Here is a 57,671-nt window from a genome sequence, read left to right on the forward strand (position 1 = left end):
CTCGCTGCTGCTGTCCGCGACCGCTGGCCGCCCGTCCACATCATCATAACCACCGGCAAGGCTCGGCCACTGAGCATACCGGCCAATGCGCTGTTTATTCCTAAGCCCTATCTCGGCAAGAACATTGTCAGCGCGATGCGGACCTTCGAAAACATGGGCTAGGTATGCTGCGCGCCGGTGTCGTTTCGATCCCACGGATTGGAGTACGGCACGGGCGTTCTTGTCACTTGCTCGATGACTTCTTCGCATGAAGGACATTCGAACATTCTGATCTCAGCACCTTCTCCCTGAGGAGATCGGCGCATAAGAAGCGTTCGCGTCGAGCACTTCGGGCAGTCAGGGCGTTCAATGTGGTCCGTATTAGGAAGCATGGTTCGCTCTCGCTTGTGGATGGCGGGAGCGGAGTACACTCTCAGCACCGATGGATGCCTAAGGCCGCGCGGTGATGATGAAAGTTTACACCGATTTGGCACTTTAGCGGGGCGCGAAGTTTCTCCAGCACGTCGGAACGTTCGCGCGTCCATTGCGTTTCCTCGACCGCAGAAAGTGTGGAGGGGAGGATGCGCAAGACGAAGTTGTCGTGGACTGATGCGGATAGTGCACGACTTCTCGAGCTAATTCGAAGCGGCGCAAGTGCTGCACGGTGCTCGGTCATCTTTAAACGACGTATTACGGTTGTCCAGAAAGAAGCGCGGCGGTTAGGCTGCGCGTTTCCAGACGTGCGCGCGGTGAAAAAAGCAAGAATCGCCCGCGGCATCGAGGAGGAAAACAGACTGCGGCAAACCTAAGAGGCGGGTGGTTTCGGCACGCGCTCGCGGTGCACCTCGTTGCCCTCATCGTCAATGGCGATGACGCTGCGGTCGGCCTTGATACCCGCAGCACCAACCGTGCGAGCGATAAGCTGGGCGTGGTCTTTTGCTTCTTTGTCGTTCCGCAGGCTTACGCCCACGGGGTCGGGAAGTTTGGTGCCGTCAACAATTGGAAAGTGATATTTGGGCATATGTTCTCCTGCGACGTTAAGTGCGAGGAGGCTTCACAGTTCCTACACAAGCCTGTTGACTCATCGTTCCCGCTTCGTTCTTATGGGTCATCCTTCAGGGATTGGACCATGGGACTCGACCACATCAAGGCCGAGATCGCGCGCATTCGCGTGCAGATCAAGCGGTAGCAGAAAGACATCTCATCTCTCCAGAAGGCCGGCATCAGTACTGCGTCTGCTGTCGCCCTTTTGGAGCGGATGCAGGACAAGGTCGATGGGCTTTGCCAGGAGCGTGACCGGCTGAACGGCGAGGAGCGGTTGAAGGAGCGGACCTATCCCAATGGCAAAGCCATTCGGGGCGTACCAGATCATCGCAGGATGTGATGGACAACCTCCGGCGGTTTCCGGCGCCTTGGGTGGCCGAGGAGGATTAGGGACTGCTTCCGCGTGAAGGACGCCAATGGCTTTATGATTTGCGTCATCCTTCACCGGGAAGACCTTCACGCTCGTAACTACCAATATGCGAACGAGTCCTTGTCACGTGATGAGGCGCGGCGGATTGCTAAGGGTATTTCCCGGTTGCCGGACCTCTTGAAGCGACCGCCTTATTAGGGAACCCCAAGGCAAACGAAGATCGCTCCAGCTCAAGCTTTAGGGGGTGGCTGCGCGGAACGAATCCAATTCGTGCCATTTGAATAGGCATGAGAAACAATCCTGGCCAACTGGTTCACCTCGCTGTCCTCATGGAGGATGCGATTCAGATTGCATGGGATTATCTGGAACGGGCAGGCGAGATCGAGGACGCAGAGTTCTGTTCGCACATTCTGCTCCGCTCGGTTGAAACCATGATCCGGCAGGGGGTGAGGAGCCGCCTTCTGCTCTCAAACAGAGCCATTGCTCAATACATGGAAGCTCTCGAGGCGCGCACGCTTCAAGCGGCCTCGTAGAAGGCCATGACGATGGTGATGGGTGGAAATCAAATATATCTCAGGCGCCAGCAGACGGGCGTTGGATGGCTCGTTGAGAAGTGGCTGGCTTATTGTCAGGCTGAAAAATGTCGCCGGTCGAACCGACGTCCCCAAGAGAAGTAAAGGGCGACGATAATCTAGGACTTGGCGTCCTCGTCATCTTCCTGCTGGTGCTTGGCTTGCCCTTATTGCTCTTGTGATACTTAGAGCCAAGCCACTGACAGCAAAAAAATTGCGGTCGCTATGAGCGCCACAGCCGTCGCCGCCGCAATCGTCGTTGAAAACACGCGCATGCCGTAACGAAGCGGATGCGCACCCGATCATCAAGAGCGTATTGCCAAGGATCAGTTATGCAGAGCAGAATCGGTCAATGATGGACAGATACGCACGACCAAAGGCAAGAGGCGGAACTCGCCGCGGCGCTGGCCGTCCAGCTGGCGGCGGTCGCTACGGTGAGCCTACGGTTACTGTTCGAATCCCTGTGAGCCTGACTGAGAAGGTTTCTGCGTTAGCATCGACCGAAGGCCGTAAGCTTCCCCTCCATCGGAAAAACTGCATGCTTCCTACGAACGATTCGGCAGGGTGGCTTAGCTTGCTAAGTCAGAAGCCGTGATGAGGCGGGCGAGAATTGATCGGCGCGTTTTTCGGGGTGAGGCGATGTGCGGCGCGAAAGAGTGCTTTCCTCGAAATAAAGCGGGTTTTCGATTGGTGATGAGATCGTAGTCCTGTCCCCACAGAACTTTGGCTCAAAAGTGCAGAACTTTGGGTGTCTCACCAAAACTGTAATCCCTTCGGCGCACGCGCTTACGCTGCTCAAGCCGGAATGGAAGATGAAGGCGCGGATTATCCGCCAGCTCTAGAGGTCCGTTCTGCACCCGCCGAGCCGTTCAGGCGGCGGGAGCTGCCCCGTTCCGTACTCTCGCGCAACGCGTCGAGATGCCGTCCAACTTCCTGTCGAGCACGGGCTCGGTCAAGCCGGCGGTCCGCGTCTCGCGGACGACTTCGCTCAGTGCGTCCGGAATCTTTGGTACAAGGCGGCACCGATGATTGCACAGCGATGGCGACCTATCCGGCAATTGGATAATCAAACGTTGCCGCCGACATGTTGCTCCGGGGCGCCGCCGAGCAGACGTTTCCCCGGAAGAACCCAGCGGACGCGTGGTTCGACTTCAAGGGATGCGATCGGCACATGGTAGAGCCGCCCTGCCTTGATCGAGAGTCGCGCTGAAGGCGGTGCCGCCCACTTCGACTTCGCGAAAGACGTGCTTCTTGAGAGCTTTGTTCATGGATGATGCCTCGGAAAGCTTGATCGGACCCCCCTCGGTTTTTTCACGCTCAAAAATCGGCAAAAAATCGAGGCGAAATTCATCAGGAATGCCAACGGGGTGGGAGATCGAGTCGTTCTCAAAACGAAATCGAGTCGTTCTTAAAGCGATAATCGAGTCGTTCTCAAAGTGTCTGCACAGGCTCTAAATCATTGGTGGGCCCGGCAGGACTCGAACCTGCAACCAGACCGTTATGAGCGGTCGGCTCTAACCATTGAGCTACAGGCCCCGCCGGCGTCCAGCGGGCGTGAGAACCGGGGACGGCGGTGCAGGCATTCCTTATATCGGCCGTCGCCTGTGAGCAATGCCGCGTTCCCGGGGTCGGAACTTTGGCCGGGCGGTGGCGTTGGCCCGCGCAATTTCAACGTATGGAGGCGCGGGTGTTTCGCTGGGCTGTTATCTGTCTGATCATTTCCCTGATTGCCGGCGGCCTCGGCCTCACCAACATCTCGGCTTTCGCCAAGAAGCTCTCGATCATCCTCTTTGGGCTGTTCTTCCTTGGCTTCCTGGCTTTGCTGGGCTTTGCCTATCTGGTCGCCGGGGCGGTCAGCAGTTCTGAGCTGCTGCCCGCCATGGTCGCGGTGAGCGTCTAGCTCAGTCGCTCCCGGATCAATCGCCCCTGGCTCAGTCGACCGAGACGCCGGCGAATTCCACCACCTTGCGCCATTTCTCGGTTTCGGCGGCAACCAGTTTGCCGAATTCCTCGGGCGTCATGGGCTTCGGCACGCCGCCGGTCTCGGCGAGGCGTGCGATCAGCTTCGGATCCTTCAGCGCTTCGCCCACAGCCTTGTTGAGGGTGGCAATCACCTCCGGCGGCGTGCCCTTCGGCGCGGAGATGCCGTAGAAGCCGATGGATTCAAAGCCCGGCACGGTCTCGGCAATGGCCGGGACATCCGGCACGATGGGCCAGCGTTGTGGCGACGTAACGCCGAGTGCGCGGACGGTGCCGCCCCGCGACTGTTCGAGCGCCGTGGGCAGGTTGTCGAAGATCAACTGCACCTTGTTGGAGATGATGTCAGGAAAGGCGATCGCCGAGCCGCGATAGGGCACGTGGATCATGTCGCACTTCGTCATCGCCTTGAACAGCTCGGCTGACATATGCACCGAGGTGCCATTGCCCGACGACGCATAGGAGATCTTGCCCGGATTGGCCTTGCAGTAGTCGATGAACTCCTGGACCGTTTTTACGGGCATGCCATTCGACACCACCAGCATATTGGTGAGCTGCATGATGCTGGCGACCGGCACGGTATCGCGGATGAAATCGTAAGGCAGCTTCTTGTAGAGCGAGGCCGAGATTGCGTTGTTCGGTGCGACGAACAGCAACGTATAGCCGTCCGGCGCAGAGGTCACGGCCGCGGCGGCGGCCAGATTGCCGCCCGATCCAGCGCGGTTTTCCACGACGAATTGCTGGCCGAAATGATCCGACAGCCACTGCGCCATGATGCGCGCCACGATATCGACGGGGCCACCGGCAGCGAAGCCGATCAGCCAGCGCACGGGGCGATCCGGATAGCCGGCGGCGGAGGCGGGGAGGGTTGTCGTGGCGAGGCTGGCGAAGCCGACAAGACACAAGACAGCGGCACGCAGAAAAGCGATCATAGTTCCTCCCAGACATGAAAATCGCAGCGCTGATGCGCGACGTCGTTCGATCGGGCTTGCCGCCCGTTACCTCCATGCTTTCATAGAATTCGGATTTTGCCTACAAGCTTGGTCGAACGATGCAGGCTGATCGACGTCGAGGTGCCCCATGAAAATGATGCCGCTTGTTTGCGCAGCATTCCTGACTGTCACGACGGCCATTGCGCAGGAGGGAGCCAAGCCGATGTCGACCACCATGCCTCTTAGCCTGAGTCTCGGCACGGCGACGCCCGGCGGCGGCTTCCCGCTCTATGGCGACGCCTTTGCCGAGGTGATGAACAAGGCCGATCCGTCACTGACGCTGGCGACGCGCAACACCAAAGGCTCGACCGAGAACATCCCGTTGCTCGAGGCCGGTCAGCTCGATCTCGCGCTGGTAGCCGGCGAGCCCGCTTATGAGGCGTTCAAGGGCATCGGCCGGGCGCCGACGAAGCTGAAGATCATCACGGCGCTGTATTCCAACCCCGGCATGTTCGTAGTGCGCGCCGACAGTCCCTACAAAACGATCCGCGATCTCGTCGGCAAGCCGATCGCCTTCGGCGCCAAGGGCTCTGGCCTCGTGTTCCTGTCGCGCTATGTGCTGGACGGGATCGGCCTCGATCAGGACAAGGATTTTCAGGCGGTCTATCTCGACCGCGCCGGCGATGGTCCTGCCATGGTGCAGGATAGCCGCGTCGCCGCGCTGTGGGGCGCGGGACTGGGCTGGCCCGGCTTCAAGGCCATGAGCGAAAGCCCCGGCGGCGCGCGCTTCATTGCGCCCGATGCGGCGGAGATCGCGCAGATCCGCGCCAAACACGCCTTCCTCAAGCCGATGCAGGTCGAAGCGAACAGCTATCCGAACCAGCCGGTGCCGATCGCGTCGGTGGGCTCGTGGAGCTACATCCTCGCGCGCGAAACGCTGCCGGATGAGGTCGCCTATCGTCTCGCGAAGACACTGCACGACGCCGAAGCTACGCTCGGCGCTCGGCTTGCGCAGGCGAAGGAGACGACGGCGTCGAATACAGTGGCGTCAGCGCCTGATGTGGCGCTGATCCATCCCGGGGTGCTGAAGTATTTCAGAGAGATTGGGGTGGTGAAGTAGGGGGCTTTCTTCCCCTCTCCCCCAGCGGAGCAAAGCTCCGCGCCGCGGGAGAGGGTGGATGCGCGCCGAAGGCGCGCAGACGGGAGAGGGCGCCGCAACTCCGCGCTTTGTCGCTATCCCTCTCCCGCCTTCGCTACGCTCAGGCACCCTCTCCCGCGGCGCGCGGCGTTGCCGCGCTGGGGGAGAGGGGAAGGGGAGCGTCGCTTTCCTACTTCTTCCCCAACGCACAAGCCGGGTCCGGCGGTCCAAATGCGTCCTCACCGGAAATCTTCGCGAGGATCTTGTAGTAGTCCCACGGGTACTTGGACTCTTCGGGCGACTTGACCTGCACCAGCATCAGGTCGTGCACCATCAACCCGTCCTCGCGCAGTCTGCCGTTGCGCGCGAAGAAATCCTCGATCGGCTTCTCGCGCATCTTCGCGGCGACCTTCAGCGGCTCGTCGGTGCCGGCTTCCTTGATGGCATTGAGATAGACCATGGTGGAGGAATAGACGCCGGCCTGCCACATGGTGGGCATCCGCTTGGTCTTCTCGAAGAAGCGCTTCGACCAGGCGCGAGTTTTGTCGTCCATGTCCCAGTAGAAGGCGGTGGTCAGCAGCAGACCCTGTGCGGTCTGTAGCCCCAGCGAGTCGATATCGGTGATCAGCGCCAGCAGCGCCGCCATCTGCTGGCCGCCCTTGAACACGCCGAATTCGCCGGCAGTCTTGATCTCGTTGATGTTGTTCGGCGGCCCGCCGGCGATGCCAATGATCTTGGCTTTCGAGGCCTGCGCCTGCAGCACAAAGGACGACAGGTCCGACGCGCCGAATGGCGGACGCACCGAGCCGATCACCTTTCCGCCAGTCTTGGTGACGACGGCAGATGCATCGCGCTCCAGCGCATGGCCGAAGGCAAAATCATCGGTGATGAAGAACCAGCTGTCGCCGCCGCGTTTCACCACTTCCTGTGCGGTGCCGACGGCGAGCGCGCGGGTGTCGAACACCCATTGCATTGTATAGGGCGAACAGAATTTGCCGTGGAAGTCCGCGGCGCCGGTCGAATGGGTGATGAACAGGCGCTTGCGATCGTTGGCGACGTTCTGCACGGCGAGGCCGACGGCTGAGACCGGCACGTCGACGATGAGATCGACCTGATCGACATCGTACCAGCGCCGCGCCAGTGACGCGCCGACATCGGGCTTCAACTGATGATCGCCGATGATGATGCTGATCGGCTTGCCGAGCACGCTGCCGCCGAAATCGTCCACGGCCATTTGCGCAGCGGTCACCGAACCCTGGCCGGATGGCGTCGAGGCCGGACCGTTCATGTCGGTGAGCACGCCGATCTTGACGACGTCGTCGGAAACCTGGGCGTTTGCGGATGTGGCGAGCAGCGCAAGCGCAAAAGCGCCGGCGAGTGAAAGTTGTGTGACGGTCAGTCTTTTCAAGCGCATGAATATTGCCTCCCCGGTGCTTTAGCTGCGTGACGCGTGACATGCACGTCCCAGCTTTGGGCCGATCATGCAGCAGGTGTGAGGGCGCAACAAGTACGATAGCGCATGAAATCCAATGCTTGATATAGCAGGCGAGCAGAGCCCATCACGACGCTTTGACATATTGTAGTTGTATGCTAGTTGCCGCGCGCAGCGGAAATCATCACAATGCGCTCGCCTTTCGATGGGTCGGAATGCAAAGTTGCCGTGCCGGATCGAACGAAGTGCGATCTCAACACGACACATGCCTGCGCCTTGCCAGAGGCGCTTGACCGATAACCCGTCCGGCACGTGTAAGGCTCCATGAGCTGTGGACGGGGAGATCAAGGACCATCGGTAAAGATGCCGACGCGATCATCCCAAAATCCTGAATACCGAAAGGCCGCCTGTGCAAAAGACTGCGTTTTCGTCCAAGGACTTGCCGCTTCATCTCGGCGAGAAGGCCAAGTTTGACTTGTGGCAGGATATTCACGTTGCGGAGATCTGGTCGGTCGAATACGCGGTGTCCGACAAACTCCCTTTCGAAGCTGTGATCGAAGCTACGAGCATCGGGCCGGTGGTGGTCGGCCAGATGGCCGGAACGATCAAGCAGGCGACGCGGAAGGCCCGCAATATCGCAGATGATGGCAACGATAGTTATCTTTTGCTGATCAACAAGGCCGATACCGAGTTGACCGGCGGGCAGGTTGGTCGGGACTATGCTGTCGGCCGGGGAGAAGCGGCTCTCGTCACGGCATCCGAGCCCTTGCAAATGCTTGGCGCCGACGAGAATGTCTGGATGAATGTGGTGATCCCGCGCGAAGTTCTGACGCAAGCATTTCCGCAGATCGATACCAGGCTGGCGCTAAAAATCGGGGCCGACAACGAGGCACTCGCTCTCCTCAAACGTTATTGTCACCTTCTTGAAACCGGCCCGGCCCTCGTGAATCCGGGTCTCATTGCGCATGCGGCAACGACGATCGTCGACCTCATCGGTCTGGCGACGGGTGCGAAGGGCGGGACCGCCGAGCTGGCGGGTCTGCGGGGGCTCCGTGCGGCGAGGCTGCAGGCGGTCCTGGCGAATATTGCAGACAATTACGCCAACCACGGCATTTCGGCGCAAGGCGTTGCGCGGGAGCTCAAGCTGTCGGCGCGTTACGTTCATGATCTCTTGCAGGAGACCGGCATCAGCTTTTCTGAACGCGTGCTCGAATTGCGACTGCAGAAGACCTACAGGATGCTGCAGGACAGGCACAGCAGTGCAATGCGCGTCAGCGAGATCGCCATGATCTGCGGCTTCAACGATATCGCCTATTTCAATCGCTGTTTCCGCCGCCGCTTCGGATGCACGCCGAGCAGTGCGCGATAGTCACTACACGATCACGCAGTTGCACGTGCGCAATGACGATTGGCGCTGTTAACCGATCAAGCGTTGCCTGACGGGCACACCGTTCGGGAAAGCAACGCGTCTCTCTCCAGGACAATTCCTCTGCATTCCAGCCCAAGACAGCGCCTCGCAGCAATGCGACTTCTGGTGCACGGCTACCGGTTCGCAAGAGGGAATATATGTCTCCACGTTCGACGACCAGCGCCATCGGAAGACCCCGGCGATATCTGACACATACAAGTCATCTGGCGCTTGCGATCGGCTGCGCGACGCTCCTGGCTGTTGTTCTGTCGACTGCTGCTCGGGCGAATGATTGGATAGGGACGATATCCACGGACTGGTACACAGCGGGAAATTGGGATCTCAATGCGATCCCGATATCGACGGATCCAGTATTTTTCAACACGACGACTGGGATTCCGTCGCTGATCAACGGCGGAATGGTGACCGTCAACGGCTTGTATATCGGCGTCGGGGATAAGGGCGTGCTGACGGTTGCGAACGGCGCCGTGCTGAACAGCAACCTTGCATATGTGGGCCAGATGGCCGGTTCGAGCGGCGCGGTGACCGTCACCGGTGTGGGGTCGATCTGGAACGCTCAAGGACTGGTCGTTGGCAACGATGGCGTGGGAACGCTGGCAGTCTTGAACGGCGGCGCGGTCAACACCTCCGTCTATGAATTCTCCCTCGCAGATCAGTCTGGCAATGGAACGGCGATCGTCGATGGCGCCGGTTCGAAATTGACCGCCAGCGACTTCGTTGTCGGCAATGGCGGTACGGGCACGTTGACGGTTTCGAACGGCGGTGCAGTGATCGGCACCACATGGATCAGCACGATAGGGCATGATGTGGGCGCCGTCGGCACGGTCACGGTCACGGGCGCCGGATCGACCTTGTCCAATGTAGGCGATCTCTTTATCGGGCAAAACGGCTCAGGCACGCTGACAGTTGCCAATGGCGGCGGTGTTACGGTCGGTGGCAACATCGTTCTCGCCTATCAACCAGGTTCTACCGGTACGTTGAATATCGGCGGCGCGGCTGGCGCTGCTGCGGCGGCGCCCGGTACAGTCAACAGCGCTAATATCGAATTTCGCGCCGGCACGGGTGCGATCAATTTCAACCACACAGGCGTTGGCTATGTTTTCGCACCCGCTATGAGCGGCTTCGGCACGATCAACCAGCTCTCCGGCGAAACGATCCTGACTGCGGATTCGAGTGCCTTTACTGGCGCAACCAGCGTGACTGGTGGCCGACTGGCCGTGAACGGCTCGCTCGCCGGATCAATCGTGACTGTGTCGGGCGGCGGCATCCTCGGCGGCACCGGTACAGTCGGCGGCATCGTCGCCAATAGCGGCGGCATCGTCGGGGCCGGCAATTCGATCGGTACATTGAATGTCAACGGCAATGTCAGTTTTGCAGCGGGATCGATCTATCAGGTGGAGACCAACGCAGCGGGCCAGTCGGACAAAATTGCAGCAACAGGAAGCGCGACGCTGAACGGTGGCACGGTGGTCGCATCCGGCGCCGCGCTGATGGGCACGAAGTACACGATCCTGACGGCAGCCGGCGGCATCAATGGCACTTTCGCCAGCGCCAGCGCCAGCGGAGTGACGGTGACGCCGTTCCTGGCCTACGGCCTGACCTACGATGCGACCAACGTCTATCTTGGCGTCAGCCGCAGCAACGTCACCTTCGCCTCGGTCGGATCGACCCGTAATCAGATCGCGGCTGGTGGAGGAGCAGATAGTCTGCCGGTTGGCAGTCCATTGGTGGGCGCACTGGTGCAGCTCGATGTGGCGCAGGCCCGCGGGGCCTTCGACCAGATCTCTGGCGAGGTGCATGCCTCGGTCAAGGGCGTCATGATCGAGGATAGCCGCTTCCTCCGCGAGGCAGCGATCGATCGGCTGCGCGCTGCGTTTGACGGCGTCGGCGCGGCTGCCGCGCCGGTCACGACCTATGTCAACGGCCGCCCCGTGCTTGCACCAGCCGCCACCGACGGCATTGCGGTTTGGGGCCGCGGCTTCGGCTCCTGGGGGCAGTGGAACGGCGACGGCAATGCTGCAACCGTCAAGCGCGATATCGGCGGCTTCATGGTCGGTGCCGATGCGCCGTTCGTCGATGGATGGCGCGTCGGTGCAATCGGCGGCTACAGCCGATCGAGTTTCCGCGTTGGCGATCGCAATTCCTCCGGCGCCAGCGACAACTACCATGGCGGCCTCTATGGCGGCACGCAGTGGGGCGATCTCGCTTTCCGCTCCGGTCTTGCCTATACGCGGCACGATCTCTCGATCAATCGCTCGGTAGGGTTTCCGGGCGTCGCCGAGTTGCTGAGGAACAACTACAGCGCCGGCACCACGCAGACCTTTGGCGAGTTCGGCTATCGCATCAGGGCAGGGCGGACGCCGCTTGGCCATCTGGCTTTCGAGCCTTTCGCCAATCTCGCTTATGTGAATCTGTCGACCGATGGCTTCACGGAGAAGGGCGGCGCCGCCGCGCTCACCGGTCGGAACGATACCACCGGCGTCACCTTCACCACGCTGGGGCTTCGGGCGTCGACAGGCTTTGATCTCGGCAACGGCATGACCGCGACGGCGCGTGGCATGCTCGGCTGGCGCCACGCCTTCGGCGACGTCACGCCGACCTCGACCATGGCCTTCGCCGGTGGATCGCCGTTCACCGTTGCCGGTGTACCGATCGCCAGGAACGGCGCGGTCGCTGACCTTGGCCTTGACGTCAACGTCACGCCAGACGCCGTGCTCGGTCTCACCTATGGCGGACAGTTTGGCTCCGGTGTCACCGACCAGACCTTGCGAGGCAATTTCGCTGTCAGGTTCTGACGCGATCGCATCATGTCGAGAGGCGGCCTGACGGCCGCTTCTCGGGCCGATATCACTCCAAACGGCGATATGTCGTTAGTTGTCATCCAGCTTCGCAAGCCGTTCGGCTTCCGCGATGTCGTCCATCGTATTGGCATTGAAGAACGGATCGACGGGATCGACCGGCCATTCCACGGTGGCGAGCGCGTAGCGGGATGTCCAGCGGCCGACCTTGCGGATGTCCTCGTTGACGAGTGCGTGCCGTAACTCATGGCGGAGGGCGACGTCCCACAGCCCGATGACGGGATGCGATTGTCCGGCCGATGACGCGACGGCAAGCTGCGCATTCTCCGTGATGCGGGCCTGATGCAAGCGGGTGACGAGATCGCGCGGCAGGAACGGGCAATCGCCGGCGACGCTCAGCATCCATGTGACGTCAGGTCGGTTGGCGGCTGTCCATTCCAGACCTGCGAGAATGCCGGCGAGGGGGCCGGGAAAATCCGCGACGTCGTCGGCGATCACGGGCAGACCGAAGGATGCAAATCGCACGGGATCACCATTGGCGTTCAGCACCAGCCCGTCGCATTGCGGCGCGATGCGCGCGATCACGCGGGCCAGGATGCTGCGGCCGCCGATTTCGCGCATCGGCTTGTCGCCGCCGCCCATCCGGCGCGCGAGACCGCCCGCGAGAAGCACGCCCAGCGTGGCCGGATATGTGTTCGTCATCGCCATACCGCTGCATATGACATTTGACGCCAGCCCGATATAACGCAGTTGCACCAAGTGGAACCGCGCGATGCCCGTGACCAAGCTCGACCTGACCGGATTGAAATGCCCGTTGCCGGCGCTGATGACGCGCAAGGCGATGAAGGCACTGTCGGTGGGCGACCGGCTCGAAGTCCACTGCACGGACCCCCTCGCGGTGATCGACATCCCTGCGTTGATTCAGCAAATCGGCGATCAGATCGAAGCCTCCGAACGCAGTGGCGATGTGATCGTTTTCTTCATCGAAAAACGAAATGCTGCGATTGCAAATCGCGATTGAATTGCTGCGATGCAGTGGAAATCATTGATAAATTTTCGCTCCTGATACCTTTGGACTATCGACTCCCGCAGTCGCTTCTGGCCCTGTTCTAAAGTGCGAGCGTGCGTGAATCTTTGTCCGCGCGCCGCAGGGGAATTGACGAAGCGACTTTTTCAAATCGCAGACCGGCTCAGAAGGGTCGGCTGCAGGGGAGAACTTTCATGACAAGTGTGGGCAACGCCGGAACACTGTCTGGCACCAAGCCAGGATTGCTGGAACGCGAACGCATCATTGCGACCGCCGGCTTCAACCGGTGGCTGGTTCCACCTGCTGCACTCTGTATTCATCTCTGTATCGGCATGGCCTACGGCTTCAGCGTGTTCTGGCTGCCGCTGTCGCAAGCAATCACGACACCTGCCTCGAAGGAAGTGTGCGAGGGCATGAGCCTCGCCACCGAGCTGTTCACCACCACCTGTAACTGGAAGGTCGCCAGCCTCGGCTGGATGTACACGCTGTTCTTCGTGCTGCTGGGCGTTTCCGCTGCCATCTGGGGCGGCTGGCTCGAGCGCGTCGGGCCGCGCAAGGCCGGCTTCGTCTCGGCGATGTGCTGGTGCGGCGGTCTCGTGCTCGGTTCGATCGGCGTCTACACGCATCAGCTCTGGCTGCTGTGGATCGGCTCCGGCGTGATCGGCGGTGTTGGTCTCGGCCTCGGCTACATCTCGCCGGTGTCGACGCTGGTGAAGTGGTTTCCGGATCGTCGCGGCATGGCCACAGGCATGGCCATCATGGGCTTCGGCGGCGGTGCGATGATCGGCTCGCCGCTCGCCAACCTCTTGATGAACTATTTCAAGACCCCGACCGATGTCGGCGTCTGGCAGACCTTCCTGGCCATGGGCGTCATCTACTTTGTGTTCATGACCATTGGTGCGTTCTCCTATCGCATCACGCCACCGAACTGGAAGCCGGAAGGCTGGACCCCGCCGGCTACGGCGAATGCGATGATCACCACCGGCCACGTGCATCTCGACAATGCGCACAAGACCAAGCAGTTCTGGCTGATCTGGGGCGTGCTCTGCCTGAACGTGTCGGCGGGCATCGGCGTCATCGGCATGGCCTCGCCGATGCTGCAGGAAATCTTTGCGGGCAAGCTGATCGGCGCGCCGGATCTCTCCTTCAGCCAGCTCTCGGCAGCGCAGAAGACTGCGATTGCCGGCATCGCAGCCGGCTTCGCGGGTCTGATCTCGCTGTTCAACATCGGCGGCCGCTTCTTCTGGGCGTCTTTGTCGGACAAGCTCGGCCGCAAGAACACCTACTACACGTTCTTTATTCTCGGCATCGTCCTCTATGCACTGGTGCCGACCTTCGCGGCGATGGGCAGCAAGGTTCTGTTCGTGCTGGCCTTCGGCATCATCCTCTCGATGTATGGCGGCGGCTTCGCGACCATCCCGGCCTATCTCGCCGATATCTTCGGCACCCAGTTCGTGGGTGCGATCCACGGCCGGTTGCTGACGGCCTGGGCGACTGCGGGCATCGTCGGTCCGGTGGTGGTGAACTACATTCGTGAATTCCAGATCGCTGCCGGCGTGCCGCGGGCGCAGGTCTATGACTTCACGATGTACATCCTCGCCGGCATGCTGGTGCTGGGACTGATCTGCAACATGCTGGTGAAGCCACTGGCGCCGCACTGGTTTATGAAGCCGGAGGAAGTAGCGAAGTTGCAGGCCAAGGGCGCCGAGGCGGCGTCGGCCGGCGGAGGCTCCTATGGTATCGGCAAGGGCGGTTTCGACGGCGCAGCCATTGCCTTCTGGGCTTTCGTCGGTGTCCCGCTGTGCTGGGGCGTCTGGCTGACGCTGCAGAGCGCCGCGCGCATCTTCCAGTAAAACCTGCGCGGGACCGGCAGCGAAAGCTTCCGGTCCCGTTTCACATCTGACGAACAATCTTCAAAACAAGCACATTCGGGGATAACGATGACACGCATCACTACGGGCCTCTTGGCCGCACTGTTCGTTGCGACTTCAATGGGCGCTGCTTCGGCACAGGCGCCTGCGACGCCGGCAACCCCTGCTGCGCCCGCCAAGATGAAGCTGAACAAGCAGAGTCTGAAGGACATGAAGGCGAAGTGGAGCGCCAACAAGGGCAAGCTCAAGGCCTGCCGCAAGGACGTCAAGGTCAAGGGTCTCGCCGGCGACGATCGCTGGTTCTACATCGAAGACTGCATGGCCAAGAGCTGAGCGAGCGCTGGTCTTTCCGGCAGTTCCAGCCTCCTGATCTTTATGCCGCGCCTATGAACAGGCGCGGCTGCCCGTCTCGATTTCATATGGCGATGTCCGCATCTTCTCATCATCCCGACGCGCTCATGCGCCAGGGATTTGAGAAGACGGACAACGACCATGACGATGTTCTACAATCGCGATACGCAGCTGCACGATTTCTCGGCAGACAGCGCCTATCGCTCCTATCTCATCAGCCGCAATCAGCCGCCGATCGTCCATCACTCGGGCGATATCCAATGGAAACGGCTCTGCGTAGCCATCAGGCTGACGCGTAACCACATCAAGGGCTTCTTCGCCGCCATCCACATGGCCCTGGTGGCCGACAAGATGCGCCGCGCGCGGCGTGAACTGGCGCGCGTCCGTGTGCGCGCCGCCGATACGCCGGTGCTTCCGGATCGCCGGAGCGTGCCATGAGGGAAGACCGTTCTGCAGCGCTGTTCGCGCGTGTCGCCTCCTATGCGACCATCAAGCCGGGCATTCTCGCCCGGCTATGGCGTTTCGTCATTGGACCCGCTGTCTATCGGCCGGCCGCGCATTATATGCGCGGACCCGGCCCGAAATGTCGCGAGAAGAACGAGCGCGCGCCCCCCCAATCCTAGCGGGCGCGGTGCAGGGGCGGCGCGTCGTCGGGCTGTGCCCAGATCGCGTCCATCGCGGTGTGTACCTGCTGCTGCTCGGCATCTGTAAGCTCGATCAGCGGCAGGCGCACGGCGGCACTCCCCAGGCCCCGCAAGGTCAATGCATATTTCACCGCCGATGTAACCTGGTCCGGCGGCAGAGCTGCTGCGAGCGGCGCCAGCATGTCGGAGATGGTCGTCGCATAGCGCGGGCATCCCTGGCGGGCCGCGTAATACATGCCGCGGCAGAGCTGCGGCGCCACATTGGCCATCGCGGAGACAACGCCGTCGCCGCCGAGCAGCAGATAAGGCAGGGCTGCGGTGTCCTGTCCCGTCAGCATCCGGAAACCCGCCGGCAGCAGCGGCCGCAATCGCGCGAGCCGTCCGGCGTCGCCGGTGTCGTCGCGCAGGCCTATCAATCGTGGCGAGGCGGCGAGGCCGATGAGCGTGTCGTCGGTCAGCGCGCGAGCACAACGCGATGGTGCGTCATGCACAATGACCGGCAGCAATGTCGCCTCCAGGATCGCACGGAAATGCGCTGCGATGCCATCTGCCGTCGGGCGGTTGTAATACGGCACGACCGAGATGACGGCATCGGCGCCGGCAGCCCATGCCAGCCGCGTTGATTCAATGGCGCGGCTGGTGCAGTTCGATCCCGCGCCGGCAATGACGTGGATGCGCCCGCGGGCGACGCCGGCGGCAGTCCGGATCAGCGTGGCGCGCTCCTTCGAGGTGAGCGTGTCGGCTTCGCCGGCGGTCGCGCCGACCACGATGGCACTGGCGCCGGCATAGACCTGACGCTCGCACAACCGCGCGAAAGTGAGGAGATCGAGCGCGCCATGCGCGTCGAACGGCGTCGGCACGTCGGCGATGATGCCGTGCAGCCAGTCGTTGGCGTGATGGGAGGCATGAGCTTGCGGGAGGGCATGAGCCCGAAGAGCAACTGTGGACATGGCGGGAAGCTCAGGCGACGCGCCGTTGTTGTAACCGTTCGACGGAGGTTGCTGCCGTGAAAGGCAGGGCGTTCATATCGAGTTCGATGAGGCCCGCCGTCTCGATGATAGCTTCGGGGCGATGACCGTTCTCGAACAGTGCATAACGCACGGCATTCGCGCGGCTGACAAACAATCCGCCGAATAGGCCGTTCTGCTCCTGCGCGACCCACTGGCCGCGGCCGTTCTTGCCGATGAAAACGAGGGATGAGCTACACGAGGGAGGTTCGATGGTGATCACTTGCAGTCTCCAGTTCATTCGCTTGAGCGAATGGCTGCAAGATGATCGGCTGCCCGTTTGAAAACGAGATGAGCGGCAGTGCCGCGTTATAGGGATTTCATAAGTGCGTCCGTTCGCACATCACCCACGCGGAACCATCACCGATGATGACGATTGATCGTTTCCATCACAACGGGAGCATGGAATGGCGAAATATTCCAAGAAGGCGGCAGCGAAGGTCGCGCGAGCGGTGAAGAAGGCGAAGGCCGGCACGCTGAGAAGTGGTCGTTCGAAAAAGAAGGTGACCAGCCGCAAACAAGCGATCGCCATCGGCTTGTCGGAAGCTCGCGCCGAGGGCAAGAAGGTGCCGAAGGCGCCGAAGAAAAAGACGGTGAAGAAAGCCAGCAAGAAGACGGCGGGGAAAAAGAAAGCGGCCAAAAAATCCCGGAAGTCGACGAAGGCCTGAGGCTGCGCCGATGTACCTTGATCGACGCATATGAACCAATCTTCGTCATGCTCGGGCTTGTCCCGGGCATCCACGTCTTGGGGAGAGAAGGGACGTAGATGGCCGGGCCCGGCCATGACAGTTTCGACCGAACCGTCATCGCCTCACTTGGTCTGCAGCGTCGCCTTCAGCAGGTGGTCCTTACATTCATCGTCCTTGCCCTCCGCCATTGCTTCGCTGGCCAGGCCGATCTCGTCGGAAGCGGTCTTCTTTTGCTTGCCTTCGGCCATCTTGGCGATGGCTTCGGCGACGAAGGCGATATTCGAGGCGTTGCATTCCCTTGTCTGTAGCTGCTGCGGCTGCGCTGCCACGGTCGGCATCACCGCGAGGCCTATGATCATTCCCAAAATCTTCATGCGCTCAGCTTGCCTTGCGGTGCCGCGCCGATGACCGCGCGGCCCTCTTGGCCGGACGCTTGCGTGCTACATGCGGTCGTGACGACGAAGCGCGTTTGGTCGACTTGCCCTTGCCACCCTTGAGGCTCGCCTTCAGCGCATCCATGAGGTTGATGACGTTGTCCGGCTTCTCCTCCTTCTCGACGACCTTCACCGGCTTGCCCGCGGCCTTGCGCTTCACCAGCGTCTTCAGCGCGGTCTCATATTCATCCTTGAACTTGCTGGGATCGAAATGCGACGCCTTGCTGTCGAGGATATGCGCCGCAAGGTCGATCATGTCCTTGGAGATCCTCGGGTTCTTGATATCGTCGAAATAGTCCTCCTCGTCGCGCACTTCATAGGGGAAGCGCAGCGTGGTACCGAGCAGGCCCTTGCCGAGCGGCTCGATGGCGATGATGTGCTCGCGATTGGTGAGCACGATGCGCGCTAGCGCCACGCGATCTTTGTCCTTCATGGCATCGCGGATCACGGCGAACGCATCGGCGCCGGCCTTGCCGTCGGGCGCGATGTAATAGGGATTGTTCAGATAGCGCCGATCGATCTCGTCGCGCGGCACGAAGTTGTCGATGTCGATAGTGTGATTGCTCTCGATCTGCACGGCCTCGAGCTCTTCCTTCTCGATCTCGACATATTCGCCCTTGCTGATCTCGTAGCCGCGGCCCTTCTGCTCCTTCTCCACGACGTCGCCGGTCTCGACATCCACCATCTGCTGTTTCAGCCGGTTGCCGGTCTCACGGTTGATCATGTGGAATTTGGTTTTCTCGACCGAGGTCGCGGCCGGATACAGCACCACCGGGCAGGTGACGAGCGACAGCTTGAGAGAGCCTTTCCAGTAGGCGCGGGGCGGGGCCATACTCGTCCTCCAACTCGATCTACAAATGAAGCGCGCAGACCGCAAAGTATTGCGCTGGCGTGGATTTCCAGGAACTTCAACGGCAGTTGCTGGTTTTGGTTCCGGGCCGGATCATGCGCCCAATGCGGTGAGTGGGGGACGGTGTGGCCGACAAGCAGCTTCAGATCTACCGCCGGAAACGTGATTTCGCGCTCACCAAGGAGCCCTCCGGCCAGATCGTGGTCGCGCCGGCGAAGCGCCGCCGCTTCGTGATCCAGAAACACGATGCCACGCGGCTGCATTACGATCTGCGGCTGGAGATGGACGGGGTGTTCAAGTCGTGGGCCGTCACGCGCGGGCCATCGATGGACCCTGCCGACAAGCGCCTCGCTGTCGAGGTTGAGGACCATCCGCTCGACTATGGCGATTTCGAAGGCACGATTCCCCGGGGACAATACGGCGGCGRCACCGTGCAACTGTGGGACCGTGGCTATTGGGAGAGCGACGATCCGGACAAGGGCTTCAAGAAGGGCGACCTGAAATTCACGCTGGACGGCGAGAAGCTGCATGGCGGCTTCGTGCTGGTGCGCATGAAGCATGACCGCAATGGCGGCAAGCGCACCAACTGGTTGCTGATCAAGCATCGCGATGAGTTTGTGAGGGAGGGCAAGGCCAACACCATTCTCGACGATGATAAGTCAGTGGCATCCGGCCGGACCATGAGCGCCATCGCCTCAGGAAAAGGGAAGGCGCCGAAGCCGTTCATGATCGCGAAGACGGCGAAGATCAAGCGGGACGCGGTGTGGGATTCCAGCGAGGGGAGTGCTGCTGATGCGCGTGCGAAGAAGGGTGTGAAGGCCAAGGCGGATGTCGGCAAGCGTGCGACCGAGAAGATTGCAGTAAAGAGCGCCGTGACAAAGAAGGTAGCCAAAACCTTCGTGAAGCCGGTCAAGGTCGCAAAGATGCCTGGCTTCGTCGCGCCTCAACTTTGTACCATCGTGGATCGGCCCCCCTCCGCGGATGGCTGGGCGCATGAAATCAAGTTCGACGGCTATCGTGTGCAGCTCCGCGTCGAAGGCGGCGAGGCCACGCTGAAGACACGCAAGGGGCTCGACTGGACAGAGAAGTTTCAGACCATCGCCAAGGGAGCCACCGGCCTGCCGGACGCTATCATCGATGGCGAGATTGTCGGCCTTGATGCACATGGCGCGCCGGACTTCGCTGCGCTGCAGGCGGCGCTGTCGGATGGCGAGACCGATACGCTTATTTTTTTCGCGTTCGACCTGCTGTTTGCGGATGGCGAAGACCTGCGGAAGCTGCCGCTTGGCGAGCGCAAGGAGCGATTGAAGGCGCTACTCGACAAAGCCCGCGGCCGTCGCAAGGAAAGCCTGATCCGCTATGTCGATCATTTCGAGACTGGTGGTGACGCCATTCTGCAGTCGGCCTGCAAACTGTCGCTGGAAGGCATCGTCTCCAAGAAGCTGTCGGAGCCCTATATGTCCGGCCGTTCGCAACACTGGACCAAGGCCAAGTGCCGGGCCGGCCATGAGGTCGTGATCGGCGGATGGAAGAGTAATGCCGGCAAGTTCCGGTCGCTGATGGTCGGCGTCAACAGAGGCGATCATCTGGCCTATGTCGGCATCGTCGGCACCGGCTTCGGCCAGGACAAGGTCACGCGCATCATGCCGGCGCTGAAGAAAGCAGCGGCGAAGACGAGCCCGTTCGGCGGCAAGGAGACGCCACCGGGTGGTCGGGACGTGCACTGGCTCAAGCCCGAACTGGTGGCCGAGATCGAATTCGCAGGCTTCACCGGCGCGGGCATGGTGCGTCAGGCGTCATTCAAGGGGCTGCGGCAGGACAAGCCAGCCGATGAGGTCGAGGCAGAGACTCCCGAGAAGACCGAACTTGCCGAGCCGACGCCGAAGCCCAACGCGAAGAAGACTGCCAAAAGCTCCGCAAGAAAAACCGCGCCCGCAAGAGCTGCGGCAGGCAATGCCGTTGTCATGGGCGTATCGATCTCCAAACCCGACAAGGAGCTATGGCCGGATGCCGGCGATGGCGAGCCGGTTACCAAACGCGATCTCGCGGTGTATTTCGAAGCCGTGGGCGACTGGATGATGGACTATCTCAAGGGTCGCCCGTGTTCGATCGTGCGCGCGCCCGACGGCATCGACGGGCAGCAGTTCTTCCAGCGCCACGCAATGCCGGGGACATCCAACCTGCTCGAACTCGTGAAAGTCTCCGGTGACCGCAAGCCTTACCTGCAGATCGATCGCGTCGAGGGTCTTGCGGCTGTCGCGCAGATCGGCGGACTCGAACTGCATCCGTGGAATTGCGCGCCGGATGCGCCGGATACACCGGGGCGTCTGGTGTTCGATCTCGACCCGGCGCCTGATGTGGAGTTCATTGCCGTCATGGATGCGGCACGCGAGATGCGCGAACGGCTCTCGAGCCTCGGCATGGAGAGTTTCTGCAAGACGACCGGCGGCAAGGGCCTGCATGTGGTGGCGCCACTGCTGCACGGCGCGAAGGACAAGGTCGACTGGAAAACGGCGAAGAGTTTTGCGCAGGCCGTGTGCCAGCAGATGGCCAGTGACGACTCCGAGCGCTACCTCCTCAACATGTCGAAGAAGCTGCGTGGTGGAAAGATTTTCCTCGATTATCTGCGCAACGACCGGATGTCGACCGCGGTCTCGGTGCTGTCGCCGCGGGCGCGAAAGGGGGCCACGGTGTCGATGCCGCTGACATGGCCACAGCTGCGCAAAGATCTGGATCCGAAGAATTTCACTGTGCGCAGCGTCCCGTCGCTAATGGCGAAGAGCAAGGCGTGGGCGGGTTACGAGGATGCTGCGTCGTCGATCAAGTCGGCGATCGGGAAAATGAAATAACGCTCACCGTCCTCACTCGCTTTCGCGGGTGATGACGGTGAGAGCGTACGCACATGGAAAAGCGCGCGATCCTTCCGGATCGCGCGCCTTGAAATCAATATCCGCTCTTACAGCTTACCAAGCAGCAGGAGGATCAGCAGAATTACCACGATGAGGCCGAGACCGCCGCCGCCGTAATAGCCGGTGCCGTAGAACGGACCGCCGCCGATACCGCTGAAACCACCAAGCAAGGCGATAATCAGAATGATCAGAATGATAGTACCAATGGACATGGATTTCTCCTCAGCCTGGCAGACGGACAAGCCTGCTGCCTTCATGCGATAAAAACGCGCAGGCATCCCCAAGGTTCCATGAGTGAAACTTCGATTACGACTACCGTCGGGCGAAATCGCGCTTACATCCGTGTGAGCTAACAAAGGATCATGAGATGTCTGCACCGCTCGTCGTTTCCATTCCGCACAGTCTCGGCCGCGAGGAAGCTGCGCGCCGGCTCAAGACAGGACTGACACGCGCCGCAACTAATGTACCAATGTTGAAAGTTGACGAGGAGCGCTGGGACGGCGATCGGATGATCTTCCGCGTCCGTGCCATGGGGCAGGCGGCGTCCGGTCATGTCGATGTGGCCGAGGATCATGTCACCGTCGAAGTGCTGCTGCCCTGGTTGCTGCAGCGTTTCGCGGAAGTGGCGCAGGCAGCGATCAAATCGCGCGGAAATCTGCTGCTCACGAAAAAGAGTTGAAGCGGCGATTGCGGCGTGCAGAAAATCTCACGCATCTTCAAATGTCTGCTGCTGCGCAACATAAAAATGCCGTGCGATAGTGCGGCGCACGCGAGTTTGATCGTAAACCACTCGCAAACAATTTGATGAAAAGCTTTGAGCACGCGGAGGAAGGGAACCGACCTTTCTCGAGTCGGCACGACATCCGCCAGGCCGTCCGGCCGTTGATCCCGGGCGGCCTTGTCGTGTGTGCTATCGCAAACGCGTCGAACGAATGCGTTTCGGCGCGGCATGTGCCTTCACGATCGCCATCGGAATCTGCCTGAAGAGCTTGGCAACGGAGAGCTGGATCGCGCCGTTCTTCTGCGCAGAACCTTCAACGAGGTAGCCGGGCGCGATCACTGTCGCGTCGAAGGCCGTCGCCTCCGGCCAATGCCGCCCGCCTTGTGTCGCTTCGGAAAAAGCGCGTGGGATCACGACGATTGCCGCGTCGCGCTGATGCCGCCGAGCAAAGGCGATGATGTGCGCGGCATGAGGTCCGGTCACTTCAAGTGGTTCGTAATCGCCATCGGTGAAGACGGCTGCCATCTCGGTGCGGCGTTTCAACAGCTCGCGCGTCCAGGCGAGCTTGATGTGGCCATCATCCCAGTGCTGCGCCAGTGCCGCCCAATCCGGTTGCTGCAGTGCCTTCAGAACTTTCGTGCGTTCGGCGAAATCCACCGGGCGGCGGTTATCGGGATCGACCAGCGAGAAATCCCAGAATTCGGTGCCCTGATAGAAGTCCGGCATGCCGGGAATGGTCGCTTTCAGCGTGATCTGGCTGAGTGAATTCAACGCGCCGATCAGCGATGTGCGTTTGGCAAAGGTCTCAAGCGCTGCAAGAAATTCCGGCGACTGGGCCGGGTCGAGAATGCGCTCCAGAAACGTGCGCAGACCCTTCTCATAGGTGTCGTTGGGGTTGAGCCAGCTCGTTTCCTGCTTGCCCTCGCGCGCTGCCTTCAGCGCATAGGCCTGCATCCGGTCGAGGAAGGAATTGTCCTGCCCGCCGAGCGGCCAGGCGCCGATAAGCGCCTGATACAACATATACTCGAACGCTGCGGAGGGCGCGCGCATCTCGCCGTCAACAACCAGATGCGGCGCGTTCAGAAACTTCCAGCGGCTGACAGCACTGGCCCATTCACCGGGCATTTCGGCCAGCGCTAGCAAACGCGCGCGGGCATCCTCGCCGCGCTTGGTATCGTGGGTGGCGGTCGAAGTCATGCCATGCGGCCGCTCGAGCGCGCGTGTGATCATTATCTCGTGGAACGTGGCGACAGGTATCGCTTCCGCTGCCGGCTCGCCGCCAACTTCGTTGAACGCCAGCAGGCGATGATAGCGATAGAAGGCGGTGTCTTCGAGCGACTTCGCCATCGTCGGCCCGGTGAACTGTTGCACCTTCAATGCAAAGCGTCGCACCCGCGGCTTGCTATGCGCGGGGCGGCCAGGCTTCAGCAGGTCCAGCGTCAGAGCGTCGCGCAAGAAGTCGAACAAGCCTTCATCGGCGCCGAACCAGTCGGCGCGAGCTTTCTCGATGGTCGTGGCGATCAGTTGCCGGTCGAGGGCAGATGGACCGGCGGTGGAGAGATAGGTGCGATAGACCGGGAAATGCAGCACGTAAAGTTCGAAAGCCTGACGCAGCGTGTCGGCGGAGAAGTCGCGCGTCGAATAATGCCCGTTGGCGATCCGTGCCAGCAGACGCGTCAGCACGGTGAATTCGCTGAGCAGCAGCGTATCGAGCACGCGGCGCTTGGCTTCCACCAGTTGCGGTTCGAATTTCGGCGAGACGTTGCTCACCTGTCGCCAAGTTTCGCCCAGTGGTTCCAGGCCTTTTTCTTCGACCAGCACCTGCGTGATCACATTGAGCCATTCATAGCCGGTGGTGCCATGTACGCCGGCGAAGGGCACCAGCTTCTCGTGCTCGCCGAGAATCTTCTCGACCACGACATAGAATGGTTTGGTGCTGTTGCCATGCGCCTCGCGGATCAGCCGGCGCAGCCGTTGGAAATATTGCGAGGGATCGTGAAGACCGTCGATATGGTCCAGCCGCAACCCCTGCAGCTTGTCTTCGGTAATCAGCCGTTTGACCAGCGAATGGATTGCCTCGAACGTATCGGCGTCCTCGATACGCAGACCAGCCAGCGTATTGACGTCGAAGAAGCGGCGGTAGTTGATCTCGCTCGATGCCAGGCGCCACTGACCGAGCTTGTAGTGCTGGCGCTCCAGCAGCATGTGCATGGCCTGAATCTGGGCGGGCCGATCCGGCCCGGCGCGATAGGCGTCGAGGCCGCGCGTGATAACCTCGGCAGCGCCGTGGATCGACACCAGCTGCTGCTTGAAAGCCGGCGCTTCCCGCCGGTTGGGATGGCGGAGGCCCTTGTGCCTGGCAGCCAGTGTCAGGATTGCGCGGCCGGCTGGCGTGTTGCCGGCGTCGGCTTCCTTGACGATGGTGCGCAGCATCTCGCTGTAGCGCTCCGGCGCGATCGGCAGCCTATGTTCGAAATACCAGGCCGAGAAGCTGCCTTCCTCGGCGTCGTATTTCAGCTCGATCTCGCCGTTGTCCAGTGCCTGGCCATAAGAGCTACCGATGATCGGTAGTAGCAGACCGCCGCGTGCGCGATAGGGCAGGGTGTCCCAGTCGATGTCGAAGGAGACGGCGTGCGGCGAGGCCTGTCCCCATTCCAGCACGTCGAGCCACCACGGATTGTCTGCGAAATGCACGCCCACATGATTGGGCACAAAGTCGAGGATCAGGCCGATATCGTTGGCCTTTAGCGCGGCACTCAGGCGCTCGAAACCTTCGTCGCCGCCCAGCTCCGGATTGAGCTTGGTGTGATCGACAATGTCATAGCCATGGGTCGAGCCGGCGCGCGATTTCATGAATGGCGACGCGTAGAGATGGGTGATGCCAAGCGCCTTCAGATAGGGGGCGATGCCCGCGGTGGCATCGAAATCGAAATCCTTAGTGAGTTGAATACGGTAGGTCGCGACGGGAATCGCAGGAGCCATTATCTATCTCCGATCCGCCATACGACGGACCACGGCGTCCCCACGCCGGTGGTAGTGTTGCCCCAAATTGTTGTGCCGGATGCGGACTGCGTAGCCGCTATTTCCTTGTCGGACAGATTTGCCGTGAGATGCAGCTTGCTGCCGTCACCCATTGTCCAAAATGCCGTGAGCCAACCGCCGTCACTTGCCTCAGCCTTGCCGAACCGTGCGCCAGCGAGGCGCGGCACGATATGCTGCTTGCGCAATGCGAGCAGCTCGCGAACCAGCGTTAGCCGCTTCTTACCCGTGGTCGTTTCGCGATTGCCCCAATCGACAAAGGCCGAGCGGAAGGAGCTCTCGTCCAGCGGATCGGGAATCTCGTCGCCATACTTTTCGTAGGCGCTGGCGAATTCTTTCTTTCGGCCATTACGCACGGCATTGGCGAGGTCGCCCTCGAAATCGCAGAAGAACGGGAACGGCACTTTCGAGCCCCATTCCTCGCCCTGAAACAGCATCGGCACCATCGGCGCCAGCAATGTAACGGCCAGCGCAGCTTCGATGGCCTCGGGCTTGGCCAAGGTCTCCAGCCGATCGCCAAGCGCGCGATTGCCGATCTGGTCGTGGTTCTGCAGGAAATTCACGAAGGCCGCCGGTGCGAGTTCGCCTGATGGTTCGCCGCGCGGTGCGCCGTCGCGATGCGCCGACGACTGGCCCTGATAGGCGAAGCCCGAGCCCAGCGCCCGTACGATATGATCGAGCGGCTTCGGTGCGTAGTCGCTGTAATAGCCCTTGTCCTCGCCGGTGAGCAGCACGTGCCAGGCATGGTGATAGTCGTCGTTCCACTGCGCGCGATATTTGCCGCGCGGCGGGTTGGTGGCGGGATCGAGCAGAGTGGCGCGGTTGTCGTCGTTCTCGAGCACCAAATGGATCAGCCGGCCGGTGTCGGCGGCCAGCTTGCCGACCTCGCGGCTCAGCTCGTGCAGCATCGGGATCTCGCCCTGTTCGGGGATCGCATGCACGGCATCGAGCCTGAGCCCATCGAAGCGATAGTCGCGCAGCCACGCCACGGCATTCTCGATCGCGTAGTCCCGCACCTCCGGCAGGTGATAGTTGATCGCCGAGCCCCACGGCGTATGCGCATCGCCGAAGAAGGACGGCGCATACTGCCCGATGTAATTCCCTTCCGGGCCGAAGTGGTTATAGACGACGTCCAGAAACACCGTCAGCCCACGCAGATGCGCCTCGTCGATCAGCGCCTTCAGATCGTCCGGGCGGCCGAACATCGCGTCCGGCGCATACCACAGCACACCGTCATAACCCCAGTTGCGCTTGCCGGCGAAATCGGCGAGCGGCATCAGCTCGAGTGCGGTGATCCCGGTGACGACGAGATGATCGAGCTTGTCGATCATCGCGCGATAGGTGCCCTGCGGCGTAAAGGTACCGACATGGGTTTCAATCAGCACGGTCTCTTCCCACGGCCGCCCGCGCCAGTCGGTCGCGCGCCACGCATATGTCCTGTGATCGATGACTTGCGACGGGCCATTGATATCATCCGGCTGAAAGCGTGAGCCGGGGTCGGGCACGTCGGTCTTGCCGTCGATCCTGAAGCGATAGGTGGCGCCGGCTTTCACATCGGAAATTTCGGCGGCGAACCAGCCGTCATCGCCGGGCTTCAGCGGATGCGCCTGATCGCCAAGCACCACGTCGACGCGTTGTGCAGCGGGCGCCCAGAGGCGGAAGATCGCGCCTTTCTCAGTCAGCCGTGGTCCGAACGAATGAGCGCTCATGCCGGCGTCCCCGCAAAGGCAAGCACCGAGCGCGGTGGCGCATCGATGTCGCTACCTGGAGGCAGGATGGCGATCGAGAGCTTTTCGTCGGCGGTGTTCAGCACCTGCCGCCAGTTCTTGTATTCCAGCATCTTCGGCAGCTTGAATGGAATGCCCTCAGGCGCCGCATTCAGCACGATGAAGATCGGATTGGTGTTGTCGCCGGAAGCGCTAAGCACATAGGAGAGGAAGCGGCCGTCGGGAAACGCCCAGTCCGTCTCGGTCATCTCGTCGGCCGAGGGCGTCAGCCACAGCACGCCATAGCTGCCATCGGCGCGGCGGCCGTCGAGCCAGCGTTGCGTGGTGATCTGCGGAAAGCGCTGTCGTAGCTGCGCCATATGGCCAATGAAGTCGGTGAGATCGTCGTCCTTGTCGCCGAGATTGTCCCATCCGACCCAACCGATCTCGTTGTCCTGGCAATAGGCGTTGTTGTTGCCGCCCTGGGTGTTGCCGACCTCGTCGCCGGCCAGCAGCAGCGGCACGCCCTGCGCGAGGAACAGACAGGCGAGCTGGTTCTTGCGCAGCTGTCGGCGCAGCGCCAGCAGCTCGGGATCGTCGGTCGGGCCCTCGACGCCGAAATTGTTGCTCAGATTGTCGCTGGAGCCATCGCGATTGTCCTCGCCATTGGCCTCGTTGTGCTTCTCGTTATAGGCAAAGAGATCGGCCAACGGAAAACCGTCATGTACGGTGACATGGTTAATGCCGGCGCGCTGCTTGCGGCCGTCATGGTTGAACACGTCTGAGGAACCGGTCATGCGGCTGGACACTTCGCCGATCAGCGAGCCTTCGCCGCTCCAGTAGCGGCGCATGGCGCTGCGATATTTGTCGTTCCATTCCGACCACTGCGACGGAAACGCGCCAACTTGATAGCCGCCCATGCCGAGATCCCAGGGTTCGGCGACCATTTTGACGTTCGCGAGAACAGGGTCCTGCCGGATGGCGGTGAGGAAGCCGCTATTGCGGTCGAAGCCATTCGGCCCGCGTGCCAGCGTGGTTGCAAGGTCGAAACGAAAGCCATCCACGTGACACACCTCCACCCAGTAGCGCAGCGAATCCATCACCATCTGCAACACGCGCGGATGCGTAAGGTTCATCGAGCTGCCACAGCCCGTGAAGTCGTCATAGAATCGTGGATTGTCCGGCATCAGCCAGTAATAGGAGGCGTTGTCGATGCCGCGATAGCTCAGCGTCGGGCCGAGATGATTGCCTTCGGCGGTGTGGTTATAGACCACGTCGAGCATCACCTCGATGCCCGCATCATGCAGCCGCGCGACCGTCGTGCGGAACGCATCGAGCGGATTGTCGGTGCCGTAGCGCGCTTCCGGGGCGAAGAAGGAGAGGGTATTGTAACCCCAGTAATTCACCAGCTTCATTTCCACCAGCCGGCGGTCATCGACAAAGCTGTGCACCGGCAGCAGCTCGATGGTGGTAACGCCAAGCCGTTTGAGATGCTCGATCATCGACGGCGACGACAGGCCGCGATAGGTCCCGCGCAGCCCTGGCGGCACGTCCTTGCGGGTCTGCGTCAGGCCTTTCACATGGGCCTCATAGATGATGGTGTCTTCCCAGGGTACGCTGGGACGCGCTTCCTTGCGGCCCCAGTTGAACGTTTCGTCGACCACCACAGCCTTCGGCATGCCGCGCGCATTGTCGCGGCGGTCGAAAGAGAGGTCCTCGCGCGACGAGCCGGTGCGATAGCCGAAATGTGCATCGCTCCAGACGAGACGCCCGGCCAGTTTCTTGGCATAGGGGTCGAGCAGCAGCTTGTGCGCATTGAAGCGATGTCCATGCTCCGGTTCATAGGGCCCATGCACGCGATAACCATAAAGCTGGCCCGGCGAGACATCGTTGAGATAGCCGTGAAAGACGTGCTCGTTATATTCCGGCAGTTCGATGCGCTCGAGTTCGCGCCGCCCCTGGCTGTCGAACAGACACAGTTCGACCTTGGTGGCGTTCGCAGAGAACAAGGCAAAGTTGGTCCCCCGTCCGTCCCAGCTTGCGCCGAGGCGGGAGGGCATGCCGGCGGATAGTCTCATGCTCTAGAATTCCGGTACGAGAAAGAGTGCGGCCAGCGGTGGAAGGGTCAGACTGAGTTCGGGGACAAGCCCCTTGGCAATGACTTCGCCCGAATTGCCGACATTGCTGCCGCCATAATGCGCGGCGTCGGAATTCAACACCTCGCGCCAGGCGCCGGTGAACGGCACGCGGACGCGGTAATCGTGATAGACGTTGGGCGAGAAGTTCACGACCACGAGGCATTGCGCGCGCGGATTGCCGCCCTTGCGCAGCCAAGCGAAGACGTTGTTGCCGGCATCATCAGTGATCATCCATTCGAAGCCGGCGGGATCGCAATCGAGTTCATGCAGTGCCGGCTGGTTGCGATACAGCTCGTTGAGATCGCGGATCAGCGAATGGATGCCGGCATGCTTGTCCTGCTCCAGCAGGTGCCAGTCCAGCGACGTGTCGTGATTCCATTCGCGCTCCTGGGCGAATTCGCAGCCCATGAACATCAGCTTCTTGCCGGGATGGCCGAACATGAAGGAATAATACGCGCGCAGATTCGCAAAACGCTGCCAGTCGTCGCCCGGCATGCGGCCCAGGATGGACCGCTTGCCGTGCACGACTTCGTCATGCGATAGCGGCAGCACGAAATTTTCCGAGAAGGCGTATTGCAGCCCGAACAGAATGTCGTTGTGCTGGTACTTGCGATAGATCGGATCCTTGCTGATGTAATTCAGCGTGTCATGCATCCAGCCCATGTTCCACTTGTAGCCGAATCCGAGCCCGCCGAATTCGACGGGGCGTGAGACCTGCGGCCAAGCAGTGGATTCCTCCGCCGCCGTGGTCGCATTCGGAAATTTGGCGAAGACCTCGGTGTTGAAGCGGCGCAGGAAGCTGACGGCCTCGATATTCTCGCGGCCACCATATTTGTTCGGTATCCAGGCGCCGGCTTCGCGGCTGTAATCGAGATACAGCATCGAGGCGACGGCATCGACGCGCAGCCCATCCACATTGTAACGCTCAAGCCAGAACAGCGCGTTGGATACGAGGAAGTTTACGACTTCGGTGCGGCCGTAATTGTAGATCAGCGTGCCCCAGTCCATGTGCCGGCCCTGCAGCGGGTTGGCATGTTCATAAAGGGCCGTGCCGTCGAAATTGCCGAGGCCATGCGGATCATCCGGGAAGTGCCCGGGCACCCAGTCGAGCAGCACGCCGAGCCCCTCGGCATGACAGGCGTCGATCAGCAGTGCGAATTCTGCCGGCGTACCGAAGCGGCTGGTCGGCGCATACATGCCGGTCGGCTGATAGCCCCAGGAGCCGTCAAACGGATGCTCGTTGACCGGCAGGAATTCCACATGGGTAAAACCAAGATCGCGGGCATAGCGCGGCAGCGTCTCCGCGAGGTCGCGATAGGTCAGCCACTCATTGTCGCCCTTGCGACGCCAGGAGCCCAGATGCACCTCGTAGATCGACATCGGCTTGTTCAGCGCATTGATGTGATCCGGGGCAGGGCGCGGATGCGGGATCCTGGTTTCGTCGAGCACGATGGACGCCGTGGAGGGCCGCAGTTCGGCGGCGAAGGCCATCGGGTCGGATTTTTGCGTCAACTGGCCATGCGGGCCAATGATGTCGAACTTGTAGTGATCGCCGGGCGTGGCTCCGGGAACGAACAGCTCCCAGTAGCCCGCACCGCGCACGCGCATGGGATGACGCCGCGCATCCCAGAAATTGAAATCACCGACAACGCTGACACGCTTCGCATTGGGCGCGAGCACCACAAATCCGACGCCGCTGACGCCTTCAAGCACCATCGGATGGGCGCCGAGCTTGTCATAGAGCCGCTGATGGGTACCTTCGCCGAGCAGATAGAGATCGAATTCGGTGAGGATCGGCGGAAAGCGATAAGGGTCGTCGAGATCGACGGATCTGTCGCCATAGCGCGCCCGCAGTTGATACTTGGTCGAGCCATTGGCCAGTGCGCCGACAAACAGGCCGGCGTCATGGACGCGTTCCAATGCCGTCGTCGCACCGTGATCATCAATGGCATCGACCTTCACGGCTTCCGGCAGGAAAGCGCGCACGACCGTCTTGTCGGCTTCCTTGTGGGGGCCGAGATAGTGAAATGGATCGGAGTGGCGGCCTTCGACGATTGCGTAAGCCTCGGCGGGCAAATTGGTCATACGGCTTCCTCAGAATACTGGTTCAGAATGCGCAGAATGCCAGTCAGTGGGACCCGGAGCCAATCTGGCCGATGAGCGAGTTCGTATTCGATTTCATAAAGCGCCTTTTCCAGAAGGAAGAAGTTCAGCATTTCTTTGGTGGCTCCCGCGTCTGCCGGCCACAGCCGCGCATCGGTCATGGTCTCGCGATAGGCGTCAACGAAAGCCGTGGTGGCACGTTCCCGCCAAGCGTCCAGTGCGGCAGCCAGCTTGCCGGTGTCGTCCGAAGTGACCTTGAGCGCGCGTTCCAGCGCTGCCGTTGCCGAATAATCGATCGAGCGAATGAGCCCGGCGATGTCACGTGCAGCGGGTGCCTTGCGGCGGCGCTCATCGATCGATCTGCGCGGTTCACCCTCGAAGTCGATGATGAAGATATCATCCTTGACGATCAGCATCTGGCCGAGATGGAAATCACCGTGATGGCGGATCTTCAGTCCATCGATATTCTCCGGCAGCAGCTCGGTCAGCCACCCCCGCAAGCCGTGGCGCAGTTCCAGCACCTGATCGATCAGTGCGCGATCCGAATCCTTTGCAGCATTGCGACGCTGGGCGAGCGCACTAAATACCGGCTCGGCGCGTGAGACGATTTCGCTGATCCACAACTTGATGTCGTCAGGCGACGTCGGCTCCGGTTTGAAATCCGGGATGTCGTCGCGGCTGGCCAGCGCCATCTGCATCTCGGCGACACGGCGGCCGGTCTGCGACATATAGAGCAGATACGGTACCTGTTCTTCACTGTGCGGGGCGTGGTCATCCACCGCCAGCAGACGCTGCTCATCGGCGAAACGGTCGAGATAGGCCGATGTCACCGTCCAGGCATCGCCCTGATTCTGCACGAAGGCATGCACGATGGCGACGGCGGTGCGTTGATCGCCCTCCACCAGTTCGACACTGCCAAGCAAAGCCGGCGTATTGGTGAAACCGGCGATATCCGTCAGGAAACGGCTGACCTCGATCTCCGGATTGATGCCGGCCTGCAGCTTGCGATAGATCTTCACGACGTAATCGTTGTCGACCAATGCAGTGCTGTTGGACTGTTCGGTTTCGACCGCACGGATGTTCTCCAGCGGCGCAGCCGGCTTTTCGGCGAGCTTGGTCGTCGGCCGGAATTCCAGACGGTTGCCCTCTTCTTCGACGGTCAGTGAAATGCGCAAATTGTGCAGCAGCAGCGCAATGAAGATGTGGTCGGTGGCGACATCGAGCAGGGTACCTTCTCGCGCGCCCTGGCGGACAGCGGCAAAGGCTTTCGGATTGTAGCGTTCACGGTCGAAGCGGGTCCACTCGATCTGCATGGGCAGCAGATAGCGCGTCGCCACATTGCGCTGCGTGGTTTCGAAGAACACCAGCCATGGACGATTGTCGCCGATCTCGCAGAACGGGATCGCACCGGTGAGCACGGGCTGGATCGCCTTTGGCTGTCGCTCCGGATACCAGCGGCTGCGCGCCAGGAAGGAGGGCAGCACGTCGCGCTCGAACACACCGCGCGTACGGGCGAGCGTCATCCAGGTCGAGCCGAGCGGCACCACCAGCGTTTCGAATTCCGGTACCACCGGCGGCTGCGAATGCTCGGAGACATCGCGCAACTGCAGCTGGAACCAGTAGAAGCCGTAAGGCGCCAGCGTGATCATGTAAGGCAGATCGCCGATCGGCGGGAATTTGGTGCGGCCGAGCATTTCCAGCGGCACGCGTTCCTTCCACGGCGATAGATCGAGTTCGGTGGCCTGCGCGGCGCGCGACAGGTTGGCGACGCAGAGGATCGCTTCGTCGCCGAGCTGGCGCACATAAGCGAGAACGGAGCGGTTGTCGGGGCGGATGAAGGTCATGGTGCCGCGACCGAAAGCGAGCGTCGATTTTCTGACAGCAATGAGCCGTTTGGTCGCCGACAGCAGTGACGACAGGCTGCGCGACTGCGCCTCCACGTTCACCGACTCATAACCGTAGATTGGATCCATGATCGGCGGTGCATAGAGCCGCGCAGGATCGGCGCGCGAGAAGCCGCCATTGCGGTCCGGTGCCCACTGCATCGGTGTGCGCACGCCGTTGCGGTCGCCGAGATAGATATTGTCGCCCATGCCGATCTCGTCGCCGTAATAGATGATCGGCGTGCCGGGGAACGACAGCAACAACGAGTCCAGCAGCTCGATCTTGCGGCGATCGTTGTCCATCAAAGGCGCTAGGCGACGGCGAATGCCGACATTGATGCGCGCGCGGGGATCGTTCGCATAGGTCGACCACAGATAGTCGCGCTCGACGTCCGTGACCATTTCCAGCGTCAGCTCGTCGTGATTGCGCAGGAACATCGCCCACTGACAGTCGCCGGGAATGTCCGGCGTCTGCCGCATGATATCGGTGATCGGGAAACGGTCTTCCTGCGCCAGCGCCATATAGATGCGTGGCATCAGCGGGAAGTGATATGCCATGTGGCATTCGTCGCTGTTGCCGAAATATTCCTGCACGTCCTCCGGCCATTGATTGGCCTCGGCGAGCAGCAGCTTGCCTGGCGCATAGGCGTCGAGCTCGGCGCGCAGATGTTTGATGACCTTGTGCGTCTCCGGCAGGTTCTCGTTATTGGTGCCGTCGCGCTCGACAAGATAGGGGATCGCGTCCAGACGGAAGCCATCGACGCCGGCATCCAGCCAGCGTTTCATCACCTGCACCACGGCAGAGACGACGCGCGGATTGTCGAAATTCAAATCCGGCTGATGCGAGAAGAACCGGTGCCAGTAATAGGCCTTGGCCTCCGGATCCCACGTCCAGTTCGACTTCTCGGTGTCGGTGAAGATGATCCGGGTGCTCTGATATTTCTGGTCGGTGTCGCTCCAGACATACCAGTTGCGCGCACTGGAGCCGGCCGGGCTGCGGCGGGCGCGCTTGAACCAGTCATGCTGGTCCGACGTGTGATTGATGACGAGTTCGGTAATCACGCGCAGGCCACGGCGCTTGGCTTCGTGGATGAAGCGCTTGAAGTCCTTCATCGTGCCGAAGTCGGGATGGATCGAACCATAGTCGGCGATGTCGTAACCGTCGTCGCGGCCTGGCGACGGATAGAACGGCATCAGCCAGATGGTGGTGACGCCGAGATCCTGCAGGTAATCCAGCTTCTCGGTCAGGCCGATAAAGTCGCCGATTCCGTCATGGTTGCTGTCAGCGAAGGTCTTCACATGCAGCTGATAGATGATGGCGTCCTTGTACCAGAGCTTGTCGATCTCCTCGGCGCGCTGTTTCGCTTTAACGTCGATATCGGTCATTACGTTCATGTCAACGCTTTCAGGCGAGGCAACGGAAGAAGATGGCGGGATCGCGCTGGGGATCGAGACGCAGGCGGATGCCGCCCCATTCGACGCCATGGCGCTCGCCGGTAATGATGTTCTCGACGGCGGCGACATTGCGCTTCTCGCCATCGACTGTGACTTGCGTGTCGATCGGCAGCCAGAATTCATAAGGATCGCGCGACAGCGCGATGGCGCCGGCGACCGTATTGGTGCCATCTACCGACTCCTTGACGAAGCCGATGATGTTCTCGTTGTCGACCGGCATGAAGCGCAGGTTCGATGTCTGCTGCAACGCCGTGTTGGCACGGCGCGCGTGGTTGAGGGCGGTGATGTAGGGCTTGATATTCCCCGGCGCATTCCAGTCGCGGGTCCTGATCTCGTATTTCTCCGAGTTCAGATATTCCTCCTTGCCGGGGATGGCCTCGTGTTCGAGCAGTTCGAAACCGTTATAGATGCCATAAGTCGACGACAGCGCGGCAGCCAGCGCCACCCGCGCCTTGAACATCCAGGCTTCGCCGGATTGCAGGTGATAGGGCAGGATGTCCGGCGTGTTGACGAAGAAGTTCGGGCGATAGAATTCACGCTCGGGATAGCCGCACAGTTCGTTGAGATACTGCTCGATCTCCCACTTCGCGGTGCGCCAAGTGAAATAGGTATAGCTCTGCGAGAAGCCGAGCTTGGCGAGGCCCTTCATCAGCTTCGGGCGCGTGAAGGCTTCCGCCAGAAACAGCGCGTCCGGATGCTTCAACTGCACCTCGTGGATCGCCCATTCCCAGAACCGCAGCGGCTTGGTGTGCGGATTGTCGATGCGAAAGATCTTCACGCCCTGATCGCACCAGAACAGCAGCATGTCGCGGAGCGCATTCCACAGCGATCCCGCGTCCTCGCAATCAAAGTCGGGATTATGGATGTCCTCGTATTTTTTCGGCGGGTTCTCCGCATATTTCATCGAACCGTCCGGCCGGCGCTTGAACCAGTCCGGATGGTCCTTGACCCACGGATGATCCGGCGAGCACTGCACGGCCACGTCGATCGCCACTTCCAGACCGTGCTCCTTGCACGCAGCGATCAGCGCATGGAAGTCCTCCATGGTGCCGAGCTGCGGATGCAATGCATCATGGCCGCCCTCGGCGCCGCCAATGGCATAGGGGCTGCCGACATCGCCGGGCTCGGAGGTCAGCGAGTTGTTCTTGCCCTTGCGGTTGGTCTTGCCGATGGGGTGGATCGGCGTGAAATACAGCACGTCGAAGCCCATCGCCTGCACGTCGGGTAGGCGGGCAATACAGTCGCGGAACGTGCCATGCTGGCCGGGCACCGTGCTCTGGCTGCGCGGCACCATCTCGTACCACGCGCCGTTGCGGGCACGCTCACGGTCGATCATCAGCGGCAGCAGCGGCGAGCGCGTCAGGTCAGGCCGTAACTGCGCTTCGGCCATGGCGGTGCGCAGTTCAGGTGACAGCAGTGGCTCATTGTCGCCAGTCTGCAGGAAATTCTCGCATTGCTTGACGATGAGCGCCGATGCCTCGGGGCCACCGTTCTGCGCCTTGGTCATCAGGCCGGCGCCTTCCAGTGCATCCAGCGTGACGTCCTGTCCGGCCTTCAGCTTCAGCTCGAAGCCGTGGCGCCAGGTGGCGAATTCGTCGGTCCAGGCCTCGATGGCATACACATAGCGTCCGATGCCATCGGGGATGAACGAACCGCCCCAGCGGTCGTTCACTTCCAGCGTCATCGGGACCCGATTCCACTCGCGGTCCTGCTCGCGGTGCCAGACGATAGCCGCGGCGATGATCTCGTGACCATCGCGGTACAGGTCGGCATAGACCGCGACAGGTTCGCCCACGATGCGTTTGACCGGGAAGCGGCCAGCATCGATGATCGGATAGATGTTTTCGATATGGAAAGCCCCGCCGATACCGGCGGTGTCCACGATTTGCGATGTTCTGTTCACGGTGATGCCATCATGAGGTGTCGTCCCTGTTCGATTTTTCAAAAAGAGACGGTGCGATCATATACAAAGCCCCGTGACAGGGGTTTGGTTCCCCATGGAACTCAGCTTAGATCGACGCGTTGAAATCGGCTATCCTCTTCCGCAAATTCAGAAATTTCCCAGCAACTTTCGATTGTTGCTCTGCAAACAGCGTGCCGAATGGACCTTTTCACCAAAGCTGCCGAACTCGGAATCCAGACCGGTTTTCACGACGGTCAGGGCCAGTGGCACACCACGGGCGAAGCCGCCCTGAAGCTCATTCTGGACGCCATGCCGGTGCGCACGCCGCATCGTTTTGTCGAGAGTCCGGTCGTGGTCCGGGCCGGAGAGGGGGCCCGCACGGTCCTCAATGAGGCTGCCACGTTTCCCCTGACCTGGAAAATCCTCGACGGGGTTAAGGTTATCGCCGAGGGAACGACGGAGGGCCGCGAGATCACCTGGCCGCGGGATCTGCCGGTCGGCGTGCACAGGCTCAGGCTGGTCGACGCCAAGAAATTCCCCGATGAGGCGCCGTTCATCGTCGCGCCGTCCAAGGCGTTTCCCGGCACCTTTGGACGCTCCTGGATTCTCGCCGTGCAGCTCTACGGCGTGCGCTCCGAGCGCAACTGGGGCATCGGCGATTTCACCGACCTGCAGGACCTGATCAGACTGGCCGCCTCGAGCGGCGCCGGCGGTGTCGGGCTCAATCCGCTGCATGCGCTGTTCGACGACCGGCCGGCCGAATGCAGCCCGTATTCGCCGAACAGCCGGCTGTTTCTCAATCCGCTTTATATCGACGTCGAGGCGCTGCCCGAATACGCGGCCAATGACAGCGGCGATATGCTGGCCACTATGCGCGCGAGCCAATTCGTCGACTATGCGGATATCGCGGCCGCCAAGGCGAAGGCGATGCGTGCGGCCTTCGAGGCGTTTGACGCGGACCCAGGTTCAGAACGTCAGAAGGCCTTCGCCGCATTCCGCGCCGAGCGCGCGCCGCTGCTGACGCGCTTCGCCTGTTTCGAGGTGCTGCGCCATCAGCAGCAGACCGCGTGGTGGGACTGGCCGTCGGAATGGCTGCTGCCCGATGACGCGACCTGCGAGGCCTTCCGCGCCGGGCCGGACGGCAAGGAAGTCGCTTATATCGAATACGTGCAGTGGAATGCCGACCTGCAGCTCAAGGCCTGTTTCGATCTGACGACGAAGCTCGGCATGCCCGTCGGCCTTTATCTCGATGTCGCGGTCGGCGTGCAGTCCGGCGGCTTCGATGCCTGGAACGAACAGATTGCGATCTCGCGTCATCTCTCCGTCGGTGCGCCGCCCGATGCGCTGCAGCCCGCCGGGCAGAACTGGGGTCTCGCCGGCTTCAATGCCGCAGGGCTGGAAGTGCAGGGCTTCGCGCCGTTCAAGGACATGTTGCGCGCGTCGATGCGCTATGCCGGCGCCGTCAGGCTCGATCATGTGCTCGGCCTCAATCGCCTCTACGTCGTGCCGCATGGCTATGACGCCGACAACGGCGCCTATGTGAAGATGCCGCTGGAAGCGCTGCTGGCCGTGACGGCGCAGGAAAGCGTCGCCAATCGCTGTGTGGTGATCGGTGAGGACCTCGGTACCGTGCCGGACGGCTTCCGCGATCATCTCGCATCCTGGGGCATCTGGTCGTATTTGGTGATGATGTTCGAGCGCGATGAACGCTATGCCTTCCGCGGTATCGACTATTACGCACCGAATGCGCTGGTGACCTTCAATACCCATGATCTGCCGACCTATGCCGGCTGGCGCAGCCTGCACGATCTGCAGCTGAAGCGCTCGCTGGGCATCGATCCCGGCGAGAGCGACGATGCCCGCCGCTACGCGCTGCAGATGCTCAGCGAGGCGCTGCGAGCCCAGGGCATCAATACCGAAGACTTCTACGCTGTCGCTCACTTTCTCGCGCGCACGCGGACCCGTTTGCTGGCCGTCGCGTTGGAAGACCTGTTGGGTGTGATCGATCAGCCGAATATTCCCGGCACCATCAACGAGCATCCGAACTGGCGGCAGCGGCTGCCGGCCACGGTGGAGACGATGGCCACGTCGATCGATCGTGACGCGCTGCACATTGCAACCGCGGACAGGAGTTTGTCCGCATTGACCTAAATTTTGTCAGGTGGCGGAAAGACTTTGTACAGCAATATCGAAGATTACGCGCTGATCGGCGATTGTGAGACCGCCGCTCTCGTCAACCGCAACGGATCGATCGACTGGCTGTGCTGGCCGGCCTTCGATTCCGACGCTTGCTTTACCGCGCTGCTCGGCACCAAGGATCACGGCCGCTGGCAAATCACGCCCGACGCTCCGATCACGGCATGCAAACGGCGCTATCGCGGCGACTCCCTCATTCTGGAAACCACGCTGGAGACGGACGACGGCGCCATCACGCTGATCGACTTCATGCCGCCGCGCGGCGCCGCCTCTGATGTGGTGCGCATCGTCCGCGGCGATCGCGGCACGGTGACGGTCCGGATGGAGCTGATCATCCGCTTCGGATTCGGTGCGGCCATCCCCTGGGTGAAGCGCGACAAGGACGGCGGAGTGCTGGCGATTTGCGGGCCCGACATGACCGTGCTGCACACGCCCGTTGAGACCCATGGCGAGAACCTCACGACCGTCGCGAAATTCGAAGTCAAGCAGGGTGACAATATCCCGTTCGTGCTGACCTACGGACCGTCGCATCTGAAAGTACCTGCGCCGATCAATGTCGACGAGGCGCTGAAGGACACGGAGGAATTCTGGAAGGAATGGAGCAGCCGCTGCACCTATAAAGGCGAGCACCGCGATCTCGTGATGCGCTCGCTGATCACGCTGAAGGCGCTGATCTATGCGCCGTCCGGCGGCATTGTCGCGGCGCCGACCACGTCGCTGCCCGAAAAGCTCGGCGGCTCCAGAAATTGGGACTATCGCTTCTGCTGGCTGCGCGATGCGACATTCACGCTGCTGGTGCTGATGAACAGCGGCTACACGGATGAGGCGCGCGCCTGGTATCGCTGGCTGCTGCGCGCCGTCGCCGGCGCACCGGCCGAGATGCAGATCATGTATGGCATCATGGGCCAGCGCCGCCTGCTCGAATGGGAGGCCGACTGGCTGCCCGGCTATGGCGGCGCGCTGCCGGTGCGCGTGGGCAATGCTGCGCATGCGCAGCTGCAGCTCGACGTCTATGGCGAGTTGATTGATGCCTTCCACCAGACCCGCGTTGCCAAACTCGATCTCGAGGATGGCACCTGGGCGGTGGAATGCGAGATCCTCGAACATCTCGCTTCTGTCTGGAACAAGCCCGATCACGGCATCTGGGAGCGCCGCGGCCCCGGCAAGCACTATGTGCTGTCGAAAGTCGGCTGCTGGGTTGCGTTCGACCGCGCCATCAAGAGCGCCGAGAGCTTCAATCTCAAAGGCCCTGTCGACACGTGGAAGGCGCTGCGCAAGGAGATTCATCGCGACGTTTGCGAGAAAGGGTTCGATCCTCGCGAAAACACCTTCGTGGAATCCTATGGCTCGGACGTGCTCGACGGCGCCATTCTGCTGCTGCCGGCTCTGGGTTTTCTTCCGGCCGACGATCCTCGCGTGAAGGGCACGATCGCAGCGGTCGAGAAATATCTGATACGCGACGGCTTCGTGCTGCGCCACGATCCGCGCGAGGTCACTGGCGAGGTGCAGCCCGCCGAGGGTGCGTTCCTCGCCTGCAGCCTGTGGCTGGCCGAGGCCTATATCAAGATGGGTGAGATCGCCAAGGCGGAAGAACTCTTCAATCGCGTCGTCGCGATCGCCAATGATGTCGGCCTGCTGGCGGAGGAATATGACAGCGGCGTCAAACGCCAGACCGGCAACTTCCCGCAGGCGCTGACCCATATTGCGTTGATCGCCGTGGCGCATAATCTGGCGAGCGCCAAGCGTCCGCAGGAGAAGAAGGTGGAGCGGGCGAAGTAGCTCTTCTCTTAACCCTCCCCCTTGCGGGGAGGGGGCTACGTCACGTGGCATTCCTCTTCAAAATCATCTCCACCGCGCCCGCAAAGCCTTCCTCTTCATTCGACGATGTCACATCCGTCGCCTGCGATTTCACATCGTCACTCGCGTTGCCCATCGCCACCGACATACCTGACACCTTGAACATCGGCAGGTCGTTGCGCATGTCGCCAATGGTGGCGATGGCTTCGAGGGAGATACCCAGCCGCTGCGCCATCGCTTGTACGAAGGTGCCCTTGTTCTGATTGGGCGGCGTGATGTCGAGATAGTAGTTCTGCGAGCGCACCGCGACAGCCGTATCGCCCAGCGCCTTCTGCATCGCGCCCTCGCAGCGTTCCAGCAATGGAAAATCCTGGCTCGCACCGACGATCTTGCAGGCCTTGGCGAGGTAGGGCGAGAAGTCGTCGACCATCACGGCTTCATGCTGGATGGTGTCGCGCTCGTGCGGCACATATTTGCCGTCGTCGCGCTTGATCACCCATTCATCATTGGTGAAAATCCAGATATCGACGCCATGGTCTTCCAGCACTTCAATGGCGCGCTTGGTGGCGGCTTCCGGGATCAGGTGCTGCACGATGGGATTGAGGTCGCCGTCCACCATGGAGCTGCCGTTGAACGGGCCGATTGGCAGCGTGATCCCCAGTGGCTTCACCAGAAAGCGCATGCCGACGGGCGGGCGGCTCGATGTGATCGTGAAGCCGATGCCGGCGTCTTCCAGTTTCTTCACGGCCGCCTTGGCGGTGTCGGTGAGGCGTTTGTCGTGGGTGACGAGTGTGCCGTCGACATCGGACACCACGAGAGCGATCTTGGTCATGGTCTGATCCTTCAGGTCGGCAGTTGGCGGATGATGGCGGAGACGATGCCGTCGACATCGTCATCGATGGATACTGTGATCGGGCGCTCATTGGGGCCGGGGACTTCCAGCGTCTTGAACTGGCTGTCGAGCAGTGTCGGCGGCATGAAATGATTCTTCCGCGCCGCCATGCGCTTGGCGATCAGCTCCCTGGAGCCGTCGAGATAGACGATGCGAATATCGTCGCGGCGGTGCAACAGCAGATCGCGATAGGCGCGCTTGAGCGCAGAACAGGCAACCACGATTTTCTCGCCGGACGCGGTGACGCGGTCGATCTCGTCGGCAATGCTCTGCAGCCAGGGCCAGCGATCGTCGTCGGTGAGTGGCTGGCCCGCGCGCTGCTTCTCGATATTTGCCTTCGGGTGAAAATCGTCGCCATCGGCGAAGCGCCAGCCGAGGCGTTCAGCAAGCGTCTTCGCGATCGTGCTCTTGCCTGAGCTGGAGACGCCCATCACCACCAGAGCCTTGGGTGCCAGGATCTTGGGTGCCAGAGTCTTGGGCGCGGTGTCAGCCACGCGCGTCGTCCGGCAGGGCGGCCTTGTCGCACAGCCAAACGGTTTCGCCGTCCGACCGCGCGCGATTGGCTGGCAGATCCTCGCCCTTCAGCACCCGCGTCAGGATCGCGCGCTTGTCCTCGCCGCTCATCAGGAACAGCATCTCGCGGCATGAGGCGAGTGCCGGCAGCGTCAGGCTGACGCGCGGCACGAACGGCTTCGCATGGGCTTCGGGCACGCCGACAACCCAGCGGTCCTTGATCTCGATGGCTGGATAGCCGGGGAACAACGATGCCACGTGGCCATCGGGGCCGACGCCGAGCAACACCAGATCGAACAGCGGCTTTGCCTTGTCGAAAGTGTCTGCACCGTAGAACGACTGCAGTTCGCGCGCATAGAGCGCCGCCGCGTCGTCCGGATTCGCCGCATCGGTCTTGATTGGGTGCACATTCGCAAGCGGCGCGCATGCATCCAGAAACGCAGTGCGCGCCATACTCATGTTGTTGAGCGGATCGCCTGACGCCACGAAACGATCATCGCCGATGAACCAGTGTACGCGATCCCAGGGGATTTCGCTGCGATAGGGTTCGGTGGCGAGCAGTTCATAGAGCCGCTTCGGGCTCGATCCGCCAGTCATGCAGATGGCGATGCGACCGGGATTGGCCTCGATGCGCTCGATCAGCCGGTCGGCTGCGGCCTCGGCGAGAGCCACCGCATCCTCGACCACGACGATATGGCGATTGGGCGCTGTCATCGTGTCAGCTCAGCACGCGCCAGCTACGACCGTCGCGCTTGAGCAGGTCGTTGGCTTCTTCGGGACCTTCGCTGCCGGCGTTGTAGGTCTTCAGCCCATTCTTGCCGGCCTTCTTCCATGCATCGAGGAACGGCTGCACGGCACGCCAGCCGGCTTCCACGCTGTCGGCGCGCTGGAACAGGATGTTGTCGCCGATCATGCAGTCATAGATCAGCGTCTCATAGCCCGTCGCCGGCGCGGCCTGGAAGTAGTCCTTATAGCGGAACTTCATCTCGACGCCGTCGATCTCCACGGCAGGGCCGGGCACCTTGGTGTTGAATTTCAGCGAGATGCCTTCATTCGGCTCCACCGCGATAACGAGGAAATTCTCTGCGAGGCTTTCCACCGACATATCGCGGAACATCGCGAATGGCGCCTGCTTGAATTTGATCGCCACTTCGGTGCGCTTGATGCCGAGCGCCTTGCCGGTGCGCAGATAAAAGGGAACGCCGGCCCAGCGCCAGTTGTCGATCGACAGCTTCATCGCTGCATAGGTCTCGGTGGTACTGCCTTCCTTGACGTCCTTGGTCTTCAGATAATCACCAATGTCGGTATCGCCCACCTGGCCGGCGACATATTGCGCGCGAACCGAATTCTGCAGTGCTTCGGCTTCGGTCTGCGTGGTGACGGCGGCGAGCACTTCAGCTTTCTCGGAGCGCACCGCATTGGCCTCGAAACGCGCGGGCGGCTCCATCGCGACTAGCGATAGCAATTGAAACAGATGGTTCGGCACCATGTCGCGCAGCGCGCCGGTCGCATCGTAGAACGAGCCGCGATGGCCGACGCCGAGTTTCTCGTCCACGGTGATCTGCACGTGATCGATATGGTTGCGATTCCAGATCGGCTCGAACATGCCATTGGCAAAGCGCAGCACCAGGATGTTCTGCACCGTCTCCTTGCCGAGATAGTGATCGATCCGGTAGATCTGCTGCTCGTTCATCAGGCCGAGCAGTTCATTGTTCAGCTTCTTCGCGGATTCGAGGTCGGTGCCGAACGGCTTCTCCACCACAAGGCGGCGCCACGAGCCATTTTCCTTCAGCATTCCGGTGCGGCCGAGCTGGCGCGCGATCGGCGCGAAGGCCGACGGCGGCGTTGCCAGATAGAACAGGCGATTGCCGCCGGTGCCGCGTGCTTCCTCGAGTTTGTCGAGCTGGTCGCGCATGCGATCGAAGGATTCCGGCTCGCCCGGATCGGCCTCGATACAGGTGACGCAATTGAGCAGCTTCTGCGCGATGGCGTCGTCAACCGGGCGCGTCGCATATTGCTTCAGGCCCTTCATCAGGTCGTCGCGGAGTTCCGCGCCGGTCATGTCCTTGCGGGCGATGCCGACGACGCAGAATTTCTCCGGCAGAAGATCGGCCGCCTGCAGGTTATAAAGCGCCGCGATGACCAGCCGGTGTGCGAGATCGCCGGTGACGCCGAAGATCACGAATGCGCAAGGGTCTGGCTTCTTCTTGGATTTGGCAGGGCCTGGAGCTTGTATCTCGGTCATGCGGGCTACGCCTTTGGTTTGATGATATCAGGCGCGTCCTGCCGTTTTGGATCCGGATGCTGATCGGGCTCTTTGTGGCCGCCGAAACCGGCGCGCATCGCGGATAGAATCTTCTCTGCAAATGTGTGCTCCTTGCGCGACCGAAACCGCGCAAACAGCGCAGCAGTCAGAACCTCAGCGGGCACTGCCTCGTCGATGGCGGCATTCACCGTCCAGCGGCCTTCGCCGGAGTCCTCGACGAAGCCTGAGTAAGTATCCAGCGTCTCGTTCTTGGCCAGCGCGGACGATGTGAGGTCGAGCAGCCATGACGGGATCACGCTGCCGCGGCGCCAGACTTCGGCGATATCGGGCAGATTAAGGTCGAAGCGATGCGCCTCCGGCAGCGCCTCGATATTGGCGTTCTTCATGATGTCGAAGCCTTCGGCATAGGCCTGCATCAGTCCGTATTCGATGCCATTATGGACCATCTTGACGAAGTGGCCGGCGCCGACGGGGCCGGCATGGATATAGCCATTCTCGATGCGGGGATCGCTGTTGTCGCGGCCCGGCGTGCGCGGGATGTCGCCGATGCCCGGCGCCAGTGTCTTGAAGATCGGATCGAGCCGATCGACGACGCTCTTTTCACCGCCGATCATCATGCAATAGCCGCGATCGATGCCCCAGACGCCGCCGGAAGTGCCGACGTCGATGTAATACAGGCCCTTCTCCTTCATCGCCTGGCCGCGGCGAACATCGTCCTGCCAGAAGGTATTGCCGCCATCGATGATGGTATCGCCGGGCTCCAGCAGCCTGGTCAGCGCATCGATGGTGGTTTCGGTGATCTTGCCGGCCGGCAGCATGACCCAGACCGCGCGCGGCTTGTCGAGCTTCTCGACGAAATCTTCCAGCGACGATCCGCCGGTGGCGCCTTCGGAGGCAAGGCCGCTGACGGCCTTGGCGTCCTTGTCATAGACGACGGCGGTGTGACCGTTCTTCATCAGGCGGCGGACAATATTTCCGCCCATTCGGCCGAGACCGATCATGCCGAGCTGCATTGTGTGATGTCCTTTATTGATTGCGCATGACCCGAAGCAATGTCCGGGCCATGCGGATCGTCGTTTAGTTCAATGCGGCAGTAATCGCCTTGTCGAGAACAGCAAGTCCGGCCTTGAGATCGCCCTTGAGATGGATGCGCAGGGCGCGGCGGTTGCGATCCGTCAGCACGCCAAAGTCACCACGCGCCTGTGCCGCCTTGATGACACCGAACGAGGCGCGGTAATCGGGGATGGCGAGATCCTTGGCATCGTCCGCGGTGATCTGCAGGAAGACACCGGTATCCGGCCCGCCTTTGTAGGCCTGGCCCGTCGAATGCAGGAAGCGGGGGCCGAATTCGGCGCAGGTTGCGACCTTCTTCTTGTCGCGCACCGCCATCCGCATGTGCTGCAGCGTGTCGATATGCTCGCCGTTGCGTTCGACATAAGCGAGCAGGGCGACATAATCGCCGGGCGTGACGCGCCGGAAATGCGCTTTCAACCATGACGTCAGATCGCCATCGGCGCCGGCCTTCTTCAGCAGTTCGGCATTGCTGTCGTCGGTATAGAGATCGGCATCCTTCGACGACACCACCGGCGTTTCCGGCGGCAGCGAACCGGTCTTCTCGAAGGCTTCCGTCAGCTCGCGTGTCTTGATCTTGGCGGCCTCGACGTCCGGCTGGTTGAACGGATTGATGCCGAGTATGGAGCCGGCAACGGCTGTCGCGATCTCGAAGCGGAAGAATTCCTGGCCGAGATGATCGATCGACGGCATCACGATGCGCGCGACGGGATGGCCCGCCTTCTCCAGCGCGGCCAGCTTGTCGTCATGGGCCTTGTCGTCTTCGCCCGATGTGCGGAGGTCGATGAAGAAGCGATCGGTGCCATAGACAGAGGGTTCGCCCAGCGTCTCGCCATCGATCGGGATCAGGCCCTTACCATCCTTGCCGGTGGATTCGGCGATAAGCTGTTCGGCCCATGCGCCGAAATCGGCGATCTTCTTTGAGGACAGGATGGTGACCTTGTCGCGGCCATCGAGGCCGGCATTGCCCATGGCAAGGCCGAGCTGGACGCCGGGATTTTCAGCGGGCGGCACGTCCGGTCCGCAGGAGCGCACCATCGACAGCGTGAGATCCAGCAGTTTGGCCAGATCGACACCAGCCGCAGCGGCCGGCACCAGGCCGAACGGCGACAGCACCGAATAGCGGCCGCCGATGGTGGGATCGCCATGGAAGATGTGCGCGAATTTCTGCGTCTTGGCGACCTTCTCCAGCGATGAGCCGGGATCGGTCACGGCGACGAAATGCGAACCGGCCTTGTCGGCGCCGACCGCCTTGGTCACCTCGTCGAAGAAATAGTTCTTCATCACATTCGGCTCGGTGGTGCCGCCGGATTTGCTGGAGACGATGAACAGCGTCGAGGCGATCTTCACGGCTTTGCCCATAGCCGCGACCTGCGCGGGATCGGTGGAATCCAGCACATGCAGTTTCGGGAAGCCCGACACCTTGGCAAAAGTCTGCGCCAGCACTTCCGGCCCGAGGCTCGATCCGCCCATGCCGAGCACGACCGCATCGGTAAATCCCTGCGCCTTCACCCATTTGGCGAAGTCGTTGTAGTCGGCGAGCTTGGCCTTCTCGTCAAAGGCGCTGTTCAGCCAGCCCAGCCACTTGTCTTCGTCCGCGCCGGTCCAGACCGATTTGTCCTTGTGCCAGAGTCGGCGGATCTTTGCGGACGCGCGCCAGTCTTCGGTCGAGGTTGCGACCTTCTTCGTGACGCCGTCGCCCAGCGCCAGCTTCTGCGCGCCGATGCCACCACCCAGCGATGTTGCGCGCTTGTGCGCCACTGCGCCGTATAGCTTGTCGGCCGCATCGGCGAACAGCTTGACGCCGTCCTCGACAAGATGGGTGGTGATCGCGTCGAGCGAGATGCCGGTCTTGGCGAGGTCGGCCAGCACCTTCTTGGCATCCTCGACATTCTCTTCGAGGCTGTCGCGCACCTCGCCGTGGTCGCGGAACGCGTCCAGCGTGGCGGGCGGCACGGTGTTGACGGTGTTCTTGCCGATCAGCTCTTCCACATAGAGCGTGTCGCGATAGTCCTTGCTCTTCACGCCGGTGGAAGCCCAGAGCAGCCGCTGCGGTTTTGCGCCTTTGGCCTTCAGCTTCTCCCAGCGCGGGCCGGCGAACAGTTCCAGATATTCCTGATAGGCGAGTTTCGCATTGGCGATGGCGACCTTGCCCTTGAGGTCCTTGAGCCGCGCCTTCTCGGAGGGATCATTGGCCTTGGCGATCTTGTCGTCGAGCTGCTTATCGACCTGCGCATCGATGCGGCTGACGAAGAAAGAGGCGACGCTGGCCACATGCGAGGGATCGCCGCCCCCGGCAACATATTTTTCCAAGCCGTTGAGATAGGCCTCGGCGACCTCCACATAGGTCTTCTGCGCGAACAGCAGCGTCACATTGATGCTGATGCCTTCGCCGATCAATTGTTCGATGGCGGGCAGGCCTTCCGGCGTCGCCGGCACCTTCACCATCAGGTTCGGGCGCTTGACGCTCGCCCACAGGCGCTCCGCCTCAGTGACTGTGCCCTTGGTGTCATTGGCGAGATAGGGCGAGACTTCCAGGCTGACGAAACCATCATCGCCCTTCATCTTGTCATAGACCGGCTTCAGCACATCGGCGGCGTGCTGGATGTCCTCGACGGCAATGTGCTCGAACAGGTCGGCAGGCGACTTGTCGCCGGACTTCAACGCCTCGGCAATCGGGGCATCATATTCGTCCGAACTTCCGATCGCCTTCTCGAAGATCGCCGGGTTCGACGTCACGCCCTTCACGGCGTCAGTGTCGATCAGCTTCTTGAGGTCGCCTTTGGCGACGAAGCCGCGGGCGAGGAAGTCCAGCCAGACGGCCTGACCGTGAGATTCGAGTGCTTTGACGGGATTCATGATGCCTTGTTCTGCTTACAATTATCAAAAGGCCGATCGCCGCGCGAAACGTTCCGCGGCCCGGTTCCAATGATCGCCCCAAACCCATACGCATGGCAAGCCGAACGGTTCCATTCTGGTCGCGGGAGCCGGATCGCAATTCCGTGTTCGCCAGATTGGCCCGGTGGCATGACAATTGTGCAAATTTTGTGCGTCGGTTTTGTGGGTTGGGGAGCGCCTCCAGCCCTCACGTCATTGCGAGGAGCGAAGCGACGCGGCAATCCAGAGGGGCACAAGCGAAGAAAGACTGGATTGCTTCGTCGCAAGGGCTCCTCGCAATGACGGCGAAGAGCTGGGAGTCAGGGCCGGATGTACAGATAGCCCTGCGACTGCAGCTCCGCGATCCGGACCACACCTCCGCGGTCGGCGATGGTGAAGCCCGGCAGCAGGCCGTCCAGCGTCACATCCTGCGCCTTCATGGTGTTGCCGCAGGCGGCCAGTTGCAGGCCGGCCTTGGTGAATTTGCTAACCCGCGCGGTAATGTCGGGATTGGTGGAAGCCCGGGCAAATGACTTCAGCGCCGGACCGAGCACGACCAGTGCGATGGTAACGTTGTCGGGGCCGCCGACACCGTCGAAATGATTCTGGATATTGCCGAGCGCGAAATTCACCCGGTCGGCATCGGCGAGGTGATAGACTATCTTGAGCTTGGCAGGTGGCTTTGCGTCAGTCGCTGCCGCGCTGGCCTGCGAGGCGACCAGTCCCGCGCCGATCGACGACAGAGCGGTCCACAATAGGCTGCGTCGATTCATGGCTCGCTCCGATTGGGCGTCAATCACGTTCACTTGCTGCGCATCGCCGCGAGTTCCTTGCGATCCGTGATCAACGATTCACATTCCTTCAGGTTTGTGCGATCGAGCCGGAAAATCTTGTCGTCTTCGCCGCCGGTGAGCGCGTCGGTGCCGGGTTCTTCATCGGGCTTACTGTTCTGCCAGATGCGGACGCGCTCGACACGGACCAGCGTTGCGTCGATGTCTTTGGCCAGGCCGATCGCAATGCCGCCGCCGTCGCAATCGACACTGCATGCGAACTTCACTTCCTGGCCCTTGTCGGTATCCTGGATCTGGCCGCAAGAACCGCTGGAATCCCAGTCGCCTTTGCGATGGCGATATTTGAAGCCGAGCCGGAACGAGTAGGGCGTGTAGCTTTGTTCGGGCGGATGCCCGGCGACGACCAGCAGCTTCATGGTGCTGACCTTCTGTTTGGGATGCCGTGCCAGATGCTCGGCGTCATAGCGCCGGACGAAGCACGCATAGGTCAGCTTCGGACCAAGCGGGCCGGCAAACATGCGCTTGTTGAATTCGGCTGCCTTCACCGCATCGACCTTGGCCGGCTCGTCCTCGGCGCGCGCCAGCGGGCCGCCGATGGTCAGGGCGGAGGTGAGAACCAGAAGGGACAACACACGGATGGTCATCGACGTCTCGCAAGGTGAGGCGGCCCGTTGCGGGCCAGTTCACCTTGGTCGCGTCAGAAGCGGGATGCGTTCAATCGACGCTGGGCGCGGTCGATGCACTCCCTCGCCCCGCACTTGCGGGGAGAGGGTGGGGTGAGGGGCTTTTGCTGAGCTTCACCTCTAACTCCCCCTCACCCGGAGCCGTCGCTGCGCGCCGACTCCGACCTCTCCCCGCAAGCGGGGAGAGGTTAGGTAGCATCGCGTCGACCGTGAATTCAAAGATCGCTCTTCGCGAGATCCCACATCAGCCGGTAGGTCCCCTCGGAAATCAGCTCTGCCTTTGCCGCTGCAATGGCCGCAGTGAAGCGGCCCTTCATGGTCGCAGCGACGGCGTCGACATCCGTGCCGTCGATCATCACATACCAGTCGCGGGCGGCGGGATTGGGCGCGGCAGGATCGTCGGTGAGCGGCTTCGAGAGGCGGGGATCGCTCTCCATCAGATGCATCGAAATGATGCCGTTGATATCGCCCGGATCGAGCTGCGCTTCGATGGCGCTGCGCAGTTTGTCAGCGCCTTCGGCGGGTGGCCGGATGCGCACCAGCCCGAGCGCCGCGCCGCGGCCCTGACCGCGACTGACGGTGATCCGCGCCACCGAACGCAGCATGTTCTGGAAGCGGCCGATATTGGTCAGCGACCATTTGGTCTGGTTCGCCAGCGCCATGCGATAGGCGTCGCTGTCCAGCACATCGAATGTCGCGGTCGAATACAGGCCGAGATATTTCGGCCTGGCGTTCACGGCCACATAGCGGCGGGCTTCGACGAAGCCCTCGATGGCGACGCGCTCGGCGAGATGCTCGCGGTCGTACCATTGGTTGAATTCCTGCTCATGGCTGGCGTCGATATCCATCGACGTCATCAGCATTCCCGTGCCTTTGATCGGCATTCCAGAAGTCCTATTTCAGTTTCGACGCGACATCGGCGATGGCCTTCATCACCGCATCGCGCATGCCGGGGTCATACAGGCTGTGACCGGCGCTTTCAACGATGCGCACCTCAGCATCCGTCCAGCGCCTGGCCAGGGTGTGCGATGTCGCGGGCGGGCAGAGGAAGTCGTAACGGCCCTGAATGATGACGCCGGGAATGCCGGTGAGTTTGCCGGCGTCTTCCATGAGCTGCTGCGGCCGCATAAAGCAGTCGTGCTTGAAGTAATGTGCTTCCATCGCGGGTGTCGCCGGCATCATCCGCGTGGTGTTGCCGAGTTCGGCACGGTCGAGCCGCGTGCGCTTCGGCGCGATCTCCGACAGGATGGCTTCGGTGCCGCCCCAGGCGCGGATCGCCGGGACATGCACGGCCGGATCGGCATCGAGAATGCGGCGATAGAAATTCGGCAGCGGATCGGCGCGCTCGGCTTCGGCAAGAGCGCTCAGAAAATCTCCATGCAGGCCGGGATAATGCCGCGGCAACATGACGTTGAAGACATCATGCAATTCCTCCCGCGTGCCGAGAAACGTTGCGCGCAGCACGATGCCGGTCACGCGATCCGGATGTGCCTGCGCATAGGCCAGCGCCAGCGTCGCGCCCCAGGAGCCGCCGACCACGAGCCATTTGTCGAAGCCGAATGTTTGTCGGATCGTTTCCATATCGGCGATCAGATGCGGCAGCGTATTCGCCTCGCGCTCGCCTTTCGGCTTGCTGCGGCCGGCGCCGCGCTGATCGAACAGAACGGTGTGAAAACGCTGCGGATCGAACAGCCGGCGGTGATCGGGCTGGCAGCCGGAGCCGGGGCCGCCATGCAGATAGACTGCGGGAATGCCGTCGCTGCGGCCGACGCTCTCCACATGGATTGCGTGGCCGTCGCCGACATCCAGATGTTCCGAGGTCAGCGGCGCAAACAGGTCCGCATTCACCGGGGCGGGGACATCAGCGGCCATGGACGTCGTCCGCGTCCGGCTCCAGCGTGCCGCCTTTGAAGTTGCGATAGATGAAGCGGTCGCGGCCCTCAGTGGATTCCGTCTCGGCCATTTTGAAGATTTCGGCGTGAACAGGCGACAGCGTGCAGGCGGGGTCGGTATTGCCGGCATCGCCGGTCAGCGCGAAGGCCTGGCAGCGGCAGCCGCCAAAATCCACTTCCTTGAACGCGCAGCTCTGGCATGGCTCGGGCATCCAGCCGGTGCCGCGATAGCGGTTGAAGGCTTCGGAGTTCTGCCAGATCCAGGCGATCGAATGATTGGAGCGCACGGATTCAAACTCCATCCCGGTGATGGTCTCGGCGGCATGGCAGGGCAGGATCTTGCCTGATGGAGAGATGTTGAAGAACTGCCGGCCCCAGCCGCCCATGCATTTTTTCGGTCGCAGCGCGTAATAGTCCGGGACGACATAGTCGATATCGAGAATGCCCTTCAGGCGCACTTGCGCATCCTCGACGATGCGGCTGGTCTCGTCGATCTGATCGATGGTCGGCATCAGGGCGGCGCGGTTCTTCAGCGCCCAGCCGTAATACTGCACATTCGCGACCTCCAGCCGGTCGGCGTCGAGATCGACCGCCATCTGGATGATGTCGGCGAGCTGATGCAGGTTCTGCCGGTGCATCACCGCATTCACCGTCAGCGGCAGGTCGAGCTCGCGCGTCCATCTGGCGACTTCGAGCTTCTTCGCGTGGCCATTGCGATAGCCGCCGACGCGGTCGGCCACCACGGGCTCATTGCCCTGGAAGCTGATCTGCACATGGCATAGCCCGGCATCGGCGAGCGCGGAGAGTTTATCGCGCGTCAGCAGCACCGCCGAGGTGATGAGATTGGAATACAGGCCCACATCCGTCGCGTGCTGCACCAGCTCCACGATGTCCTTGCGCGCGGTCGGCTCGCCGCCGGAGAAGTGGATCTGCAGCACGCCGATCTCGGCAAGCTCGGACAGCACCTTCTTCCATTCGTCGGTGGTCAGCTCGGTGCTGCCGCGGTCGAGCTCCACCGGATTGGAGCAGTATGGACATTGCAGCGGGCAGCGATGGGTGAGTTCGGCCAGCACGGCGAGGGGAATGCCGAAGGTCTCAGCCGTCGAGCGCGTGCGCTCCATGATCGCGAGACTGTCGGCGGGATCGGTGAAGACCGGACTGGCGTCGGTGAGGGTGGGACTCATGCTGTCTTCTCCCGCGCTTGCGTGAGAAAGCCCTTGTCGGCGAGATCCTGCAGCATCGCGAGAACATCGGTGCCGATATCGTCGCGCGGCGCGGCATATTTGGCCACCAGGAGATCGATGATATCGGCCACGCTGCGTGCGCCGTCACAGAGTTGCAGGATTTCCACGGCGATATCGTCCGGCGCCAGCACACGCTCCGGCGCCAGGATCACCCAGCGCTGGCGCGTCTCGTCGAACTTCAGCCGGGCGTGGCGCGGCAAGATCGGCTTGCTGGCCTCGCTGACACTGATCCGACGATTGCTGCGCAACTCCGTCATCGTTGCCTTCTTACTTGGCCGGGACGAACGCGCCCGGCGGCACATGGCCATCGACATAGGCATGATACAGCGCATCGAGCTGCACCCACAACACATTGGTCTTGAAGATCAGTGCATTGCAAACCGCGCGGCGCTCGGCCGGGGTGTTGGCGTGCTGCTTGACGTAATCCAGCGCAAAGCCGGCATCGCGCGGCGCCTGGGTCAGGCGGCGGCTGAAATAGCTCATGATGTCCGGATTGACGAAATCATAATGCTTCAGCATGCCAGAGATGCGCTCTTCATGCAGGTTGGGGGCGAACAGTTCCGTCAGCGACGAGGCGATGGCCTCGAGCGGCGTCTTGTCACGCACGAAATGCACATAGGCCTCCACGGCGAAACGCGTCGCCGGTAAAATGCCTTCGGTGGATTCCACATAGGCTGAGTCGAGACCGAGCCCTTCGGTCAGCTTCAGCCAGCGCTCGATGCCGCCTTCGGCGCCGGTATCACCGTCGTGATCCTCGATGCGGTGCCGCCATTCCACGCGTGTCGCCCGGTCGCGGAAGCGCGAGATCACCACGGCGTCCTTGATGGGGATCGTGCTCTGATAATAGTAGCGGTTCAGCGCCCAGGCCTGCACCTGGCCCTTGTTGAGCTTGCCGCCGTGCAACAATTTATGAAACGGATGCAGGCTGTGATAGCGCGTCGCGCCGATATGGCGCAGCGTCTCTTCGAGTTGCGCGGCATTGTCCAGCGGCACGCCTGGCGAAATCGAATAGGCGGAAATGGCGTTGGCGCCGATCATGTTTGCACTTGTCATGGTAGCACCTGGGGCGTTCACAGCGTGATCTCCATGCCATTGCCGGGGATTTGCCAGCCGGCGGTGGTCAATGCGGCGCGCTCGGTGGAATCATGCAGCAGCGCCGGGTTCGAATTGTTGATGTGCAGAAAGAACTTTCTGGCGATGCCGGCATCGGCCAGTTCGCTGATCGCGCCATCCGTGCCGGACATCGACAGATGCCCCATGCTCTGGCCGGTCTTATGGCCCAATCCTGCGGCGATCAATTCGTCGTCGCGCCACACGGTGCCGTCGAAGAACACCAGCGGGGCGCCGGAGATGCGCGTCTTCAGTTCGGGCGTCACCCGCGCGCAGGCCGCAATGAAATAGAAATGCTTGCCGGTGGCCTTCTCGGCAATCCGCAGACCCAGCGTATCGCCGTCGCCATCCTCACCGGCCGGATGTGCCTGGCCTTCGAGATACCACGCGCTTTTGCCGGGCACGACGAAAGGCAGCACCTCCAGGCCGGACGGCGCGCCATCCTGCAGCTTCGGTTCGAAAGACGTATCAATCTCGATGGCGTCGCGGCGCACGTTCTTGTCCGAGAGCACGTTGAAAATGCTGTTGGCTTTCAGGATCGCCAGCACACGTGTGTGCGCATAGATTGTAAATGGCGAACCTTCCCGCATCGACAAGAGCCCGGCCACCGCATCGACCTCGCCATTGGTGAGGATCACGCCCGCGATCGGCGAGTGTCTGACATGATCGGGGTGGGGGTGAAGCTGGGGCGTATCGGTGACCTGTTGTCGCAGGTCGGGCGAGGCATTGATCAGGAACCAGTTGGCATTGTCGGCCGACACCGCGATCGAGGCCTGACCGCTCCGCAAGTCTGGCCGCTCATCGCGCGCCGCACGACAAATCCGGCATCCGCAATTCCACTGCGGAACACCGCCGCCGGCCGCGGCTCCAAGAACGACAACACGCAACATGAGATCGCCCTGAATCCCGGCCAATTAGCGTCTCGTAAAAAGACGCGGGGCGCCTGTCGTCGACGAAGGCGCCCCCAAAACTTAGCTTGAGCTCAAGTCTTACTTGCGCGCCGCGCAGGCGTACATGTTGATTTCCATGCCGACTGCAACTTCGACGATCTTCGGTGCTTTCCAGGCCATATTTCTCTCCCGCTTATCTGCAGTCAGGTACTGCATAACCATAACTCTATTCCCTGCTCAAAGGTTCGCCAACAACTTCGTCATCACAATGTGAAGCGATAGGGGTACAATATGCGTGCAATGCACAATCGGTTGCGCTGCAACATTGCAATGGCGAGAACGTTCCATAGATAGCGAAGGCCTTTGGTTGAAAGGCATTGATTCGTACTCAGCCCGCCGCATCTTCCGGGATATTCGCGTGGTCTGAGGTCTTCTGCGTCCGCGCCCAAGCCGAGTGCCAAGAGAATTGCCATGCCGCTTTATTTCTTCAACACACGCATCAACGACGAGCTGGTGGTCGATCCCGAAGGCGAGGAGCTGCGGGATCCCGATCATGCCTGGGATGTGGCGCGGTCGATGATCCTGCAATTGCTGCGCTCCGAGGGCACGCCGAGCGATCTGCTCAAAGCGGTGCTTGAGGTGACGGACAAGGACGGCGAGATCGTGCTTGAATTTCCGTTCACCGAAGCACTGCTCGATGCCACCGATGAGTCCGCAACGCGGCACTAGAGCGTTGTCGAGCGAAGTGGGCACTGGTTCGCGTCAAGAAAACGCGTCAATACACAACGCTAGAGCCTCGGTTCTAACTCTATCAGAACCGAAAAGGCTTTAGCCGATTGCGGGAATCCGCACAGGCTTGCTCGCGCGTGATGTTTTGATTGCGCAGCGACATAAAAATATCCAACAGTGCGATCCGGAAAGCCTCGGGGGCGGCGCATCTCATGCGCTGCGAGCAGAGAAGGCTTCCGTAAAAAGGGGAGAGATCCATGAGTGTCTACACGTCCGCGCGCCGGGCATTGCTTGCCGGTGCGTTCATCGGTGTCTTTACAAGCGGCGCTTTTGCCCAGCAGTCCGATACATCACCTGCAACACCGGCTCCTGCAGCCACGCCAAGTGCAGCTCCAAGTGCAGCGCCTGCTGCTCCCGCAGCGGCTCCTGCACCGGCACCAGCCGCCCCGCAGGCTGCCGCTCCGGCACCTGCAGCAGCGCCAGTCGCCGCCGCGGCGCCTGCGCTGCCGCCCGGCTCGCCGCTGATCGGCCGTCCCGATGGCGCTGCCGCAGCCAAGCTCGCGCCCGTCGCGCCGCCGCCGATTCCGTCCGCCGCCGACAAGCTGCCGACTGCGAAGCTGAAGGTGCCCGCGGGCTTCAATATCGAGGTTTACGCCGCCGGCATGGCCAATGCGCGCTCGATGCGCGAAGGCGACAAGGGCACGGTCTTTGTGGGTTCGCGCCTGGTCGACAAGGTCTATGCCGTCATCAACAAGGACGGCAAGCGCCAGGTAAAGGTGCTGGCCTCCGGCCTCTATCGCCCGAACGGTCTCGCCTTCAAGGACGGCACGCTCTACATCGCGGAACTGTCGAAGATCTCGAAGATCGACAAGGTGGAAGACAATCTCGAAAATCCGCCGAAGCCGGTGATGATCTACGACAACCTGCCGAAGGATGAAGCCCATGGCTGGAAGTTCATCGGCATCGGCCCCGACAACAAGCTCTATGTGCCGATCGGCCAGCCCGGCAACAACGTGCTGCATGACGAGGCTCATGGCCAGATCCGCCGCATGAATCTCGATGGCACCGGCGCGGAAATCTATGTGAAGGGCGTCCGCAACACCGTCGGCTTCGACTGGAATCCGACCACCAAGCAGATGTACTTCACCGACAATGGCCGCGACTGGATGTCGGAGGCGGTGCCGGAGGATGAACTCAACCGTGTCACCAAGGCGGGTGAAGATTTCGGCGCGCCATATTGCCTGCAGGGCAATATCCTCGATCCGGAATTCGGCTGGGGCAAGTCCTGCGCCGACTACACCGCGCCGGTCGGCCTGCTCGGGTCGCACACCGCGGCGCTCGGCATGCGCTTCTACACCGGCAAGATGTTCCCGGCCGCCTATAAGGATGCGATCTTCATCGCGCGCCATGGCTCCTGGAACAAGACTCAGAAGCTCGGCGGAGACGTCGTTGTCGCGAAGCTGAACAAGGACGGCACGGTGAAGTCCGTCGAGCCGTTCCTCACCGGCTTCATCGAGGACAACAAATATGTCGGCCGCCCCGTCGACGTGCTGCAGATGAAGGACGGATCGCTGCTGGTCTCCGACGACTGGAACGGCGCGATCTATCGCATCACCTATGGCAAGCAGAAGGTGGCGGACAAGAAGTGACGACGTTTTCTCACCTCTCCCCGCTTGCGGGGAGAGGTCGACTGCAACGCGCGAAGCGCGTGAAAGTCGGGTGAGGGGGACTCTCCACTTGCTCCGAGCGCGGTGAGAGTCCCCCTCATCCTCACCTTCTCCCCGCAAGCGGGGAGAAGGAATTCGCCACGCCGGAGTTTCAGTATTCAGAAAGTTCAAAGCCGATGCGCCCGTTTGCCGTCATCGTAGCTCTTTTTCTCTCGACGTCCCCACTCTTCGCCGCCGAACCCATCACCGAGCGCGCCGCGCCGTGCCTCGCCTGCCACGGCGAGAAGGGGACCTCCGAAACCGAGAACACGCCGTCGCTCGGCGCGCAGCAGCCGGCCTATTCGCTGATCCAGATCTACATGTTTCGCGAGAAGCTCCGCGTCGCGGAGCCGATGAACGACATGGTGAAGGATTTTACCGACGACGACCTGCGCAGTTTCTCTGACTATCTCGCGACGCTGCCGAAACCGACAGCGCTGGAGGCGGGCGATCCCCAGGGGATCGCTAGCGATCCCGCGCGGATGCAGGCCGCCAAGGCGCTGACATCGCAATTTCGCTGCGATAGCTGCCACAACGCTGATTTCTCGGGCCGCGACAATATCCCGCGCATTGCCAACCAGCGCGAGGACTACCTCGCCAAGACCATGCGCGA

At 61.6% G+C, this 57,671-nt stretch carries 49 protein-coding genes, 1 tRNA gene and 1 pseudogene (2 of these 51 cut by a window edge); 20 read left to right on the forward strand and 31 right to left on the reverse strand.

Annotated features, from left to right (window positions below):
• Together AC1DUY_RS10695 and AC1DUY_RS10700 are read left to right on the forward strand one after the other, a co-directional pair.
• Window positions 1-162, forward strand: the 3' end of a protein-coding gene (locus tag AC1DUY_RS10695) for a response regulator (protein ID WP_478114151.1). The gene continues 192 nt to the left of window position 1, outside the view; only the last 162 of its 354 coding nucleotides appear in the window; the start codon falls outside the window, past its left edge; its stop codon occupies window positions 160-162.
• Window positions 163-560: 398 nt separating this feature from the next.
• On the forward strand, window positions 561-788 hold the full coding sequence (locus AC1DUY_RS10700) for a hypothetical protein (RefSeq protein WP_439068333.1): 228 nt from the start codon (window positions 561-563) through the stop codon (window positions 786-788).
• Here the strand turns inward: AC1DUY_RS10700 and AC1DUY_RS10705 are convergent.
• Window positions 785-1,000, reverse strand: coding sequence for a DUF6894 family protein (locus AC1DUY_RS10705; protein WP_439068334.1), 216 nt, complete (start codon window positions 998-1,000; stop codon window positions 785-787). The two genes, AC1DUY_RS10700 and AC1DUY_RS10705, sit on opposite strands and share 4 nt — an antisense overlap.
• A gap of 680 nt (window positions 1,001-1,680) precedes the next feature.
• On the opposite strand from AC1DUY_RS10705, the gene AC1DUY_RS10710 reads away from it, so the two are divergent.
• On the forward strand, window positions 1,681-1,926 hold the full coding sequence (locus tag AC1DUY_RS10710) for a hypothetical protein (protein WP_478114154.1): 246 nt from the start codon (window positions 1,681-1,683) through the stop codon (window positions 1,924-1,926).
• Window positions 1,927-3,425: 1,499 nt separating this feature from the next.
• Here the strand turns inward: AC1DUY_RS10710 and AC1DUY_RS10715 are convergent.
• Window positions 3,426-3,501 (reverse strand) — tRNA-Ile (locus AC1DUY_RS10715).
• Between the two features lie 151 nt (window positions 3,502-3,652).
• Here AC1DUY_RS10715 and AC1DUY_RS10720 point away from each other — a divergent pair.
• Window positions 3,653-3,865, forward strand: a complete 213-nt coding sequence (locus tag AC1DUY_RS10720; protein WP_068737025.1) for a DUF1328 family protein — start codon at window positions 3,653-3,655, stop codon at window positions 3,863-3,865.
• A 31-nt stretch (window positions 3,866-3,896) separates the two neighbouring features.
• On the opposite strand, the gene AC1DUY_RS10725 is transcribed toward AC1DUY_RS10720, so the two are convergent.
• Window positions 3,897-4,874 carry a Bug family tripartite tricarboxylate transporter substrate binding protein gene (locus tag AC1DUY_RS10725; protein WP_170849793.1) on the reverse strand — a complete coding sequence of 326 codons (978 nt, stop codon included), beginning with the start codon at window positions 4,872-4,874 and terminating at the stop codon, window positions 3,897-3,899.
• Between the two features lie 148 nt (window positions 4,875-5,022).
• On the opposite strand from AC1DUY_RS10725, the gene AC1DUY_RS10730 reads away from it, so the two are divergent.
• A complete protein-coding gene (locus AC1DUY_RS10730; protein ID WP_478114157.1) occupies window positions 5,023-5,994 on the forward strand; it encodes a TAXI family TRAP transporter solute-binding subunit in 972 nt (323 codons plus the stop codon).
• 208 nt (window positions 5,995-6,202) lie between these two features.
• Here AC1DUY_RS10730 and AC1DUY_RS10735 read toward each other — a convergent pair whose 3' ends face one another.
• Window positions 6,203-7,426 (reverse strand): ABC transporter substrate-binding protein, encoded by a 1,224-nt coding sequence (locus AC1DUY_RS10735; RefSeq protein ID WP_478114159.1) that lies wholly within the window; start codon window positions 7,424-7,426, stop codon window positions 6,203-6,205.
• A 427-nt stretch (window positions 7,427-7,853) separates the two neighbouring features.
• Here AC1DUY_RS10735 and AC1DUY_RS10740 point away from each other — a divergent pair, with 427 nt between their 5' ends.
• Window positions 7,854-8,813 (forward strand): AraC family transcriptional regulator, encoded by a 960-nt coding sequence (locus AC1DUY_RS10740; RefSeq protein WP_478114161.1) that lies wholly within the window; start codon window positions 7,854-7,856, stop codon window positions 8,811-8,813.
• A 458-nt stretch (window positions 8,814-9,271) separates the two neighbouring features.
• Complete coding sequence (locus AC1DUY_RS10745; RefSeq protein WP_478114163.1) at window positions 9,272-11,668, forward strand: autotransporter outer membrane beta-barrel domain-containing protein; 2,397 nt, start codon at window positions 9,272-9,274, stop codon at window positions 11,666-11,668.
• Between the two features lie 75 nt (window positions 11,669-11,743).
• Here AC1DUY_RS10745 and mobA read toward each other — a convergent pair whose 3' ends face one another.
• Window positions 11,744-12,373, reverse strand: a complete 630-nt coding sequence (gene mobA / locus AC1DUY_RS10750) for a molybdenum cofactor guanylyltransferase MobA (RefSeq protein ID WP_478114165.1) — start codon at window positions 12,371-12,373, stop codon at window positions 11,744-11,746.
• A 70-nt stretch (window positions 12,374-12,443) separates the two neighbouring features.
• Here mobA and AC1DUY_RS10755 point away from each other — a divergent pair, with 70 nt between their 5' ends.
• The 5 genes from AC1DUY_RS10755 (at window position 12,444) to AC1DUY_RS10775 (ending at window position 15,543) form a co-directional block, all read left to right on the forward strand.
• Entirely contained in the window at window positions 12,444-12,692 is a 249-nt protein-coding gene (locus AC1DUY_RS10755; RefSeq protein ID WP_478114167.1) for a sulfurtransferase TusA family protein, read from the forward strand.
• A 200-nt stretch (window positions 12,693-12,892) separates the two neighbouring features.
• Window positions 12,893-14,551 (forward strand): OFA family MFS transporter, encoded by a 1,659-nt coding sequence (locus tag AC1DUY_RS10760; RefSeq protein WP_175367285.1) that lies wholly within the window; start codon window positions 12,893-12,895, stop codon window positions 14,549-14,551.
• An 87-nt stretch (window positions 14,552-14,638) separates the two neighbouring features.
• Window positions 14,639-14,902: a hypothetical protein gene (locus tag AC1DUY_RS10765; protein WP_441232136.1), complete on the forward strand. Its 264-nt coding sequence runs from the start codon at window positions 14,639-14,641 to the stop codon at window positions 14,900-14,902.
• Between the two features lie 159 nt (window positions 14,903-15,061).
• Window positions 15,062-15,358: a hypothetical protein gene (locus tag AC1DUY_RS10770; protein WP_199712044.1), complete on the forward strand. Its 297-nt coding sequence runs from the start codon at window positions 15,062-15,064 to the stop codon at window positions 15,356-15,358.
• Entirely contained in the window at window positions 15,355-15,543 is a 189-nt protein-coding gene (locus tag AC1DUY_RS10775) for a hypothetical protein (protein WP_478114170.1), read from the forward strand. The genes AC1DUY_RS10770 and AC1DUY_RS10775 overlap by 4 nt, the downstream gene beginning before the upstream one ends.
• Here the strand turns inward: AC1DUY_RS10775 and dapA are convergent.
• Both dapA and AC1DUY_RS10785 read right to left on the reverse strand, forming a co-directional pair.
• Window positions 15,540-16,514, reverse strand: coding sequence for a 4-hydroxy-tetrahydrodipicolinate synthase (gene dapA / locus AC1DUY_RS10780; protein ID WP_478114174.1), 975 nt, complete (start codon window positions 16,512-16,514; stop codon window positions 15,540-15,542). The two genes, AC1DUY_RS10775 and dapA, sit on opposite strands and share 4 nt — an antisense overlap.
• 10 nt (window positions 16,515-16,524) lie before the next feature.
• Window positions 16,525-16,794: a hypothetical protein gene (locus AC1DUY_RS10785; protein ID WP_120289267.1), complete on the reverse strand. Its 270-nt coding sequence runs from the start codon at window positions 16,792-16,794 to the stop codon at window positions 16,525-16,527.
• Between the two features lie 184 nt (window positions 16,795-16,978).
• Here AC1DUY_RS10785 and AC1DUY_RS10790 point away from each other — a divergent pair.
• Window positions 16,979-17,233: pseudogene (locus AC1DUY_RS10790) on the forward strand (DUF6496 domain-containing protein); the annotation flags it as partial.
• Window positions 17,234-17,382: 149 nt separating this feature from the next.
• Here the strand turns inward: AC1DUY_RS10790 and AC1DUY_RS10795 are convergent.
• Both AC1DUY_RS10795 and ku read right to left on the reverse strand, forming a co-directional pair.
• Entirely contained in the window at window positions 17,383-17,619 is a 237-nt protein-coding gene (locus tag AC1DUY_RS10795) for a hypothetical protein (RefSeq protein WP_478114177.1), read from the reverse strand.
• A gap of 19 nt (window positions 17,620-17,638) precedes the next feature.
• The gene (ku, locus tag AC1DUY_RS10800; protein WP_478114179.1) at window positions 17,639-18,526 is read right to left on the reverse strand and encodes a non-homologous end joining protein Ku; all 888 of its coding nucleotides are present in this window, start codon (window positions 18,524-18,526) and stop codon (window positions 17,639-17,641) included.
• A gap of 143 nt (window positions 18,527-18,669) precedes the next feature.
• On the opposite strand from ku, the gene ligD reads away from it, so the two are divergent.
• Entirely contained in the window at window positions 18,670-21,393 is a 2,724-nt protein-coding gene (gene ligD, locus AC1DUY_RS10805) for a DNA ligase D (protein ID WP_478114181.1), read from the forward strand.
• Between the two features lie 107 nt (window positions 21,394-21,500).
• On the opposite strand, the gene AC1DUY_RS10810 is transcribed toward ligD, so the two are convergent.
• Window positions 21,501-21,665 (reverse strand): DUF3309 family protein, encoded by a 165-nt coding sequence (locus AC1DUY_RS10810; RefSeq protein WP_081422059.1) that lies wholly within the window; start codon window positions 21,663-21,665, stop codon window positions 21,501-21,503.
• A 155-nt stretch (window positions 21,666-21,820) separates the two neighbouring features.
• On the opposite strand from AC1DUY_RS10810, the gene AC1DUY_RS10815 reads away from it, so the two are divergent.
• The gene (locus AC1DUY_RS10815; protein ID WP_439076350.1) at window positions 21,821-22,132 is read left to right on the forward strand and encodes a polyhydroxyalkanoic acid system family protein; all 312 of its coding nucleotides are present in this window, start codon (window positions 21,821-21,823) and stop codon (window positions 22,130-22,132) included.
• Between the two features lie 231 nt (window positions 22,133-22,363).
• Here AC1DUY_RS10815 and treY read toward each other — a convergent pair whose 3' ends face one another.
• Genes treY through AC1DUY_RS10845 form a run of 6 tightly spaced genes read right to left on the reverse strand, consistent with a single transcriptional unit; the run spans window position 22,364 to window position 36,401 of the window.
• Window positions 22,364-25,156 (reverse strand): malto-oligosyltrehalose synthase, encoded by a 2,793-nt coding sequence (gene treY, locus AC1DUY_RS10820; RefSeq protein ID WP_478114184.1) that lies wholly within the window; start codon window positions 25,154-25,156, stop codon window positions 22,364-22,366.
• Entirely contained in the window at window positions 25,156-26,922 is a 1,767-nt protein-coding gene (treZ, locus tag AC1DUY_RS10825) for a malto-oligosyltrehalose trehalohydrolase (RefSeq protein WP_478114186.1), read from the reverse strand. The genes treY and treZ overlap by 1 nt, the downstream gene beginning before the upstream one ends.
• Window positions 26,919-28,997, reverse strand: a complete 2,079-nt coding sequence (gene glgX, locus AC1DUY_RS10830) for a glycogen debranching protein GlgX (protein ID WP_093760720.1) — start codon at window positions 28,995-28,997, stop codon at window positions 26,919-26,921. Before glgX ends, treZ begins: the two co-directional genes overlap by 4 nt.
• 3 nt (window positions 28,998-29,000) lie before the next feature.
• Window positions 29,001-31,142 carry a 1,4-alpha-glucan branching protein GlgB gene (gene glgB, locus AC1DUY_RS10835; protein ID WP_478114189.1) on the reverse strand — a complete coding sequence of 714 codons (2,142 nt, stop codon included), beginning with the start codon at window positions 31,140-31,142 and terminating at the stop codon, window positions 29,001-29,003.
• A complete protein-coding gene (gene treS / locus AC1DUY_RS10840; protein ID WP_478114191.1) occupies window positions 31,139-34,438 on the reverse strand; it encodes a maltose alpha-D-glucosyltransferase in 3,300 nt (1,099 codons plus the stop codon). Before treS ends, glgB begins: the two co-directional genes overlap by 4 nt.
• Window positions 34,439-34,448: 10 nt before the next feature.
• On the reverse strand, window positions 34,449-36,401 hold the full coding sequence (locus AC1DUY_RS10845) for an alpha-1,4-glucan--maltose-1-phosphate maltosyltransferase (protein ID WP_478114193.1): 1,953 nt from the start codon (window positions 36,399-36,401) through the stop codon (window positions 34,449-34,451).
• A gap of 198 nt (window positions 36,402-36,599) precedes the next feature.
• Between AC1DUY_RS10845 and malQ the strand changes: the two genes are divergently transcribed.
• Window positions 36,600-38,552 carry a 4-alpha-glucanotransferase gene (malQ, locus tag AC1DUY_RS10850; RefSeq protein ID WP_478114195.1) on the forward strand — a complete coding sequence of 651 codons (1,953 nt, stop codon included), beginning with the start codon at window positions 36,600-36,602 and terminating at the stop codon, window positions 38,550-38,552.
• A 24-nt stretch (window positions 38,553-38,576) separates the two neighbouring features.
• A complete protein-coding gene (locus tag AC1DUY_RS10855; protein WP_478114197.1) occupies window positions 38,577-40,376 on the forward strand; it encodes a glycoside hydrolase family 15 protein in 1,800 nt (599 codons plus the stop codon).
• Window positions 40,377-40,416: 40 nt separating this feature from the next.
• Here AC1DUY_RS10855 and AC1DUY_RS10860 read toward each other — a convergent pair whose 3' ends face one another.
• From AC1DUY_RS10860 to pqqA, 15 genes are all read right to left on the reverse strand, one after another.
• Entirely contained in the window at window positions 40,417-41,226 is an 810-nt protein-coding gene (locus tag AC1DUY_RS10860) for an HAD family hydrolase (protein ID WP_478114199.1), read from the reverse strand.
• 11 nt (window positions 41,227-41,237) lie between these two features.
• Window positions 41,238-41,717 carry a gluconokinase gene (locus tag AC1DUY_RS10865; protein ID WP_478114637.1) on the reverse strand — a complete coding sequence of 160 codons (480 nt, stop codon included), beginning with the start codon at window positions 41,715-41,717 and terminating at the stop codon, window positions 41,238-41,240.
• 55 nt (window positions 41,718-41,772) lie between these two features.
• Entirely contained in the window at window positions 41,773-42,513 is a 741-nt protein-coding gene (gene pgl, locus AC1DUY_RS10870) for a 6-phosphogluconolactonase (RefSeq protein WP_478114201.1), read from the reverse strand.
• Between the two features lie 4 nt (window positions 42,514-42,517).
• Window positions 42,518-44,044: a glucose-6-phosphate dehydrogenase gene (zwf, locus tag AC1DUY_RS10875; RefSeq protein WP_478114203.1), complete on the reverse strand. Its 1,527-nt coding sequence runs from the start codon at window positions 44,042-44,044 to the stop codon at window positions 42,518-42,520.
• A 5-nt stretch (window positions 44,045-44,049) separates the two neighbouring features.
• Window positions 44,050-45,078, reverse strand: a complete 1,029-nt coding sequence (gene gnd, locus AC1DUY_RS10880) for a phosphogluconate dehydrogenase (NAD(+)-dependent, decarboxylating) (protein WP_478114205.1) — start codon at window positions 45,076-45,078, stop codon at window positions 44,050-44,052.
• Window positions 45,079-45,142: 64 nt separating this feature from the next.
• The gene (locus AC1DUY_RS10885; RefSeq protein WP_478114207.1) at window positions 45,143-47,995 is read right to left on the reverse strand and encodes a bifunctional transaldolase/phosoglucose isomerase; all 2,853 of its coding nucleotides are present in this window, start codon (window positions 47,993-47,995) and stop codon (window positions 45,143-45,145) included.
• A 338-nt stretch (window positions 47,996-48,333) separates the two neighbouring features.
• On the reverse strand, window positions 48,334-48,786 hold the full coding sequence (locus AC1DUY_RS10890; RefSeq protein ID WP_478114209.1) for a DsrE family protein: 453 nt from the start codon (window positions 48,784-48,786) through the stop codon (window positions 48,334-48,336).
• 29 nt (window positions 48,787-48,815) lie between these two features.
• A complete protein-coding gene (locus AC1DUY_RS10895) occupies window positions 48,816-49,448 on the reverse strand; it encodes a hypothetical protein (RefSeq protein ID WP_089267443.1) in 633 nt (210 codons plus the stop codon).
• A gap of 254 nt (window positions 49,449-49,702) precedes the next feature.
• Complete coding sequence (locus AC1DUY_RS10900) at window positions 49,703-50,371, reverse strand: hypothetical protein (RefSeq protein WP_478114211.1); 669 nt, start codon at window positions 50,369-50,371, stop codon at window positions 49,703-49,705.
• Window positions 50,372-50,381: 10 nt separating this feature from the next.
• A complete protein-coding gene (pip, locus tag AC1DUY_RS10905) occupies window positions 50,382-51,359 on the reverse strand; it encodes a prolyl aminopeptidase (RefSeq protein WP_478114213.1) in 978 nt (325 codons plus the stop codon).
• Window positions 51,349-52,563: a pyrroloquinoline quinone biosynthesis protein PqqE gene (pqqE, locus tag AC1DUY_RS10910; RefSeq protein WP_478114215.1), complete on the reverse strand. Its 1,215-nt coding sequence runs from the start codon at window positions 52,561-52,563 to the stop codon at window positions 51,349-51,351. The genes pip and pqqE overlap by 11 nt, the downstream gene beginning before the upstream one ends.
• On the reverse strand, window positions 52,560-52,880 hold the full coding sequence (gene pqqD / locus AC1DUY_RS10915) for a pyrroloquinoline quinone biosynthesis peptide chaperone PqqD (RefSeq protein ID WP_175367259.1): 321 nt from the start codon (window positions 52,878-52,880) through the stop codon (window positions 52,560-52,562). The genes pqqE and pqqD overlap by 4 nt, the downstream gene beginning before the upstream one ends.
• 10 nt (window positions 52,881-52,890) lie before the next feature.
• Window positions 52,891-53,661 (reverse strand): pyrroloquinoline-quinone synthase PqqC, encoded by a 771-nt coding sequence (gene pqqC, locus AC1DUY_RS10920; RefSeq protein ID WP_420878663.1) that lies wholly within the window; start codon window positions 53,659-53,661, stop codon window positions 52,891-52,893.
• Window positions 53,662-53,693: 32 nt separating this feature from the next.
• Window positions 53,694-54,623, reverse strand: a complete 930-nt coding sequence (gene pqqB / locus AC1DUY_RS10925; protein WP_175367304.1) for a pyrroloquinoline quinone biosynthesis protein PqqB — start codon at window positions 54,621-54,623, stop codon at window positions 53,694-53,696.
• 99 nt (window positions 54,624-54,722) lie between these two features.
• On the reverse strand, window positions 54,723-54,803 hold the full coding sequence (gene pqqA, locus AC1DUY_RS10930) for a pyrroloquinoline quinone precursor peptide PqqA (protein ID WP_089267584.1): 81 nt from the start codon (window positions 54,801-54,803) through the stop codon (window positions 54,723-54,725).
• Between the two features lie 291 nt (window positions 54,804-55,094).
• On the opposite strand from pqqA, the gene AC1DUY_RS10935 reads away from it, so the two are divergent.
• The 3 genes from AC1DUY_RS10935 to AC1DUY_RS10945 form a co-directional block, all read left to right on the forward strand.
• Window positions 55,095-55,352, forward strand: coding sequence for a DUF6894 family protein (locus tag AC1DUY_RS10935; RefSeq protein WP_089267437.1), 258 nt, complete (start codon window positions 55,095-55,097; stop codon window positions 55,350-55,352).
• Between the two features lie 257 nt (window positions 55,353-55,609).
• Window positions 55,610-57,001 (forward strand): PQQ-dependent sugar dehydrogenase, encoded by a 1,392-nt coding sequence (locus tag AC1DUY_RS10940; protein WP_478114218.1) that lies wholly within the window; start codon window positions 55,610-55,612, stop codon window positions 56,999-57,001.
• Window positions 57,002-57,195: 194 nt separating this feature from the next.
• A protein-coding gene (locus AC1DUY_RS10945; protein WP_439063282.1) for a c-type cytochrome crosses the window boundary here: on the forward strand, window positions 57,196-57,671 show its 5' portion. Its footprint extends 112 nt past the window's final position; the window shows 476 of its 588 coding nt (coding positions 1-476); its start codon is at window positions 57,196-57,198; its stop codon lies beyond the right edge, outside the window.

The sequence above is a fragment of the Tardiphaga sp. P4_G1 genome (assembly GCF_056401215.1).

Bases quoted from the DNA above. Each gene is read 5' to 3' on its own strand.
- AC1DUY_RS10700 (WP_439068333.1), top strand. From the start codon at position 561: ATGCGCAAGACGAAGTTGTCGTGGACTGATGCGGATAGTGCACGACTT.
- AC1DUY_RS10705 (WP_439068334.1), bottom strand. From the start codon at position 1,000: ATGCCCAAATATCACTTTCCAATTGTTGACGGCACCAAACTTCCCGAC.
- AC1DUY_RS10710 (WP_478114154.1), top strand. From the start codon at position 1,681: ATGAGAAACAATCCTGGCCAACTGGTTCACCTCGCTGTCCTCATGGAG.
- AC1DUY_RS10725 (WP_170849793.1), bottom strand. From the start codon at position 4,874: ATGATCGCTTTTCTGCGTGCCGCTGTCTTGTGTCTTGTCGGCTTCGCC.
- AC1DUY_RS10730 (WP_478114157.1), top strand. From the start codon at position 5,023: ATGAAAATGATGCCGCTTGTTTGCGCAGCATTCCTGACTGTCACGACG.
- AC1DUY_RS10735 (WP_478114159.1), bottom strand. From the start codon at position 7,426: ATGCGCTTGAAAAGACTGACCGTCACACAACTTTCACTCGCCGGCGCT.
- AC1DUY_RS10745 (WP_478114163.1), top strand. From the start codon at position 9,272: ATGGTGACCGTCAACGGCTTGTATATCGGCGTCGGGGATAAGGGCGTG.
- mobA (WP_478114165.1), bottom strand. From the start codon at position 12,373: ATGACGAACACATATCCGGCCACGCTGGGCGTGCTTCTCGCGGGCGGT.
- AC1DUY_RS10755 (WP_478114167.1), top strand. From the start codon at position 12,444: ATGCCCGTGACCAAGCTCGACCTGACCGGATTGAAATGCCCGTTGCCG.
- AC1DUY_RS10760 (WP_175367285.1), top strand. From the start codon at position 12,893: ATGACAAGTGTGGGCAACGCCGGAACACTGTCTGGCACCAAGCCAGGA.
- AC1DUY_RS10765 (WP_441232136.1), top strand. From the start codon at position 14,639: ATGACACGCATCACTACGGGCCTCTTGGCCGCACTGTTCGTTGCGACT.
- AC1DUY_RS10770 (WP_199712044.1), top strand. From the start codon at position 15,062: ATGACGATGTTCTACAATCGCGATACGCAGCTGCACGATTTCTCGGCA.
- AC1DUY_RS10775 (WP_478114170.1), top strand. From the start codon at position 15,355: ATGAGGGAAGACCGTTCTGCAGCGCTGTTCGCGCGTGTCGCCTCCTAT.
- dapA (WP_478114174.1), bottom strand. From the start codon at position 16,514: ATGTCCACAGTTGCTCTTCGGGCTCATGCCCTCCCGCAAGCTCATGCC.
- AC1DUY_RS10795 (WP_478114177.1), bottom strand. From the start codon at position 17,619: ATGATCATAGGCCTCGCGGTGATGCCGACCGTGGCAGCGCAGCCGCAG.
- ku (WP_478114179.1), bottom strand. From the start codon at position 18,526: ATGGCCCCGCCCCGCGCCTACTGGAAAGGCTCTCTCAAGCTGTCGCTC.
- AC1DUY_RS10810 (WP_081422059.1), bottom strand. From the start codon at position 21,665: ATGTCCATTGGTACTATCATTCTGATCATTCTGATTATCGCCTTGCTT.
- AC1DUY_RS10815 (WP_439076350.1), top strand. From the start codon at position 21,821: ATGTCTGCACCGCTCGTCGTTTCCATTCCGCACAGTCTCGGCCGCGAG.
- treY (WP_478114184.1), bottom strand. From the start codon at position 25,156: ATGGCTCCTGCGATTCCCGTCGCGACCTACCGTATTCAACTCACTAAG.
- treZ (WP_478114186.1), bottom strand. From the start codon at position 26,922: ATGAGCGCTCATTCGTTCGGACCACGGCTGACTGAGAAAGGCGCGATC.
- glgX (WP_093760720.1), bottom strand. From the start codon at position 28,997: ATGAGACTATCCGCCGGCATGCCCTCCCGCCTCGGCGCAAGCTGGGAC.
- glgB (WP_478114189.1), bottom strand. From the start codon at position 31,142: ATGACCAATTTGCCCGCCGAGGCTTACGCAATCGTCGAAGGCCGCCAC.
- treS (WP_478114191.1), bottom strand. From the start codon at position 34,438: ATGAACGTAATGACCGATATCGACGTTAAAGCGAAACAGCGCGCCGAG.
- malQ (WP_478114195.1), top strand. From the start codon at position 36,600: ATGGACCTTTTCACCAAAGCTGCCGAACTCGGAATCCAGACCGGTTTT.
- AC1DUY_RS10860 (WP_478114199.1), bottom strand. From the start codon at position 41,226: ATGACCAAGATCGCTCTCGTGGTGTCCGATGTCGACGGCACACTCGTC.
- AC1DUY_RS10865 (WP_478114637.1), bottom strand. From the start codon at position 41,717: ATGGGCGTCTCCAGCTCAGGCAAGAGCACGATCGCGAAGACGCTTGCT.
- pgl (WP_478114201.1), bottom strand. From the start codon at position 42,513: ATGACAGCGCCCAATCGCCATATCGTCGTGGTCGAGGATGCGGTGGCT.
- zwf (WP_478114203.1), bottom strand. From the start codon at position 44,044: ATGACCGAGATACAAGCTCCAGGCCCTGCCAAATCCAAGAAGAAGCCA.
- gnd (WP_478114205.1), bottom strand. From the start codon at position 45,078: ATGCAGCTCGGCATGATCGGTCTCGGCCGAATGGGCGGAAATATTGTC.
- AC1DUY_RS10885 (WP_478114207.1), bottom strand. From the start codon at position 47,995: ATGAATCCCGTCAAAGCACTCGAATCTCACGGTCAGGCCGTCTGGCTG.
- AC1DUY_RS10890 (WP_478114209.1), bottom strand. From the start codon at position 48,786: ATGAATCGACGCAGCCTATTGTGGACCGCTCTGTCGTCGATCGGCGCG.
- AC1DUY_RS10895 (WP_089267443.1), bottom strand. From the start codon at position 49,448: ATGACCATCCGTGTGTTGTCCCTTCTGGTTCTCACCTCCGCCCTGACC.
- AC1DUY_RS10900 (WP_478114211.1), bottom strand. From the start codon at position 50,371: ATGCCGATCAAAGGCACGGGAATGCTGATGACGTCGATGGATATCGAC.
- pip (WP_478114213.1), bottom strand. From the start codon at position 51,359: ATGGCCGCTGATGTCCCCGCCCCGGTGAATGCGGACCTGTTTGCGCCG.
- pqqE (WP_478114215.1), bottom strand. From the start codon at position 52,563: ATGAGTCCCACCCTCACCGACGCCAGTCCGGTCTTCACCGATCCCGCC.
- pqqD (WP_175367259.1), bottom strand. From the start codon at position 52,880: ATGACGGAGTTGCGCAGCAATCGTCGGATCAGTGTCAGCGAGGCCAGC.
- pqqC (WP_420878663.1), bottom strand. From the start codon at position 53,661: ATGATCGGCGCCAACGCCATTTCCGCCTATTCGATTTCGCCAGGCGTG.
- pqqB (WP_175367304.1), bottom strand. From the start codon at position 54,623: ATGTTGCGTGTTGTCGTTCTTGGAGCCGCGGCCGGCGGCGGTGTTCCG.
- pqqA (WP_089267584.1), bottom strand. From the start codon at position 54,803: ATGGCCTGGAAAGCACCGAAGATCGTCGAAGTTGCAGTCGGCATGGAA.
- AC1DUY_RS10935 (WP_089267437.1), top strand. From the start codon at position 55,095: ATGCCGCTTTATTTCTTCAACACACGCATCAACGACGAGCTGGTGGTC.
- AC1DUY_RS10940 (WP_478114218.1), top strand. From the start codon at position 55,610: ATGAGTGTCTACACGTCCGCGCGCCGGGCATTGCTTGCCGGTGCGTTC.